At 35.3% G+C, this 57,671-nt stretch carries 54 protein-coding genes (1 of these 54 running past the window's edge); 16 read left to right on the top strand and 38 right to left on the bottom strand.

What is annotated here, in order from left to right; genetic code table 11:
- The 10 genes in view from LF845_RS07560 to LF845_RS07515 are tightly spaced (at most 22 nt apart) and all read right to left on the bottom strand, a layout consistent with a single transcriptional unit that may run on beyond the window.
- Window positions 1-1,242, bottom strand: partial view of a CCA tRNA nucleotidyltransferase gene (locus LF845_RS07560; RefSeq protein WP_242820405.1) — the 5' portion only. Its footprint begins 84 nt before the window's first position; only the first 1,242 of its 1,326 coding nucleotides appear in the window; the start codon lies at window positions 1,240-1,242; its stop codon lies off the left edge, out of view.
- Window positions 1,239-2,402, bottom strand: coding sequence for a nickel pincer cofactor biosynthesis protein LarC (larC, locus tag LF845_RS07555; RefSeq protein ID WP_242820404.1), 1,164 nt, complete (start codon window positions 2,400-2,402; stop codon window positions 1,239-1,241). The genes LF845_RS07560 and larC overlap by 4 nt, the downstream gene beginning before the upstream one ends.
- Window positions 2,403-2,404: 2 nt before the next feature.
- Window positions 2,405-2,956 carry a DUF2179 domain-containing protein gene (locus LF845_RS07550; protein ID WP_242820403.1) on the bottom strand — a complete coding sequence of 184 codons (552 nt, stop codon included), beginning with the start codon at window positions 2,954-2,956 and terminating at the stop codon, window positions 2,405-2,407.
- Window positions 2,957-3,595: an endonuclease III gene (gene nth, locus LF845_RS07545; protein WP_242820402.1), complete on the bottom strand. Its 639-nt coding sequence runs from the start codon at window positions 3,593-3,595 to the stop codon at window positions 2,957-2,959.
- The gene (ubiE, locus tag LF845_RS07540) at window positions 3,573-4,253 is read right to left on the bottom strand and encodes a bifunctional demethylmenaquinone methyltransferase/2-methoxy-6-polyprenyl-1,4-benzoquinol methylase UbiE (RefSeq protein WP_242820401.1); all 681 of its coding nucleotides are present in this window, start codon (window positions 4,251-4,253) and stop codon (window positions 3,573-3,575) included. The genes nth and ubiE overlap by 23 nt, the downstream gene beginning before the upstream one ends.
- 22 nt (window positions 4,254-4,275) lie before the next feature.
- A complete protein-coding gene (locus LF845_RS07535; protein ID WP_242820400.1) occupies window positions 4,276-5,826 on the bottom strand; it encodes a PP2C family protein-serine/threonine phosphatase in 1,551 nt (516 codons plus the stop codon).
- A gap of 2 nt (window positions 5,827-5,828) precedes the next feature.
- Window positions 5,829-6,914: an HDOD domain-containing protein gene (locus tag LF845_RS07530; protein WP_242820399.1), complete on the bottom strand. Its 1,086-nt coding sequence runs from the start codon at window positions 6,912-6,914 to the stop codon at window positions 5,829-5,831.
- Window positions 6,914-7,276: a response regulator gene (locus tag LF845_RS07525; RefSeq protein ID WP_242820398.1), complete on the bottom strand. Its 363-nt coding sequence runs from the start codon at window positions 7,274-7,276 to the stop codon at window positions 6,914-6,916. Before LF845_RS07525 ends, LF845_RS07530 begins: the two co-directional genes overlap by 1 nt.
- Window positions 7,273-7,836, bottom strand: a complete 564-nt coding sequence (locus LF845_RS07520) for a hypothetical protein (protein ID WP_242820397.1) — start codon at window positions 7,834-7,836, stop codon at window positions 7,273-7,275. Before LF845_RS07520 ends, LF845_RS07525 begins: the two co-directional genes overlap by 4 nt.
- The gene (locus LF845_RS07515) at window positions 7,826-8,455 is read right to left on the bottom strand and encodes a pyrimidine 5'-nucleotidase (RefSeq protein ID WP_242820396.1); all 630 of its coding nucleotides are present in this window, start codon (window positions 8,453-8,455) and stop codon (window positions 7,826-7,828) included. The genes LF845_RS07520 and LF845_RS07515 overlap by 11 nt, the downstream gene beginning before the upstream one ends.
- Window positions 8,456-8,542: 87 nt before the next feature.
- Between LF845_RS07515 and LF845_RS07510 the strand changes: the two genes are divergently transcribed.
- Window positions 8,543-8,959: an HIT family protein gene (locus tag LF845_RS07510; RefSeq protein ID WP_242820395.1), complete on the top strand. Its 417-nt coding sequence runs from the start codon at window positions 8,543-8,545 to the stop codon at window positions 8,957-8,959.
- A gap of 29 nt (window positions 8,960-8,988) precedes the next feature.
- Here the strand turns inward: LF845_RS07510 and LF845_RS07505 are convergent, their stop codons facing one another.
- From LF845_RS07505 to LF845_RS07465, 9 genes are all read right to left on the bottom strand, one after another.
- A complete protein-coding gene (locus LF845_RS07505; RefSeq protein WP_242820394.1) occupies window positions 8,989-9,198 on the bottom strand; it encodes a copper ion binding protein in 210 nt (69 codons plus the stop codon).
- Window positions 9,199-9,236: 38 nt separating this feature from the next.
- Window positions 9,237-11,585, bottom strand: a complete 2,349-nt coding sequence (locus LF845_RS07500; RefSeq protein ID WP_242820393.1) for a heavy metal translocating P-type ATPase — start codon at window positions 11,583-11,585, stop codon at window positions 9,237-9,239.
- Window positions 11,586-11,830: 245 nt separating this feature from the next.
- Entirely contained in the window at window positions 11,831-12,574 is a 744-nt protein-coding gene (locus LF845_RS07495) for a sulfite exporter TauE/SafE family protein (protein WP_242820392.1), read from the bottom strand.
- Between the two features lie 264 nt (window positions 12,575-12,838).
- A complete protein-coding gene (locus LF845_RS07490) occupies window positions 12,839-13,537 on the bottom strand; it encodes an Abi family protein (protein ID WP_242820391.1) in 699 nt (232 codons plus the stop codon).
- Between the two features lie 377 nt (window positions 13,538-13,914).
- Window positions 13,915-15,531: an adenine deaminase gene (ade, locus tag LF845_RS07485; RefSeq protein ID WP_242820390.1), complete on the bottom strand. Its 1,617-nt coding sequence runs from the start codon at window positions 15,529-15,531 to the stop codon at window positions 13,915-13,917.
- Window positions 15,532-15,543: 12 nt separating this feature from the next.
- Window positions 15,544-15,963 (bottom strand): SoxR reducing system RseC family protein, encoded by a 420-nt coding sequence (locus tag LF845_RS07480; protein ID WP_242820389.1) that lies wholly within the window; start codon window positions 15,961-15,963, stop codon window positions 15,544-15,546.
- Window positions 15,941-16,165: a FeoA family protein gene (locus tag LF845_RS07475; RefSeq protein WP_242820388.1), complete on the bottom strand. Its 225-nt coding sequence runs from the start codon at window positions 16,163-16,165 to the stop codon at window positions 15,941-15,943. The genes LF845_RS07480 and LF845_RS07475 overlap by 23 nt, the downstream gene beginning before the upstream one ends.
- The gene (feoB, locus tag LF845_RS07470) at window positions 16,165-18,105 is read right to left on the bottom strand and encodes a ferrous iron transport protein B (RefSeq protein WP_242820387.1); all 1,941 of its coding nucleotides are present in this window, start codon (window positions 18,103-18,105) and stop codon (window positions 16,165-16,167) included. The genes LF845_RS07475 and feoB overlap by 1 nt, the downstream gene beginning before the upstream one ends.
- Before the next feature lie 86 nt (window positions 18,106-18,191).
- The gene (locus tag LF845_RS07465) at window positions 18,192-19,604 is read right to left on the bottom strand and encodes an aspartate aminotransferase family protein (RefSeq protein WP_242820386.1); all 1,413 of its coding nucleotides are present in this window, start codon (window positions 19,602-19,604) and stop codon (window positions 18,192-18,194) included.
- Window positions 19,605-19,712: 108 nt separating this feature from the next.
- Between LF845_RS07465 and LF845_RS07460 the strand changes: the two genes are divergently transcribed.
- From LF845_RS07460 to LF845_RS07445, 4 genes are all read left to right on the top strand, one after another.
- Window positions 19,713-20,507, top strand: coding sequence for an enoyl-CoA hydratase/isomerase family protein (locus LF845_RS07460; protein ID WP_242820385.1), 795 nt, complete (start codon window positions 19,713-19,715; stop codon window positions 20,505-20,507).
- Window positions 20,508-20,513: 6 nt separating this feature from the next.
- Window positions 20,514-21,890: an RNA-binding domain-containing protein gene (locus tag LF845_RS07455; protein ID WP_242820384.1), complete on the top strand. Its 1,377-nt coding sequence runs from the start codon at window positions 20,514-20,516 to the stop codon at window positions 21,888-21,890.
- Window positions 21,887-22,522, top strand: a complete 636-nt coding sequence (locus LF845_RS07450; RefSeq protein WP_242820383.1) for an enoyl-CoA hydratase/isomerase family protein — start codon at window positions 21,887-21,889, stop codon at window positions 22,520-22,522. Before LF845_RS07455 ends, LF845_RS07450 begins: the two co-directional genes overlap by 4 nt.
- A 268-nt stretch (window positions 22,523-22,790) precedes the next feature.
- Window positions 22,791-24,332: an ATP-binding protein gene (locus LF845_RS07445; RefSeq protein ID WP_242820382.1), complete on the top strand. Its 1,542-nt coding sequence runs from the start codon at window positions 22,791-22,793 to the stop codon at window positions 24,330-24,332.
- A 143-nt stretch (window positions 24,333-24,475) separates the two neighbouring features.
- Here LF845_RS07445 and LF845_RS07440 read toward each other — a convergent pair whose 3' ends face one another.
- Together LF845_RS07440 and LF845_RS07435 are read right to left on the bottom strand one after the other, a co-directional pair.
- Window positions 24,476-24,826 carry a flagellar protein FlaG gene (locus LF845_RS07440; RefSeq protein WP_242820381.1) on the bottom strand — a complete coding sequence of 117 codons (351 nt, stop codon included), beginning with the start codon at window positions 24,824-24,826 and terminating at the stop codon, window positions 24,476-24,478.
- 65 nt (window positions 24,827-24,891) lie between these two features.
- Window positions 24,892-27,186, bottom strand: a complete 2,295-nt coding sequence (locus LF845_RS07435) for a flagellin N-terminal helical domain-containing protein (RefSeq protein WP_242820380.1) — start codon at window positions 27,184-27,186, stop codon at window positions 24,892-24,894.
- 397 nt (window positions 27,187-27,583) lie between these two features.
- On the opposite strand from LF845_RS07435, the gene LF845_RS07430 reads away from it, so the two are divergent.
- Window positions 27,584-28,294, top strand: a complete 711-nt coding sequence (locus tag LF845_RS07430) for a DUF4412 domain-containing protein (RefSeq protein ID WP_242820379.1) — start codon at window positions 27,584-27,586, stop codon at window positions 28,292-28,294.
- Window positions 28,295-28,592: 298 nt separating this feature from the next.
- Here LF845_RS07430 and LF845_RS07425 read toward each other — a convergent pair whose 3' ends face one another.
- The 6 genes from LF845_RS07425 to hisD form a co-directional block, all read right to left on the bottom strand.
- Window positions 28,593-29,957, bottom strand: a complete 1,365-nt coding sequence (locus LF845_RS07425) for a 3-oxoacid CoA-transferase (RefSeq protein ID WP_242820378.1) — start codon at window positions 29,955-29,957, stop codon at window positions 28,593-28,595.
- 12 nt (window positions 29,958-29,969) lie between these two features.
- Window positions 29,970-31,145, bottom strand: a complete 1,176-nt coding sequence (locus tag LF845_RS07420) for a thiolase family protein (protein ID WP_242820377.1) — start codon at window positions 31,143-31,145, stop codon at window positions 29,970-29,972.
- A gap of 189 nt (window positions 31,146-31,334) precedes the next feature.
- Entirely contained in the window at window positions 31,335-32,654 is a 1,320-nt protein-coding gene (locus LF845_RS07415) for a sigma-54 interaction domain-containing protein (protein ID WP_242820376.1), read from the bottom strand.
- Window positions 32,655-32,660: 6 nt separating this feature from the next.
- Window positions 32,661-33,725, bottom strand: a complete 1,065-nt coding sequence (locus LF845_RS07410; protein ID WP_242820375.1) for a GGDEF domain-containing protein — start codon at window positions 33,723-33,725, stop codon at window positions 32,661-32,663.
- Entirely contained in the window at window positions 33,725-36,082 is a 2,358-nt protein-coding gene (locus LF845_RS07405) for a DNA polymerase I (protein ID WP_242820374.1), read from the bottom strand. Before LF845_RS07405 ends, LF845_RS07410 begins: the two co-directional genes overlap by 1 nt.
- Before the next feature lie 2 nt (window positions 36,083-36,084).
- Window positions 36,085-37,362, bottom strand: a complete 1,278-nt coding sequence (hisD, locus tag LF845_RS07400; RefSeq protein ID WP_242820373.1) for a histidinol dehydrogenase — start codon at window positions 37,360-37,362, stop codon at window positions 36,085-36,087.
- Window positions 37,363-37,474: 112 nt separating this feature from the next.
- On the opposite strand from hisD, the gene LF845_RS07395 reads away from it, so the two are divergent.
- Window positions 37,475-38,296, top strand: a complete 822-nt coding sequence (locus LF845_RS07395) for an SIR2 family NAD-dependent protein deacylase (RefSeq protein WP_242820372.1) — start codon at window positions 37,475-37,477, stop codon at window positions 38,294-38,296.
- Window positions 38,289-39,593 carry a hypothetical protein gene (locus tag LF845_RS07390; protein ID WP_242820371.1) on the top strand — a complete coding sequence of 435 codons (1,305 nt, stop codon included), beginning with the start codon at window positions 38,289-38,291 and terminating at the stop codon, window positions 39,591-39,593. Before LF845_RS07395 ends, LF845_RS07390 begins: the two co-directional genes overlap by 8 nt.
- Here LF845_RS07390 and LF845_RS07385 read toward each other — a convergent pair.
- Together LF845_RS07385 and LF845_RS07380 are read right to left on the bottom strand one after the other, a co-directional pair.
- Window positions 39,590-40,801 carry a glycosyltransferase family protein gene (locus LF845_RS07385; RefSeq protein ID WP_242820370.1) on the bottom strand — a complete coding sequence of 404 codons (1,212 nt, stop codon included), beginning with the start codon at window positions 40,799-40,801 and terminating at the stop codon, window positions 39,590-39,592. The two genes, LF845_RS07390 and LF845_RS07385, sit on opposite strands and share 4 nt — an antisense overlap.
- On the bottom strand, window positions 40,794-41,564 hold the full coding sequence (locus LF845_RS07380) for an HAD-IIB family hydrolase (protein ID WP_242820369.1): 771 nt from the start codon (window positions 41,562-41,564) through the stop codon (window positions 40,794-40,796). Before LF845_RS07380 ends, LF845_RS07385 begins: the two co-directional genes overlap by 8 nt.
- Before the next feature lie 236 nt (window positions 41,565-41,800).
- On the opposite strand from LF845_RS07380, the gene LF845_RS12025 reads away from it, so the two are divergent.
- Window positions 41,801-42,847, top strand: a complete 1,047-nt coding sequence (locus LF845_RS12025) for an OmpA family protein (RefSeq protein ID WP_242820368.1) — start codon at window positions 41,801-41,803, stop codon at window positions 42,845-42,847.
- Between the two features lie 40 nt (window positions 42,848-42,887).
- Here LF845_RS12025 and LF845_RS07370 read toward each other — a convergent pair whose 3' ends face one another.
- The 9 genes from LF845_RS07370 to LF845_RS07330 form a co-directional block, all read right to left on the bottom strand.
- A complete protein-coding gene (locus LF845_RS07370) occupies window positions 42,888-43,466 on the bottom strand; it encodes a hypothetical protein (RefSeq protein ID WP_242820367.1) in 579 nt (192 codons plus the stop codon).
- Entirely contained in the window at window positions 43,459-46,020 is a 2,562-nt protein-coding gene (gene mutS / locus LF845_RS07365; RefSeq protein WP_242820366.1) for a DNA mismatch repair protein MutS, read from the bottom strand. Before mutS ends, LF845_RS07370 begins: the two co-directional genes overlap by 8 nt.
- Before the next feature lie 2 nt (window positions 46,021-46,022).
- Window positions 46,023-47,018 (bottom strand): tetratricopeptide repeat protein, encoded by a 996-nt coding sequence (locus LF845_RS07360; RefSeq protein ID WP_242820365.1) that lies wholly within the window; start codon window positions 47,016-47,018, stop codon window positions 46,023-46,025.
- A gap of 5 nt (window positions 47,019-47,023) precedes the next feature.
- A complete protein-coding gene (locus tag LF845_RS07355) occupies window positions 47,024-47,323 on the bottom strand; it encodes a LapA family protein (RefSeq protein WP_242820364.1) in 300 nt (99 codons plus the stop codon).
- Window positions 47,320-47,835: an HIT family protein gene (locus tag LF845_RS07350; RefSeq protein WP_242820363.1), complete on the bottom strand. Its 516-nt coding sequence runs from the start codon at window positions 47,833-47,835 to the stop codon at window positions 47,320-47,322. Before LF845_RS07350 ends, LF845_RS07355 begins: the two co-directional genes overlap by 4 nt.
- Window positions 47,836-47,953: 118 nt before the next feature.
- Window positions 47,954-49,042 carry an ABC transporter ATP-binding protein gene (locus LF845_RS07345; RefSeq protein WP_242820362.1) on the bottom strand — a complete coding sequence of 363 codons (1,089 nt, stop codon included), beginning with the start codon at window positions 49,040-49,042 and terminating at the stop codon, window positions 47,954-47,956.
- On the bottom strand, window positions 49,035-49,826 hold the full coding sequence (locus tag LF845_RS07340) for an ABC transporter permease (protein WP_242820361.1): 792 nt from the start codon (window positions 49,824-49,826) through the stop codon (window positions 49,035-49,037). Before LF845_RS07340 ends, LF845_RS07345 begins: the two co-directional genes overlap by 8 nt.
- The gene (gene modA / locus LF845_RS07335) at window positions 49,811-50,656 is read right to left on the bottom strand and encodes a molybdate ABC transporter substrate-binding protein (protein ID WP_242820360.1); all 846 of its coding nucleotides are present in this window, start codon (window positions 50,654-50,656) and stop codon (window positions 49,811-49,813) included. The genes LF845_RS07340 and modA overlap by 16 nt, the downstream gene beginning before the upstream one ends.
- Before the next feature lie 61 nt (window positions 50,657-50,717).
- On the bottom strand, window positions 50,718-51,068 hold the full coding sequence (locus LF845_RS07330) for a winged helix-turn-helix domain-containing protein (protein ID WP_242820359.1): 351 nt from the start codon (window positions 51,066-51,068) through the stop codon (window positions 50,718-50,720).
- A 150-nt stretch (window positions 51,069-51,218) separates the two neighbouring features.
- On the opposite strand from LF845_RS07330, the gene LF845_RS07325 reads away from it, so the two are divergent.
- Genes LF845_RS07325 through LF845_RS07295 form a run of 7 tightly spaced genes read left to right on the top strand, consistent with a single transcriptional unit; the run spans window position 51,219 to window position 57,575 of the window.
- Window positions 51,219-52,148, top strand: a complete 930-nt coding sequence (locus LF845_RS07325; RefSeq protein WP_242820358.1) for an MOSC domain-containing protein — start codon at window positions 51,219-51,221, stop codon at window positions 52,146-52,148.
- Window positions 52,135-52,767 carry a dTMP kinase gene (tmk, locus tag LF845_RS07320; RefSeq protein ID WP_242820357.1) on the top strand — a complete coding sequence of 211 codons (633 nt, stop codon included), beginning with the start codon at window positions 52,135-52,137 and terminating at the stop codon, window positions 52,765-52,767. Before LF845_RS07325 ends, tmk begins: the two co-directional genes overlap by 14 nt.
- Window positions 52,764-53,702 carry a DNA polymerase III subunit gene (locus LF845_RS07315; protein ID WP_242820356.1) on the top strand — a complete coding sequence of 313 codons (939 nt, stop codon included), beginning with the start codon at window positions 52,764-52,766 and terminating at the stop codon, window positions 53,700-53,702. Before tmk ends, LF845_RS07315 begins: the two co-directional genes overlap by 4 nt.
- Window positions 53,689-54,402 (top strand): PSP1 domain-containing protein, encoded by a 714-nt coding sequence (locus tag LF845_RS07310; protein ID WP_242820355.1) that lies wholly within the window; start codon window positions 53,689-53,691, stop codon window positions 54,400-54,402. Before LF845_RS07315 ends, LF845_RS07310 begins: the two co-directional genes overlap by 14 nt.
- A complete protein-coding gene (metG, locus tag LF845_RS07305; protein ID WP_242820354.1) occupies window positions 54,399-56,330 on the top strand; it encodes a methionine--tRNA ligase in 1,932 nt (643 codons plus the stop codon). Before LF845_RS07310 ends, metG begins: the two co-directional genes overlap by 4 nt.
- A 19-nt stretch (window positions 56,331-56,349) precedes the next feature.
- Window positions 56,350-57,198 (top strand): TatD family hydrolase, encoded by an 849-nt coding sequence (locus LF845_RS07300; protein WP_242820353.1) that lies wholly within the window; start codon window positions 56,350-56,352, stop codon window positions 57,196-57,198.
- 17 nt (window positions 57,199-57,215) lie between these two features.
- Entirely contained in the window at window positions 57,216-57,575 is a 360-nt protein-coding gene (locus LF845_RS07295) for a response regulator transcription factor (RefSeq protein ID WP_242820416.1), read from the top strand.
- Window positions 57,576-57,671: the final 96 nt, after the last annotated feature.

Raw genomic sequence — 57,671 nt, 5'->3', positions numbered from 1 at the left:
TACATCTTTTAGTATTTTTTTAAAACTTTCAGAAGGCTTAAGACCAAGCTTGATTAAATCTTCCCCTCTTATAAGCTTGCTCTTATCAAAATCAATATCATTTCTCAGCCCCTTTATTTTATCTATAGTATCTAAAATCTTATTAAGCTCTATAGGCTTACAACTGTTATCACCGATAGTAATTACATACAGATAATCAAGTAATTCATTGTAGTCAAAGATAAACATCTTCAGCGTATTTTCCTTGGCGCTATTTACGGCATAGATTCTGATTTTAGTATGATTTTCTATCATAGTCTTAATAAACTTTATCTCTTTGGCGGAAAAGCTAAGTCTTTTCAATATATCACAAGCAAGTTTTGCACCTTTAATTTCATGTCCAATATATTTCCCGTGTGTCTCAAGATACTCAGGCAATCCCTTTCCTATATCGTGCAGTAGGGCTGAAACAAATAGCAGAAAAAGCTTTTCACCTTCTATACCAACTTGTTTTCCATACTCATATGTGCTCCTTGTAGCACAAAATGTATGCTCATATGGGTCATGATTGTGATATATCCCTCTATCTTTACCTTTCAAACAGTTAAGCTCCGGAATAATTATGTCAAAAATTCCTAATTCTTTCATATAATCAAAGGCTTTTAAAAAATATTCTCCCAAAACTGTTTTTTTAAGCTCCGCATATATTCTTTCACTTGCCACACTGCTTAACTTTTCACGGTATTTTTTTATAAAATCAAAAGTCTCTGCAGTTATTTCAAAATCAAACTCACTTAAAAACCTAAAAGCTCTTAATATCCTAAGGGGATCATCCAAAATACTTTCTTCGGAAACAGCGCGTATCTTTCTTAAGAGGATGTCAGTCAAATCGCCAAAAATGTCCCCTTTCAAACTCATAGCCAAATTATTAATGGTAAAGTCTCTCTTTAACAAATCTTCTTCGAGGCTAATCCCCCTTGTCTTTGAAACATCTATAGAAAAACCTTTTTTAACAATCCTTACATTATCTTTAAATTTTATCGGTGTGGCATTTATTTTGTTTGCAAATACTTCTGCAACCTTCTCATAATCTTGCCCAAAAGCAATGATATCCAAATCAGCTATCTCTCTGTCAAGAATCAAGTCCCTTACCGTGCCGCCAACCAGAAATATTTGAATATTACATTCATTTTCTAACTGCTCTAATTCTTTTATATAAGGTATGTATTTAATTTTACCGGAAATCTTTCCTACTGTTGTCAATTTTGACCCCTATATAACATGCCAATTATTTTTTTATAGACCTCATAAGGTGGCTCGCCTATTTTTTCAGCTACCTTTACCACATCTTCATATTCAGGGCTAAATTTGACAAACTCATTAAATTTGCCATATTTTACACTTACATAATGCCCCTCATATTCTACCTCTTTAAATTCTCGCTCAGCAATAACTCTATTTACATTGTAATACCTAAGCCCAAAAGAAGATGTCTGAGTAAGCAAAATTTCACTAACCTTACCAAGATACTTGCTTTCAACTAAGGCTGAAATCTTGTAGGCAGGTCTGTTTTTTTTCATTAAAATAGGCGTAAAAAAGACATCCTTGCAACCACTGTCAAAAAGTTGCTTCATAACATTGTCAAAAAATTCCGGAGGCATATCATCTATATTTGTTTCACATACGACAATATCTTCATCACTCTTCTCATCTTCTTTTAATACCAACAGCCTTGAGATATTTGGCAAATTTTTAAAGGTTTTTGTCCCGGTAGCATAAAAAATTTTTTCTATATTTCCGCTTATATTATTTGTAAATTTAGTGCTGAAATATTTCATTAAAGCTGCCCCTGTAGGGGTAGTAAGCTCTTCATCGATATCAATTCTTTTAAACTCTATCCCCTTTATTATCTCAAGTGTTGCAGGTGCAGGCACAGGGATTAGCCCGTGGGCAGAGTTAACAATGCCGTTTCCAATTTTGATTTTTGATGCAGTAATTTTTGGCCGATTAAGTTTATTATAAAACCATGAAGCACCTAATATATCGATAATAGAGTCAATAGCACCCACTTCATGAAAGTGGACTTCATCTATAGATTTGCCGTGTATCTTCCCCTCAGCCTCAGCAATAAGTTCAAATATTTTTATAGCATCTGTTTTTATATTCTCTTCAAAATCAGAGTTAAAGATAATATTTTTTATATCCCTAAAATTTCTATGAATGTGCGGCTCTTTTTCAATATCTATTGATAGCCGCTTACATAAAATCCCGTTAATAAATACATCTTTAAAAGAAAGCTGCACTTTCGTTTTTAATAAACTTGACACTTCGCCTGAAAACTCTTTCAAACCACCAAAATATTGCGACAACAATGCAAGCGTAATATCGCCTGAAATACCTGATGTCATATCAAAATAAAGCATATCTATTTCCTTATAAGGTTGTTCATAAAAAGTCTCTTTTTCAACACAGGGTCATTTTCAAACTTACTTACAGATGTAACGTTTTCGACCGTATAAAACGCATTGGGGTTATATTGATTGACTAATTTAATAAACTTTCGAGCACTTTTTCTCTTAAGTATACCAAATATTACCTTCACAGGGCCATCCTTCCCTTCACCATCTATTGAAGTAACTATAAAATTTTCATTTCTAAGTACTTCAACAAGCCTCTCTGCGTCAAACCTTGTAACAACTCTAATAAGGACATTGCCCAAGGCAAGCTTTTCTTCCAAAATCATCCCAACGTAATTGCCGGTAGCAAACCCTGCAGCAAAAGCCACATAGTATATTGGACTTGAAACATACATTATTACTCTTGCAACAACAACAATCCAGATAAGCACCTCAAAAAAACCTAAAATACTCGCCTGAACGCGCATCCCCTTTGAGACTAATATAATCCTTACCGTCCCAAGACTGACATCTACAATCCTTGATAAAAATATAAACATAAAATTTAATAATATTTCCATTTAATATCCTTTATAATAGCTGCAAATAGTATTTAGCCCACATACATCACACTTTGGTTTTCTGGAAGCACATATCTCTCTGCCAAAAAGTATCACCTGATGTGAAAAAATATTCCACTTCTCTTTAGGAATAATTTTCACAAGGTCACTTTCAATCTTGTCGGGATTATCATTGTTTGTCAACCCAAGTCTTTTTGACACCCTTTTGACATGAGTGTCTACTACAATCCCTTCGGGGGCAAAACAGTTTCCGAGGATTACATTGGCAGTCTTTCGCCCGACACCGGGTAGGCTTAATAACTCTTGCATATTTTGCGGGATGTTACCGTTATAATTTTCAATAAGCTTAATTGCCATATTCTTTATATTTATTGCCTTATTATTAAAAAAACCAGTCGGTTTGATAATGTTTTTCAACTCTTTAATATCTGCTGCCGCAAAATCTTGAGGAGTTTTATACCTTTCAAAAAGCTTTTCCGTAACAATATTCACTCTTGCATCCGTACATTGGGCACTTAAAATTGTGGCAATTAAAAGTTGAAATGGATTGTCATGTCTTAAAGAACATTTCGCATCAGGGTACTTTTTATCAAGATAATCTAAAATAAATTTGACTTTACTTATAACAGATTGTTGCATCGCATATGCCAAATGTCATGGGATTAAACTTTACATCTTTAAACCCGGCATCTAATATCATTTTTTTATACACATCTTTTTTGGGAAACTTGTATACGGAATCAGGCAGGTAAGAATAAGCATTCTTATCACCTGATATAATTCCACCTATAAATGGCAATAATTTTGTAAAATAGAATCTATAAATTCTTGAAAATATCACCCCTTCAGGCTGTGAAAATTCAAGGATACAAACCCTACCACCCGGCTTTAAAACCCTATACAGATTTTCAAGCCCCTTCTGCTTGTCTACAACATTTCTAAAACCAAAAGCAATCATAATTCTATCAAAAGAATTCTCTTTAAAAGGCAAAAAATGGGCATCTGCAGCCAGTAAAGGCTCTGTAATCCCTTTTTGCTTGGCGATACTAAGCATATTTTTACTAAAATCGGCACCAATAACATTTACACCACTTACTTGATTTTTAAGCTCTAAAATCATATCACCCGTTCCGCAAGCAAGGTCAAGAACAAGCATATCTTCAATAAGTTCCATCTTTTTGATAGCTTTTCTTCTCCAAGCTACATCACGCCTAAAGCTTAACAACCTATTCAGCAAATCATATTTGCCTGCAATATTGTCAAACATAGATTGTATTTGTTTTGATTTATCTTCCAAGTTAGCTCCTTCTTTTAAAAAATCAGATTTTTAAGACTGCACAGGTAAAATCATCAAGCTGCTGCTTTCTATCTTTTACGCACTCTTTATAAAGATTTTTTACAAAATCTTCAAGGGGTGTATCTTTTATTTCCATTAACCTGTATTTTAAATTTTCATAGTCAATATACTCTATTATTCCGTCAGTAAACAGAAAAAGCAAATCCTCATTAGATAATCTGATTTTCTCAATACCGTATTCTTCTTTCATAATCCCCATCGGCAAAAAAGAGGAGTGGAGCTCTATTATAGCATTATCTCTTACAATATATGCCGGCTCATGCCCTAATGATATATATTTTAACTCCAAGCTTTTCTTATCTATTACCCCAAAAAACAGCGTAATAAATCTGCCACCAAGATTTTTAGATAACAAAAAATCTAACAACTTGTTTGTCAAATCAAGTATATCGTAGTGTTTAACATTTTTAAGAAGCTCTGCCACTGTGCTCATTACGACAGTTAACACTGCAGCCGCATAACCCTTACCACACACATCTGCAATACACAAAAATATTTCATCTTCGTTATCTGTTAAATATAAAAAATCACCGCCGGCTACCTTTGAGGGAATGCTGACTCCATAAGCCTTAACCCCTGAATTAAATACTATCTCATTGTTTACAAACATATTTAATATTTCAGCCGTCTTATCCATTTCTGATTCATATACTTTCATCTCCACCATCTTTTCGTGTGCATATGCATTTTCCATGGCAATTGTCAATATACTGGAAATAATCTCAGAAAACTCCACATCCGGCGCGAAATCAACACTTACATTAAAAAGGATTATTCTAAGTTTATACTTAGGCTCATAAATAAAAAATATATTCTCTACATTATACTTATCTGCCAACAAATCTTCTTTGAAAAAATACGATTTATCTAACCTGTAAATAATCTCTGACAAAGGCTCCCCCTTGACTGTTATCTTCGCCAAGTCATCCTCTTTGACACCTATCGGGACAAACTTATCACCATAAAGCACGCAACTTGCCTCTGCAGAAAATACATCCATGAAAAGGGCAACCCCGGTGGAAAGTAAATCGTCAATAGAGAGATTCCTAAAAATATTGCTGACAACTTTTACAAAATCTATCTTTTTTTGATACTCTACATATACTTCTGTCCTTTTATCCTTAATAAGTATTTCAAGATACCTCTGTGAGATTCTCTCAATATTCTCTTTCAGAATATTTAGATTTGTTTTATTCGATATATTGATAAGTATTGCTGCAAAAAGGGAAGAATTATGGTGTATATAAAAAATCGAATCAAATTTTAGTTGTTTATCAAAATAATTTATAGCCACATCTTCTTTAAAATCTGACTTATCAAACTGTATGTCTGAACTATCAAAAAATAAATCACCCTCTATGTTTTTACTTACTACAATCTCGCTCAAGTTATTTTCAAACTTTAAAATGCAAAAACTTATCGCACCTATTTCATTCAATAATTCCGCAATACTTTCGAAATACTCATCTACAACAGAAGCTGCTAACACTTTAATCAATTTTTGATAGCTCAATCCTAACCTTCCTCCTCAGATAAAAAGTCTTCTATTTTCTTTAAGAATAATTCTTTATCTACTCCGATTATTTTGGAAATATCTTCGCTGCACTCTCCTATCATTTCAGGATCATTTGCAATGATATTTGCAAAATACAATATGGCAGAATTTATTTCGGGGCTAAATTCATGGTGGTTTTTGACCCAAAAAATAATTTGTTCGGCAATATTCCATTTTTTTAAAATAATCATAGCAACATCAATATGGTTTAGGCCCAATTGCCTTTTTTCGTCCGCTGCTCCTGTAACTTTTTCATAAATAAAATCGACCAAAATAGCCTTCCCTATGTCATGAAAAAGCCCAGCCAAGTAAAGTGCATCGCTATCAAGCTTTTGTTTTGAAAGATTTGCTATCTCTTCACAAAGCCTTGCTGTTATAAAAGAATGCTCCCACATCTTTTGACCACTTGTCCCGTAAAGCGAAAAGTTTTTATTAAACATCTCGGCTGTAGAAAGAGAAATTGCAATATTTTTTACCGTCCCAAGACCAAGATATATTGTAGCCCTTTCTATGCTTGTTATTTCTCGTCTCATCCCATAAAAAGGTGAATTAATAATCTTTAATACTTTAGAAGCAACACCCTGATCAGTTTTTATCTTTGCCACAATATCGTTAATTTCTACATTCTCTTTTGAAGACATAGCAATAAGCTCTCGTGCCACTTTTGGCAGTGGTGGTATACTCGTAGCCTTTGCAATAATTTTAGCTTTTAGGGTTTCATACTTAAGCAGCTCTTGTAAGTCGATATTTGTGCCAAAAGACTGCATTTTTTCCAGCAATATGTCTTGCTTTATCGGCTTAGAAAGTATTCCTGCAATTTTATACTGTTTTAATTTGAGAATAATTTCTCTATCCGGTTTATCAAGAATAACAAATACCTTTGAATATTTCAATCCATCCAATTTACTTATATCTTCAGCACTTTTTGCTTCAAACAGAACTATATCGGCAATGGCAGCATCTTGCACAAAGGAAAATGTGTCTTTAAGCTGCCTGTAAATATCCAAAAAAGTTTGATTATCACCTTCAAAATATACTTGATACATTATTCACTCTTAAATTTATAGATTTCCTCCAACAGCTGCTTTGGGCTAAAAGGCTTTGTGAGATAAGAAGTTGCTCCAAGCTCTACCCCTTTTTTTATATCATCTTGGGTAGCCTTAGCTGAAAGCATAATTACAGGAATATCTTTTAACGAACTATCCCCCTTTATCCTTTCCAAAGTCTCAAGACCATTTAGCTCCGGCATCATCACATCAAGCACTATCACGTCAGGCGATTCTTCTTTAGCCCTTTCAAGGGCCTGAGCCCCGTTAGAAACTTCTATCACATCAAGTCCACTCTTTTTCAAATGCAATGACACGACCTTTCTCAGTCGCAATTCATCATCTGCTATCAATACCTTCATTTTAACTGCTCCAAAATAATTTTGTTATCTGTCATAGTAAATTTTACACCAACGCTATTTAAAATTTGACCAAATAAGCTGAAGATTTCAGGATATTTATCATTAAGTTTTTCACTGCTAATCTCTATCTTTTCCGCCAGAGAAATATTTAAAGCTCCTGAAGCAAGCTTTATAAACTCATAAAGGATTATTTTGTATATATTTTTAAAAATAAAATTATCAGTTAGCACTGTATCATTTTGATAATCTTTCACAATATTAAGCTCACTACTTGTAATATATCCGTTTACTGATTTTAAAAACTCTTCGGTAATTTCCTTGACGCTGACTTTTTCCTTATTGACACTCTCATCACCACTTAAATATTTAAATACTATATTAAGGCCTATATCATATAAATCCAAAAGGTAAGCTGCCTCATACACAATATCAAACTCTTCACTTTCAGTCTCTACAAAACCTACCTTAAGGCATTCTATCGTGGTAACTATTTCTGTAGTAAATGTCCTGACATTATGAGAAAAAAACTCATACACCTTATTTAATTTTTTATCCGACATTGACTTCCCCTGATGATTTTAATCTAATTATATCATAGATAGTATTAAATGAATAATCAAAGTCTTCCGATTCACTCCACACAAGTGCGGTTTTAAACCCGAACTTTTTTGATGCATTTAAATTTCTATGAGAATCTTCAAAATAAATTGACTCTTTAGGGTTAATACTTAGTTTATCAATAAGTTTCAAATATGCGGGCTCAAAAGGTTTCGGAAATTCAAGGTAGTCTTCAATGGAAAAAATTTCTACAAACTGCTCCAATATCCCCAAACTTGAAAGAGTATTGATAGCATGCAAACGAGAGCCGTTTGTAAATATTATCTTCTCACCGTCTATATCTTTTAAGACTTCTATTAGCTTACAATCTTTGCCAAGCAGATTGGCATAATCTATATCATGTACAAAATCCAGATAATCTTGAGGTTTTACCTTATAGTGCCTCATAAGCCCAAGCAAAGTAGTGCCGTAAGTATTCCTATAAAAAATCCTTAATTCATCAACACCATCAAGTTCTAAAACTTCTTTCATAAATACGTTTATACGCTTATCGATTTCATTCAAAACACCGGAAGAGGGGTTATACAGAGTATTATCCAAGTCAAACACTAATTTTTTCAAAAATTACCCCTTTTAAAAGATTTTTATTGTGTTAAAATGATATTATAAATTACTCAAAAAATAAAGCCTTTAAACTAAGGAGGAATAATGGACTGTATATTTTGTAACCTAATAAAAGGGAATCTTCCGTGCAGCAGATTCTATGAAGACGAAAATTTTGTCGCTATTCTTGACATCAGACCGGTTAATCTTGGTCACGCCCTTTTGATACCAAAAAAGCACTTTGTAAACGTTCTTGATGCTCCGGATGATGTGTCTGAAAAAATATATCCCGTCATCAAAAATATTACAACTGCTATGAAACAGGCATATAAATGTGACGGTTTTAATATTATTCAAAATGTTGAGGAAGCAGGCGGACAAGAGGTCTTTCATTCCCACATTCATATCATTCCACGATACAAAGAGGATGGGATAAAGTTTGGAATACCGCACAAAGCTTATGGTTCTCAAGAAGATATGTGTCTTTGGGCTAAGAAAGTAGCCGATATTTTAAACAGATAAAGGCGGAAGAAGTTTTCCGCCTTTTTTACTTATTTTACAGGCTCGTATCCTGCTTCTTCTATTTCAGAGTAGATTTTTTCAAGATTTGCTACGGCGTCATCAAATACGACTTTTACACTTTTTTCTGCTAAGTTTACTTCAGCATTTTCTACTCCGTCAAGATTTTTGAGAGCTGATTCCACTGCATTTTTACAATGGTGGCAACTCATCCCGTTTACTGTGATTTTGACCTCTTTCATCTTTTTCCTCCTTGGTGTTTGTTTATATTCATAACAAATCACTCATTACTACTTTCAAATTTCCATCTTTTCAGCCTTAGCGCGTTGCTGACAACAGAGACGGAACTAAATGCCATTGCAGCTCCAGCCACAATAGGGTTTAAAAAACCTGATGCTGCTATAGGTATGCCAATAATGTTATAAATAAGTGCCCAAAAAAGATTTTGTTTTATATTTCTTATCACCGCTTTACTAAGCTCGATACTCTTTGCTACCCCAAGAATATCCCCTTTTACAAGAGTAATATCAGCAGCCTCAATAGCTATATCCGTACCTGTGCCAATTGCAATACCTATGTCGGCTACGGCAAGCGCCGGTGCATCATTAATACCATCCCCAACCATTGCCACAATTTCTCCATTATTTTGAAGCTCTTTAATCTTATCAGCCTTTTGGTCAGGCAACACTTCCGCTATTACGTTGTCTATATTTGCTTTTTTAGCTATCTCATTTGCCACTTCCTTATTATCTCCGGTTAGCATATAAAGTTTTAACCCTTTATCTTTTAAAATATTTATCCCTTTTACCGAAGAAGCTTTTATCTCATCTTTAACGGTAATAGCTCCCAAATATTTTCCGTCAAGAGCAACATACACCTTAGTGCCAACGGTAGGATTTGACTCATCTGCAAAAGTGCCTTTTATTTGCTCCTCTATAAATTTTTTTGAGCCAACCAAAACAGTCTTGTCATCAAGCTCGCCTTTTATACCTTTGCCGGGCACAGCCTCTACATTTAACACATTCAGTAACTCACCCTTATAATGATTAACTATAGCCTCAGCAATCGGATGCTCCGAATATCTTTCAACAGATGCCGCTAATTTTAATGTAAAATCTTTATCTTCAGCTAAAATATTTGTCACAACAGGCTTACCTATCGTAATCGTCCCCGTCTTATCAAACACAACAGCAGTTACCTTATGCAATTTTTCAAGGTATTCTCCCCCTTTAAAAAGTATCCCGCTTTCCGCTGCTTTTCCTGTCCCAACCATTATGGATGTGGGTGTGGCAAGCCCAAGGGCACAAGGGCAAGCAATAACAAGGACTGCCACCATATTGATTATACTTAAGTTAAAGTCATGATTGCTACCAATAAAGTACCAATAGACAAAGGTTAAAATCGATATCCCAATAACTGTCGGGACAAAATAGCCGGAAATGACATCGGCAAATCTTTGTATAGGAGCTTTTGAACTTTGGGCTTCTTCAATAATTTTAACTATCTGAGCAAGCATAGTATCTTGCCCGACCTTTGTCGCCTTGTATTTAAAAGTATTGTTCTTATTGACGGTCGCCCCGATAACCTCTTCGCCGACCCCTTTTTTAACCGGAACACTCTCCCCGGTAATCATTGATTCATCTATATATGTTTCACCTTCTACGATAACCCCATCTACAGGCAATTTTTCCCCCGGTCTTACAATGACAATATCACCTTCTATCACTTCTTCAGTCAAAATTTCTTTTTCTACTCCGTCTTTTATTACTCTTGCTTTCTTCGGAGTCAAATCTATAAGCTTTGATATAGCTTCTTTTGTTTTCCCTTTTGCTCTTTCTTCAAGGTATTTACCCAACAGTATCAATGTAATTAAAATCGCCGAAGTCTCAAAATACAAGTGCCCGCCGGCAAAGATATTATACACACTAAAAAAGTAGGCGGCTGATGTACCAAGAGCTACCAACACATCCATATTTGCACTAAAATGTTTCAGATTGGCATAAGCCCCTTTATAAAATTGAAAACCGCAATAAAACTGAACAATTGTTGCAAGGAAAAGTTGAAAATATTTATTGGACAAGAAATCAGGTATAAGATACAATTTAAACATCATATCAAACATTGCCAAAAGAAACGGTATAGAAAAGGCAATGGACAATGTGAGCTTGAATCTTTTTTCTTTCACTGATTTATCGCTTTCTTGCAAAATCTTATTTTTTACCAAGTTTGGTTCATATCCGAGTTTGGTTATTTTTTCAGCTATTTGAGTCTCATTTTGAACACCTTTTAATACGTAAAAAGTCCCTTTGGCCATAGTAAGATTTACTACCGAGCTCAAAACACCCGGCATTTTTGCAACCTGCTTTTCTATCCTGTTTGAACAAGCCGCACAAGTCATCCCCTTAATATCAAACTCTACCTTTTCCTTCTCGACTTCATAGCCCAAACCTTCAATCTTATTAACAATATCATTGAGTTCAACGGAATCTTCCGCTTCAAAGACAACCTTTTCCGTAGTCAGATTTACATTTGGATTATGTATGTTTGGGAGCTTTTTAAGCATCACCTCAATTCTTCTTGCGCAAGCCGCACAAGTCATCCCTTTTACAGATAAACTATAACTTTTCATATTCGCCTCACATTGTATACCCTATGGGGGTATATATAAGCAAACTTTGAAATAAATCAAGAAGGAAAGTTCAAGGTCAAAAGTTCAACGTTCTATGTTCTATGTTCAAGGTTCAAGGTTCAAGGTTAAAACGTGTAAACGTTACAAAACGTAAACCGAAAGCCGAATAACGAAATTCGAATCTCGATTTATGAATAACGACTCACGGTTTACGAATTACTTACTACTTAGCACTTAACAGTTAGTTATTTATAGAAGAGGAGTTTTACTGCAAAGATGATGATGCAAACCGTGACAAAATATTGAATAAATTTATTCCCTTTTTTTACACTTACTGTTGTGCCTAAATTAGCACCTATTATGCTTCCAGCACCGAGGATAAGCCCCAAGGTAAAATTTACTTTTGCATTCATTATAAATATTACAAGTGCAAATAGTGTAAAAATAAGTATTACAAACGTCTTAACAGCATTACCTGCTACAAGGTCATACCCTGTCAGCATCATACCTGCCAAAATCAAGAAACCAACACCTGCCTGTATAAAACCTCCATAAATTCCGATAAGAAAAAACACAATAAAGATTACAATTTTTCTTCTTAAAGAAAAATCTTCATCCTGCTTAGTCTTTAATTTATTAAGAGGATTATACAATGTTATTAGAGTGATAACTATCATCAAGATTGCAAGATATTTTTTAAATGAATTCTCACTGATAATAGTAGCCCAATATGCCCCAAGCAAGCTCCCCAAAGTAGCAGGGATAGCCGCAAAAATCGCAAATTTTACGGGGAAAACACCATATTGATGAAATTTTCTTACAGCAAAAAGACTTTGGAGAAAAATACCTAATCTGTTTGTCCCATTTGCCACGGTAGGGGGGAGCCCCATAAAAATAAGAAGAGGTATCGTTAAAAATGAGCCGCCGCCGGCAATCACATTAACAAACCCGGTCAAAATGCCAACTAAAAATAGTAATATCTCTTTCATAAAGACTTAATAATATAATTTTTAATAAATGTCATTACAAATTAGACCTGCAGCCACCCCATTTTTTGCACTCTTATGCCATGTGTACACTCTTCTTTCTTTTCATATTTCCTTCGCATTCTTAGCAAGTTATCTACCGTACATTTCCTCCATTTTGTTGTTATTGTTGCTTTTTTGGATGAAAATAATATGCAACATCTTGGAAGCATTATTATTGTGACTAAATGTCAATTATATAAAAAAATGGGGTGATACCAAAAGAATTCAAGCCTCCTTAATAAACAAATCACCTATCTGGCTTTCTATCTGTTTTATTTGAAATTGTTTATCATAAATATGATCAAAATTATCTAAAAGTATCACCATCTTTTTTATATGAGTATCTATGCCTCCAATTACTTCTACGATATCATCATGAATCTCCTTTAATCCAACATTATTCCATATGGGTTCATGGTGAAATATTCTATTTCTTAATTTCCTTATTTCATTGAGTTTCCGAGAAAGGTATTTGCGGTTTCTATTTTTTCTTAGCAAATCAGGAAAAACTTTTTTGATGATTTTATGCCATAATTTAACATCATATCTCTTGTTAAATAAACTTGTCCAAAAACCAAAGTTAAGTTCCGCAATAATTTTACCTTTTGTCAAATCTTCAGTCCTTTTTGTTATTTCATCTTTAGCTTTTGATACAAGTACTAATTCATTTTTTTCTAATATGCCGTATTTATCTTCATACCAATCATCAAATCCAAAATAATCAATAATTGCATTATTAATACTGTTTCTTAAAGAAATTTCCAGAATTTGTAACAAAGGATAAAAGCATTCTGACAACTTTATATTCCATATATAATGGGATAAGATTATTTTATCATCTTTTGTTTTTAATATTTTCTCGTAAGGTGTTAATCTATCGTTTGATAAATATGTTCTGATAGATGTCGAAAAATTAGCTTGCATTTTACCTCATTTTTCTTATACTTAGTAATGCAGCCCACGGGCAAATCCTCTCACGCTACGAATGTAGCGGTGACGAACCCGTGGTTTTTTCTTTTTATAGTTAAAAAACTATTCTGTTGCAACATATTAAAATCTGCTATCACCCCATTTTTTACACTCTTATGCCATGAGTACACTCTTCTTTCTTTTCATATTTCCTTCGCATTCTTAGCAAGTTACCTATCGTACATTGCCTCCATTTTGTTGTTATTGTTGCTTTTTTGGATGAAAATAATATGCAAAATCTTGGAAGCATTATTATTGTAACTAAATGTCAATTATATAAAAAAATGGGGTGATGTCAGAGATTAGACCTCTTTTAAAAAATAAATTTATTCTTAAAGGCCTATAAATTTGAAATTTTGCGAATCAAACAAGCCTTTATCACTCATTTTAAGGTCAGGGATAACTAAAAGTGCCATAAATGAAAGTGTCATAAATGGTGAAGTCAACTTGCTCCCCATATTTTTTGCCATAACATCAAGTTTTTTATACATTTTTGCTACATTGTAGCCATCATCACCACTCATAATACCGGCAAATGATAAAGGTAATATCTCATCTGTCACCCCGTCACTTGCACTTATTCCACCCTCATTTTCCATTATAAGATTTACAACACGACAAAGGCTGTCATTGTCACAACCTACCGCGACAATATTGTGTGAATCGTGTGCCACGCTTGAAGCAATTGCCCCTGATTTTAGCCCGAAGTTTTTAATAAAACCTACTGCAGGTTTTGATTTTTCATAGCGATTTACTACCGCAATCTTTAAAGTATCTCTACTTGTATCGGCGACAAGCTCACCTGCAATAGAATTTATCTTAAATCTTTCTCTGCTTGTAATCAGACTGTTGTCATGCACAGTGATAACATTTACTTCCATATCTTTTTCGCTTTTAATTTGAAAATCTTCCTGGCTTAATTTATATTTCTTAAAATTATTAACCTTTTCAAATGACTTATATGGGTACTCCGGTCTACCGTTTCTGGCAACAATTTCACCATTTATGTATGTTCTTAGTACTTCAAAATTTTTCAAATCGGAAACCACAATAAAATCTGCACTGTCCCCTACCTGCAAAAGCCCCACATCAAGTCCGTAATGTTTGACGGGATTAAGTGTTGCAGCCTTTAGTACCTTAAAAATATCAACACCAAGTTCCACGGACTTTTTCACGAGAAGGTTTATATGCCCATCCACAAGGTTATCAGGATGCAAGTCATCGGAGCAAAACATACAATAATCAGGATACTTCTCAAACAACGGGTAAAGAGTGCTGAAATCTTGTGCAGCAGAGCCTTGCCTTATCTGAATTTTCATCCCAAGATTTATCTTTTCTTCAGCTTCCTCAATACTTACAGACTCATGGTCAGCAACTATCCCTGCCTCAATATATTTTTTTAAATCTGCTCCTCTTAATTTTGGAGCATGCCCATCAATCTTTCTGTTTAATTTTTTTGCAATTTCAATCTTTTCAGCCACATTTTCGTCATTATAAATTACGCTGGGGACGTTCATCATCTCCCCTAAAAATTTTAAATCGTATTTTTCAAAAAGATATTTTATATCTTCAATATCAATTTTGCCCCCTGCCGTTTCATAATTTGTAGCAGGGACGCAAGATGGCACACCAAAATATACTTTTATAGCAGACCCTTGTGCATTTTGGTGCATAAATTCTACACCTTTTCTACCTAATACATTTGCAATCTCGTGTGGGTCAGCCACACAGGCAACAGTCCCATGAGTCGAGGCTATTCTTGCAAATTCGTATGGAAGAAGCATTGAACTTTCTATATGAATATGAGAATCAATAAATCCCGGTAATATGAATTTGTCCGACTTTAAATTTTCCCTAACAATATCCTGTATTCTGCCATTTTCAACCACAATATACCCGGGGTAAATCTCTTCCTTTATAACATCTACAATATTTCCCGAAATCTTCACTTTATTTGCCGCCTAAGATTTTTCTATTTTTTCAATCGAGATATTAAGCTGCCCGGAGCTTTTAAGATAAACCCTTAATATTACAAAATATATCCCGAGCACAACAAGGGAGACGACTGCTGTAACAATATCTTTTGAAAATACTTTATCAACTGTCACAGCTATTATAAGCATTAAAATAATAGGAAGGATATATGCCATCAAAACAGAAAAAAGAAGGCTCTTTTTAGATAACGAAATTATTACTTCACTGCTTATATCTATATTCTGGTCAGATGTTATGGTAAAACTCTTTTGAGAAGTTTCTCCACCATGGCAGCTCCCCCCCATAGAGCATGATGAGCAAGCAGACATAGGCATCACTTCCACTACGTATTTATTTTCATCAATCTTCTTAACGACCTTGCCTCTATGCGTTATTTTTTTTGACATAAATTTTTTCTCCTAATTTGTTATCAATTGCAAATCTGCTATGATACACTTCAAATATTATTGTAGGATTTTTTTGTAATACTTTCAATTCTGTCCCCGGCAAAATCCCCATAGACAGAAGTTTTTTCATCGATTCCACATCAGAAGAATCAATGTTTTCAACAATATAAGTTTCTTTAACCCTGGCATCATTCAAATTCATTAATACCCCCAAGCAGTAAGTAACATATTTAATAAAATACCGAATATAAAAGCAAATGGTATTACGGACAAAAATATAAGCACTGATGTCTTGGCACCCCTTTCCTTAATCATAACAGCAAACTGTGCAACACAGGGGACAAAAAGGGTCAATACTACTGCAGCAACCACCATCTGCTTATTTGTCATAAGATGCTGAATATCGTATAGCCCCGCTGCTCCAAAATCCCTTCTGAAAAAACCGTATAAAAATATTTCCCCCATCTTGTCAGGCAAGCCTGCCCACTTTGCGGGGAATGTCAAAACATATGTCAAAAAGTCAAATATCTTTGTAATCTTCCCTATCCATATCAGAGCACTTACATAGATAAATATAGGGATAATCTCAAAAGCATACCATTTTAGTCTCGAAAAGGTTTTTACCATTACATTGCCAAATTTTGGCATCCTAATAGGCGGTACTTCCATAAAAAATGTTGCCCCGTCCCCTTTAGTATATTTGTTAAGGACATAGCCTGAAATCAGGAAAATAACCAAAATAGAAATAAACCAAATCATAAGCATAGAAAAACTGTCCCCCAAAAGCCCTAAAATTACTCCAAGCTGAGCAGAGCAGGGGATTGTAAGGGCAAGGAGAAATGTCACCAAATATCTTTCCCTTTTAGTCTCAAGTGTCCTTGTGACAACAGTAGCCATAGTACCGCAACCAAGACCTAAAATAAGAGGGATAACTGACCTTCCGCTCAGACCGATTTTCTTCAATATTTTATCAAGGAGCATTGAGATTCTCACCAAAAATCCTGAATCCTCAATTATCGAAAACATCAAGAAAAAAGTTGACACTACAGGCAATACAATTGCAAAGGCATATCTTACCCCAAGTGTAATCATTCCGTAATCTCCGGCAAAAAGATTAAAGAATATGCTGTCACCAAGAATTTTTCCAAAGAAAGCATTTACATAAGGGTTGATAAGCTCTTCAAATATTTTTGTTTCAATCAAATCCACAAGAGTGCCTGCTCCAAAGCCGCCAACAAACTTATAAAACCCAAAATATAAGATAACAAATACGGCGAAAAATCCAAATATAGGATGAAGTGTCAGTTTATCTAATAATTCTGTTATTTTAATTTTTTTAACACTTTTATCCTCCGATATATGCTCTTTAATTATTTCGGCAGCCATTTTGTGCCGGTCGTAGGCAATGCGAAGATTTATATCTTTATCATAAAATTCACTAACCTTAGCTTTAATTTCTTCAATATTTTCCTTATCTTTCAGCAAATTGTACGCTTCGTTGTCATTTTGGAGAAGGAGTGTCGCAATGCTCCTTTTACTAATTGGATATTCACTTTTTATAAGTCCGGCCACTTCAGTTATGGCTTTTTCTATATTTTCCGAATATTCCACAGTAATAGGTTGGTATTTATACCTTTTTTCAGCAACGCTAATTATCCTTGATATAAGGTTATCAAGTCCATAGCGCTTTGTAGCAATAGTACACACCACAGGAATACCAAGGTCATGCTCGAGGTGTGAAAGCTCGATATCAAGCCCTCTCGTTTTAAGCTCATCATACATATTAAGTACAAGTATAACAGGAAGATTTGCTTCCAATAATTGCAGCGTCAAAGGGAGCATCCTTTCTATATTTTTAGCATCAATGACATGAAGTATTACATCAGGCCTCTCTTCCAATATAATCTTTTTAGTTACATTCTCCTCTTCAGTAATTGTAATCATATTGTAAAAGCCCGGCGTATCAATAATCTCAAGCTCGTGGTGACTGCCTATTTTTGTAGTCCCCTTTGTTATAGATACAGTCGTGCCCGGGTAATTCGAAACGGAAGCGTATTTGCCTGTAATATGGTAAAATAAAAGACTTTTCCCTACATTGGGATTTCCTACCAATAAAACCTTATATTTTTGAGCACCTGTCATACGTCCTCCTATCAATTACGAGGAAAGTTAGATAAACCTAACAAAAAAGTCAATACTTTTTTTTTCATTTCAAAAAAGTTTTTATATCAATCGATTATAAATTCAAAACCACCCGTTCTCAATGTTTCTACAGATAATTTAAAAGCATTGATTATACTTTCAATATCTTGCCTCGTATGTGCAGCAGAGATAAAACACGTTCTTTTTTCCCATGTGTAGATATTGTTGTAAATCAATATTTTAAACAGTAAGTCAAGCTCCAAAGGCTCCAGAGTCAAGTCATATCTTCCAAGCCCGAAGAATCTAAACATCGACTCACAATAATCAAGCCTGAGGGGGATATTTTTACCCTTAAAATAGCCATTTAATGATTCAGCAAGATATGCCATATTAGCACGCATCTCTTCATATATACTATTTTTCCTCTTTTTAATCTCCGTCAACGATGCTTTGGCCGCCGCAATAGATAGAGGATGCTTATAATAAGTCCCTGCGTGAAATATTACATTATCGTGCGGTGCACTTTTATCCCCAAATTGCCACATCCCGCCGTCCAAAAGCTGCATATATTCATCCTTACCGGCAACGGCACTTATCGGCATTCCTCCGCCTAACGCTTTACCATAGACCACCAAGTCAGCCATCACGTCAAAGTATTTTTGAGCGCCTCCCGGACTTATTCTAAAGCCTGTAATTGTTTCATCAAAAATAAGGGCAGTATATGTAGTAGAAGTTATCTCCCTTAAATTATGCAAAAATTCTTTAGGTCTTAAGGCAGGGTTTCTACTCTGTACAGGCTCAACTATTACAGCCGCAATCTCTTTTATATTTTTCTTTATAAACTCCAACGACTCAGAAGCCCCGTAATCCAACACATACAAATCTTTTACAAAATTATCAGGTGTCCCGATAGAGATTGGCTTAACACTGTTAAAATTTCCCACGCCAAGCACACCGTCAAAAGTCCCGTGATATGAGCCTTTAAATATTACTATTTTATTTTTCCCCGTTTTCCCTCTTGCAATACGAATAGTAGTCATGACAGCCTCAGTCCCGGAGTTACAAAAAGCTACCCGCTCTACACCTGTCAGCTCAGAGATAAGCTCAGCAACTTCAGCAGACAATTTAAGCTGAGGGCCAAGTTCAACTCCAAGCTCAAGCCTTTCTGAAATCGCCTTTTTAACAAAATCGGGGTTGTGCCCCCAAAAATTTACGCCGTAGCCCATGGCAATATCTGTCAGCAGATTGCCATCTATATCTTCAAAATGTGCCCCTTTTGACCTCTTTGAAAATATGGGGAAAATAAGCTCTTTGATACTCTTTTTAAACGTCAGGGCATTCATCCAGTCACAGTAGACAAACCTTTTCTCCTGAATCCATTTTTTGGAAGATTCAAATTTATTGCTGTAAGCCATTGAAAAATCATCTATAAATTCCTGTTGTCTTTCTGTTAATTTGTCTTCAAAAAGTCGCATAGACCTATGATTAACCTTTGCCATGACACGCTCCAAGTTTAATTTTCTTGTAAATATCAATATTTTTTACTATAAGCAACAAATAAAAATATGAATTTGGGTAACTTCAAATACTCAATTTGGAGAGGAAAAATGATTAAATCTGAGATTTCAAAAAGGGCTTTCTTTATATCACTTAATAACAAATCGGGTGAAAACAGACTGAATATGAGTACGCTCAATCAAATTTACTCTGCACTTGAAAAGGGTGAAACGGATAAAAATGTTGATGTAATTGTTATAAAAAGCGAGCTTGAATATTTTTCTAAAGGTGCACCTATCGATGAGCTTGTCAAGTTTAATGAAGCTGAATCAAAAATTTATGCTAAATTAGGCCAAAATATCATAAAAAAGATACGAGAGATTAAAAAACCTGTAATTGCTTGTGTATGCGGCGACACTTTAGGCGGTAGCTTTGAGATTGTACTTGCCTGCGATTTGATTCTTGCCACAAGCGATGCAAGATTTGGATTTGACGAGGTAAATTTCGGACTTATCCCCGGTTTTGGCGGCAGTCAGATAATTGCCAAAAAATCTCATGAAACACTTGCAAAATATTTAATTTTTACCGGAGAAAAAGTTGATGCAGAGTTTCTCAAGCAATATGGGATATTTTTGAGCACCTACAAAGATAAAAATGAGCTTGAGCTAAATTTAAACTTACTCCTTGAAAAATTTGAGTCAAAAAGCCTTTTTGCCATCGGTCTTGCCAAAGAAACCATCAATAACGGACTTGAAACAGATTTTAATCAGGCACTCCTTATTGAGCAAAATGCTTTTACAGTGGCTTTTGCAAGCAACGATAAAATTGAAGGGATGAGCGCCTTCCTTGAAAAAAGGAGCCCGGAATTTAAAGACAGGTGGGAAGATTTTGAGGAGATAAAATAGATTAAAATGGATATAGAAAGACTAAATATACTAATAAGCCAAGGTGAATCCGAATTTGTTGAGTTTAAGTCTTCTTTTGATAGGGAAACTATTGAGTCAGTTTGTGCCTTTGCTAATACAAAAGGCGGCAAAATTGTTATTGGAATCACAGATGATGGTAAGATAAAAGGAATCAACATAAATGATGAAACTTTTCAAAATTGGATAAATCAAATAAAAACATCAACATCGCCTTCTATAATTCCAGAGATTGAAAAAATAGACATCCGTGGAAAATCTATTGCAATATTACATATAATTGAACAACCGATTAAGCCAGTAAGCTATAAAGGTAGATATTTTAAAAGAATAAATAATTCGAACCATCAAATGTCCCCCATTGAAATTGCCGATGAGCACCTTAAAACGATAAATTCAAGTTGGGATTTTTCTCAAGATTCTATACATACTATAGAAGATATTTCTTTAGAAAAAGTCAATCGCTTTATTTCAATGACAAATCAAAAAAGAGCTTTTCCAATAATTGACGATCCACTAACTGTTTTAAAAAAATTTCAAGCAATCAGGGAGAATAGGATTACTTTTGGAGCATATCTGCTGTTTGCAAAAGACTGTCCAATAGTTTCTACTATTGAAATGGGAAGGTTTGTAGACGAGACGAATATAAAAGATGATGTGACAATTAGAGAGGACTTATTTTCTGAAGTCGAACTCATAATGAATTTTATTGCAAAACATACAAACAAAGCACTTGTGTTTTCAGGTAACCCTCAACGGGAAGAAAAATGGGATTATCCTATGGAAGCGATCAGGGAGATAGTTTTAAATATGATTGTACACAGGGACTACAAAAGTAGTTATGACTCAGTCATAAAAATCTACAATAACAAAATTGAGTTTACTAACCCTGGTGGACTACCTGAAGGATTGACAGTAGAAAGCCTGAAAGAAGGAAATTTTGTATCAACACCAAGAAATAAATTAATTGCGGCAATTTTTAAAGAAGCAGGACTTATTGAAAAATACGGCTCCGGGATTAAAAGAGTCATTGAGGCTTTTAAAAAGTCTTCTATGCCTGAGCCTATTTTCGAAAGTACAGATAATTTTTTTAAAGTAACAATATTTAATTCACAGAGTCATATTGCACCAGAAGTTGCACCAGAAATTGCACCAGAAATTGCACCAGAAATTGCAACAAAAATACTTGAAATAATAGCGCAAAATCCCTATGTGACGATTAATGAAATTAGTAATATTATTGGTAAAAGCCTCAGATCTACAAAAAGCTACATAAGTGTTTTAAAGAAAAAAGGTATTCTTATTCGTGAAGGTAGTACTAAAAAAGGGAAGTGGATAGTTAATAAAAATATGGAGATAAAATGATAAAGTATAGTATTGAACAAGAAATAGCCACGATAGAGCTTTTCCCCGAGGATAAATTTAATATCCTAAATATCCCTACGATAATTAAATTAAGGGAGACTTTTAAGGAGATTTCTATATCGCAGGCGAAGGTGATAAGGGTCAAAGGGCACGGCGGCTCATTTGCCGTAGGTGCAGATATCAGACAAATGATTAAATACAGCGGATTTACTGCAAAGAAGTTTTCTATACTTGGCAACTCCCTTTTTAAACTTATGGACAGTATCCCTCAGGTAATAATTGGGGAGATTGACGGATTTTGTATGGGTGGCGGGGTTGATTTTGCTGCAAGCTGCGATTTTAGGCTTGCTACTAAAAAGAGTAAATTTGCTCATCCGGGAGCAAAGCTTGGAATAATTACAGGTTTTGGAGGGACACAAAGACTGCCAAGGCTGATGAAACCGGCACATTTACAAAAATTATTCTTGTTTGGTGATATGGTGGATGCAGAGTTTATGAAAGAAGCTAATTTTATCTTAGAAACATTTGAAAGTGTTGATGAGATGAATAACTTTGCCGACAATTTTGCCAAAAAAATTGCACGTAAAAACAAACTGTTTTTAGGGGAATATAAAGGGTTTGTAGGGAAATGATGTTCTACGTTCTATGTTCTACGTTCTAAGTTAGTGTTAAGTGCTAAGCTTATTATGATTTTAACTGTTAATAATTTTTACAAGCCTGTAAGACTATCACTTATCATTCAAAATCCATAATCCAAAATTTTCGCGTAGCGAGCCTAATTCAAAATTTATAATTCACAATTCATAATTCATAATTCTTGTCTTTAGGAGCATCCCCCTTGCCTAATCCTTCATTTTCGCCTATATTTTGTGAAAGAGTATACTCACTGCGGAGACAACTATGCAAACATTAAAAAAGCTTCCAATAGGTATCCAAACTTTTAGTAAAATAATTGAAGGCGACTACATTTATGTTGACAAAACAAAAGAGGTATTAGAATTAATAGAAAACTACTCTTATGTTTTCCTTTCCCGTCCCCGCAGATTTGGTAAGTCCCTTTTTCTTGATACATTAAAAGAATTATTTGAAGGGAATAAAAAGCTTTTTGAAGGTCTTTATATTTACGATAAATGGAACTGGGATGAAAAATACCCAGTGATTAAAATAAGTTGGGATGGTAAAAATAGGACAATAAAAGACTTGGAGTCGACTCTTAGAGAAACTTTGTTAGAAAATCAAAGAAGACTTGGTATAGAATGTGACGATGATTTGGATTTGGTTATCTGTTTTAGAAGATTAATTACCCAGGCATCAGAAAAATACAATCAAAAAGTGGTCGTGTTGATAGATGAATATGATAAACCTATTCTCGATGTATTGGATAATATTGAGCAAGCAAAAGAGCATCGGGAATATCTAAAAGGATTGTATTCTGTTTTAAAAGGTGTAGATGCCCATATCAAATTTGCATTTTTGACAGGGGTAAGTAAATTTTCCAAGGCATCTATCTTTAGCGGGCTTAATATGCTAACTGATATCTCTCTAAATCCCAAGTTTGGAAATATCTGCGGCTATACTCAAAATGACATCGAGACAACTTTTAGACCTTACTTTGAAAACGTAGATATGGAAAAGGTAAAAAGATGGTATAACGGCTATAACTTTCTCAAGGATAATGTTTATAATCCCTTTGACATTTTACAGTTTATCAGCAATGAATTTGTATTTGACAATTATTGGTTTGAAAGTGGCACGCCATCTTTTTTGATTAAACTCATAAAAGGGAAAGATTATTTTTTACCTAATTTAACTAATCTGGTTGTAGATAAAAAGATACTTTCAAGCTTTGATGTTGAAAATATTGATTTGGAAGTAATACTTTACCAATCAGGTTATTTGACAATTCAAGAGGTGATTGATACAGGCAGGTCAATAGAATATAGATTAAGAGTGCCAAATTTAGAAGTACAGATATCTTTAAATGATTACATCCTTCGTTATCTTTTCCATTATAAAGAGTCCCCGTCAAATCAAAATCTTACTTTTAAAGCCTTGTTTAATGCAGATTTAAATATAGTAAGAGATAATTTAATTTCTCTGTTTGCTTCAATACCATATTATAATTTTACAAATAATGAGATGAAGTTACATGAAGGTTTTTATGCAAGTGTAATTTATTCATACCTTGCATCACTTGGCTTCAGAATTGTTGGCGAAGATGTTACGAATAAGGGCAGGATAGATTTGACACTTTTTGTGGAAGATAAGGTTTATATTTTTGAATTTAAAGTTGATGGCAAAAAAGGTGAGGCGTTAAATCAAATCAAAGAAAGAAAATATTCTGAGAAATATTTAAATGAGGGCAAACAAATTTATCTTATAGGTATTGAATTTAGCTCTGAGGAAAAGAATATTACTAATTTTGAATGGGAAAAGGTGTAGGTTTAATGTTCAACGTTCTACGTTCTAAGTTCTACGTTCTATGTTCTACGTTCTAAGTTCTACGTTCAATGTTGCTTTTGACTTAACACTTAGCACTTAGTACTTAATACTAATTAAAAAGCCGGGTTGCCCCGGCGAATATTTTAAGATTTGCTGTCAAACAAGAGACCAATCATCTCCCTGACATTTTTTGACAATTTTAATGCTTCCTCAGAAGGTATCTGCCTAATTACCTCTTTTTCGTCGCTGTCAATCACCTTCACAATCACTTTGTCAACTTCTTTGTCTACGACAAACTGGCGTTTTATATTCAAATTTTGCAGTGTTTTGTTAAGGTCCTCAACGGCAGACTTTACCTGCTCCTCTGAGGGTTGCCTTTTTTCTGCCACAACCTGCTGAGTCTGTTGCTTAGCCATATCTTTTGAAGCCGCATCAATAGGTTTTGATGCCTGCTCCACCTGATGAGCTGTGACATTTCTTATAGTATCCAACATTTTAATCACCGCCTTTTTAGTTTAGAGCAGGGATGACCCTGCCCTTAAATTTTGTTACCGCCAGTTTACTGAAGAAGTTGTAAAGCCATCTGTGGCAACTGATTGGCTTGTGCAAGCATTGCAGTACCAGCTTGAGAAAGGATTTGGTTCCTTGTAAATTTAGCCATCTCTTCAGCCATATCAAGGTCACGAATCCTTGACTCAGAAGCAGTTAAGTTTTCTCTTGCAGTATCAAGGTTTGATATTGCACTTTCAAGCCTGTTAATCTGAGCACCTATTGTAGCCCTTGTGCTTGATACAAATTCAAGAGCCTTGTCAAGCTTTGTAATAGCTTTTTGAGCTGAAGATTGGTCAACCATCAGCACATCTTCAAGTCCAAGAGATTTTGTATCAATCTGAGCAATACTTACATTAATTGCCTGTCCTTCATTTGCACCAATCTGAAGGTCTGTAGAGTTGTCAACCACGTGAAGGAACACGTTCGTATTACTTGCAGCACTAAACTCTAATTTGCCATCATCATTAGAATCCGCTACGTCTACACCTAAAGAGCTATCTACCTTAACATCAACACCTGAAATAACTCCTTTTAAAGTATAATCGTTAACTGTGTCACTTCCAATTTCTTCACCTGTATGTGCATTTGTTACGGAAATTGTTAACTCTGAATTTTCACCTTCTTGAATTGTAGCAAGTGAAAGTCCATCAATAAGTGCCTGGTCTCCGATAAATGACAATTTACTATCATCACCAAGCAGGGCTGTTTGAATTACAAATGTACCTGCTACTGCTTGATTAGAGTTTGAATTGCTTACTGATTTAACATAATCTACAAGGTGATTATTTACTGTACTAGTATCACTGCCAACACCAAGCTCGTTAACTAAAGCATCAGTAAGTTTTTGCTCAAAGTCAGCTACAGTATCGCTACCTTCTAAAAAGATAGTTGTCTGCTTACCATTACCAAAAATTGTAAGCTCTTGAGTATTATCAAAGATATTTCTTCCATCTGCTGTTACAAATCTTGCAATGTCAGAAAGCTTGGTAGATGTCGTAGCTCTATCCCCTGGGCCTGCAACATCAAATTTTAAATCACCTGCTAAAGCAGCACTTAATTTACCCATTTCAAACGTAAAGCTACCTAAGTTTACGCTGCCATTTGCAGTATTTATTTCAGCAGTATAAAGAGTATTTTGTTTGTATTCAGAGCTACTTACAATATTGGCAAGCTCAAATTCTGCAGTTTTACCATACGAATCAGTAAAAGTGACATAACTGTTAGCAGCCGCTGTAGCATCAGTACTTCCATCAGTTACCCAAAATAGTTTTTTGTCACCTTCACTAAATTTAAGAGAATCAGCAGCTGAAAGTGTAATATCAATACTTCCATCTATATTGTTAATAACTATTGAGTGACTACCACCACTATAGCTAACACTAGTCCACTCTGTGACATCTCCTGTAATAGCATTAATAAATCTTGCCTTACCTACATCGGAAATATTAGCTCCACCCGCTGTCCAACCTTGAGCCATCTCAATTTCAAGATAGCCTGATGTGCCAGTTGCAGTAATAGTTACGCTTGTTAAATTTAATGAACTTGCTCCATTTACTGTTGAATCTACTAAATATGTCCCTACAGCACTACCAACATCTGTAGTAGATAAGTCCGCATTAGAAAAAGTTAGTTTGTAGCTTTTACTACTATCATTAATAGTACTATTTAGTCCACTAACATTTTTTATACTTCTTGCTGAAACATCATTATCAATAATTTCAGCAGCATAAGCTCCATCTTTTAATGTCATAATATCTGTTTTATATACATAATTAGTACCTGGGTTTGCCGCAATGCTAAGCTTGTAGTTACCTTCAGCTACTGAACTTTTAACTAAAGCATCGATTTTATTGCTGCTTGATGACCATAGTGCTGTAGCATCACCGTTTAATAACTTCTTAGTGTTAAATTCTGTAGAAGATGATATACGGTTAATTTCATCTTTTAGTTGGTCTACCTCTTTTTGAATCTCTTTACGGTCGTTTGATGTGTATGTGCCGTTTGCAGCTTGTACTGCCAATTCTCTCATCCTTTGGATGATGTTTTGTACTTCTTGCAAAGCACCTTCACCGGTCTGCAGCATTGATATACCGTCTTGAGCATTCATACTTGCTCTTTTAAGACCGCTGATTTGTCCTCTTAATTTTTCAGAAATTGCAAGCCCTGATGCATCGTCACTTGCGTGGTTAATCCTAAGACCTGAAGAAAGTTTTTCCAATGTCTTAGCTGTTGCTGAATTTGTTTGCCCCAAATATCTTTGAGATGTTAACGAAGAAATATTGTTGTAAATTGTAAGTGCCATAACTTACCTCCATGTGTTTTTTAATTTTGGCATCCTTGCCTTTTGTTAGTTAAACGTTCAACGTTCTACGTTCAAGGTTCTACGTTAAATGTTTCAACGTTCTAACGTTCCAACTTTCTAAAGTTCCTACGTGCTAACTTTTCTTCTCACCTCCTTGCCCAATTTTCTTTAGAAAACAAAAAGGGCCGACATGGTTTAAAACCACATCGGCCCGATTGTCTCAGTACCTTTTCCTATTTAGCTTTCTGACTACCTAATCGAACAAGGTGCGAAAAACTTTAGAAAAATTTTACATTTTCACATACCCGATAAAATTTAAGCACTTAATCCTAATCCTACAAAGCAAGTTTTAAATATTTGTGCTATAATTTATTATCCTATCCCAAGGAGATATGTCATGAAAACTTTAAAAATTATTTCAGTTATCACAATTTTCCTTTATGGACTAACTTTTCCCGGAGTTGCCAAAGAAAAAAGGTATGATGTAGAATCAGGTATTATAGAATACGCCATCTCTGCCACAGGAAATGTTTATGGGATGCAGATAAAAGAAGAAGGGGCGTCCACACTTATTTTTAAAGATTTCGGTGAGCTTGAGCTGCAAAAGTCAGAGACAAAATCAACCACAATGGGCAGGCAAAATATTACCAAAGAGATGTCAAAATATGACAAAGATATAGTCTACACCGTAGATTTTGATGAAAATATTATTATCAAGGCAAACATAAATGAAATGCAAAAGATGAGCGAAGAATACAAAGATTTAAAAAGCTTTTTGAAGTCGAACAAAGCTAAAAAAGTAGGGCATGAAAAGGTGCTCGGATACCCTTGTGATATCTGGCAATATGAACAGGCAATAATTTGGATTTATAAAGGGATACCTCTTAAAAGTAAAGCAGAAGTGATGGGGGTAAAAAGGGTAGAAGTCGCAAAAAAAGTACAGTTTAATATAAAAATTAGCGACTCTGAGTTTAAACTGCCCAATTATCCTATAAAATCTTACAGGGAGGTGATGAGCGGGCCGGACAGTCAAAAGGGGGATAACAATCAGCCAAGTCAAGAAGAGATTCAGCAGATGATGAAACAATTTATGGGCGGGAAAAATTAAGAATTAGTGATAAGTGTTAAGTACTAAGTACTAAGTGCTAAGTATTAAGTTAAAATACCATCCCTGACACCAAGAGAAGGATACGTTTTTTTGCAGGTAAATAAATGTCGGGCTATGTAATAAGTTACAATAGGCTACCTAATTCTTTCACAATACCCATCCTTCGCTCAATTTCTCACTGAGCTTAATTAATAAAAATAAACAAACCTATTGCTTGCAACAGATATTTGTCATATATCATACAATTTCGGTTTATAAGAATCAGGCGACCGCAATGGCCGCCTGTTGTGTTAAAAAATTACTTTAAATTATCTGCTACTTTAAAGTCGCAACCAGTCGTTGCTTTTATATCCTCAAGGTTTGAGAATGGCGATATTTCAATAAGTGTAAGCCCTTCATCCTTATCAACAGTAAATACACCTTTTTCGGTAACAATCATGTCTACTACATTTTTGCCCGTGATAGGCAGAGTGCAGTCATTGAGTATTTTAGGACTTCCATCTTTTGCAGTATGCTCCATCATAACAATAAGTTTTTTCACCCCTGACACCAAATCCATTGCACCGCCGGGACCTTTGACCATTTTCCCCGGAATTACCCAATTTGCCAAATCTCCATATTTGCTTACCTGCATACCGCCCAAAACGGACAAATCAAGGTGACCGCCCCTAATCATGGCAAATGATTCTGATGAGTCGAAGAAACTAGCACCTTTAATATAGGTAACAGTTTGCTTACCTGCATTTATAAGGTCAGCATCCACCTCTTCCTCTGTAGGGAATGGCCCGATACCGAGTAGCCCGTTTTCAGAATGAAGAATAATATTGATATCTTCAGGGACAAAGTTTGCCACAAGTGTAGGCATACCTATACCTAAATTTACATAATATCCGTCCCTTAGCTCTTTTACAATCCTTTTTGCCATCCACTCTTTTTGCTCATTAAACCCTTTTGCACTGATTGTACCTGTATTTACAGTCCTTTGCTCAATAGGCTTTTCGTAATTTGTACCAAGTACAAGTCTATCTACATAAATCCCCGGTAAATGAATGCAGTGAGGGTCAAGCTCACCTGTTTCAACAATCTCTTCAACTTCAACAATTGTTAATTTCCCCGCTTTAGCACAGGCCTCATTAAAATTATTGGCTGTCATTCTAAACATTACATTGCCTGCCTTGTCAGCCTTCCACCCTTTGACTATTGAAAGATCAGCCACAATACTTTCTTCTAAAACATACTCTTTTCCGTTAAATACCTTTATCTCTTTATCTTTAGTCAAAATTGTGCCGTAGCCTGTCCTTGTGTAAAACGCAGGGATGCCTGCACCTCCGGCTCTGAGCTTTTCAGCTAAAGTCCCCTGAGGGGTAAGCTCAAGCTCAAGCTCTCCGTTTAAATATTGCTGTTCAAATATTTTGTTTTCTCCCACATAAGAAGAGATCATCTTCTTCACTTGTCTTGTTTGTAAAAGCAGACCAAGACCAAAATTATCCACACCTGCATTGTTGCTAACAAAAGTCAAATCTTTTACTCCGCTGTCCCTTATTGCAAGAATCAATTTTTCAGGGATACCACAAAGGCCAAATCCACCTGCAGCAATTGTCATCCCGTCTTTTAAAACACCTTCTAACGCCTTTTCTACTGATTCGTAAACTTTATTAGCCATTAGTCACCTCTCTTAAAGTAGCTCAAGCAATACTGCCACAGCTTCACCGCCACCGATACAAAGGGTAGCAAGACCGTATTTCTCTTTTCTAAGTTGCATCTCATTTAATACTGTTACCACAAGTCTACCACCGCTTGCTCCAACAGGATGCCCGATAGAAACTGCCCCTCCGTTCACATTCACTTTATTTATATCAAGTCCAAGTTTTTTGATTGCAAAAAGTGGTACAGCGGCAAATGCCTCGTTTATTTCGTAAAGTCCGATATCGTCCTTTGAAAGTCCCGTTTTAGCCCAGATTTTTTCAATAGCACCTACCGGAGCCTCGCCAAAATCATTAGGATGGATACTGTTTGTAGAATAAGCAACCAATTTTGCCTTTGGCTTTAAACCATATTTTTTAACGGCATCTTCTGAAGCAAGAAGCACAGCTGCAGCACCGTCATTTATCGTGGAGGCATTGCCGGCAGTAATAGTGCCATCCTTTTTAAATACCGGACGCAAATTTGGTAGTTTTGATATATCCCCTTTAAAAGGCTCTTCATCTCTGTTTACAACTATTTCACCCTTTTTACTTTGTTTAACTACAGGGACGATTTCCACATCAAATCTACCACCTTCAACAGCCTTTTGGGACAAAGTGTATGACCTTATAGCGTATTCATCCTGCTCCTGCCTTGAAACATTGTTTTTTGCTATACTTTCTTCAGTAATCTCACCCATATGTCTGCCGGAATAAGGGTCAAGGAGGGCATCAAAAATCATTAAATCGAGGATATTGCCATTGCCCATTCTGTAACCAAATCTTGCCTTATCAAGTGCATAAGGTGTATTTGACATATTTTCCATACCGCCTGCAATAGCTACTTCGCTATCACCAAGCATTATTGACTGCGCAGCAAGCATAATTGCTTTCATACCGCTTCCACATACTTTATTAATTGTCATTGCGTGAGTCTTATCTTTTAATCCAGCCTTTCTCATCGCCTGCCTTGCAGGTGCCTGTCCGCTGCCACCCATAAGTACTTGCCCTAAAATAACTTCATCAATAGCATCAACATCAATCCCTGTTTTTTCCACAAGCCCTTTGATTACAGTTGCCCCCAAATCTGCAACATGGACATCTGCCAAACTTCCGCCATATGAACCAAAAGGTGTCCTTAAAGCTTCTACAATGTAAACATTTTTCATAAACATACCCCCATTTTTATTTGATAATACATTGTTGCAATTTGTATGCCTATATCAATAAAATTTTTAACTCTAACTATTAATAAGTTACAAATACATGTAAGACTGCCTGAATTATATTCAACTCAACATGCAGACATTTAAAGAAAATAAATGAGTTATAAACAATTCAAGTGAGTTATATTCGACTCATACAATTTTGTGTTTTTTCAAAAGCCTGACCACTTTTGTCTGAGAAAGGTTTAAATGTTTGGCTATCTGTCTTGTAGAGCCAAATTTTTTCTTAGCTTTCAGCAAGATATTTTTTTCAAACAGTGCAATCTGTTCGTCAAAATTTAACTTGTTGCCACTAAAATCTTCGTCAAAGAGCTGGTTAAGGTCTGAAAGGGTAATATTATTTGACTTTGTGGTAACCACAAGCCGCTCTATGGTATTTTCAAGCTCCCTCACATTGCCCCGCCAATTATACGTCTTGAAATACTCAATCACACTATCGGAAATATATTTGTAACTATTATACTTTTCATTAAACTTTTTCAAAAAATATTCGCACAAAATGGGGATATCATCCAACCTTTCCCTTAGGGGCGGAATATTTATCGGAATAACGTTTAATCTGTAATATAAATCTTCCCTAAAACGCCCTTCATTGACAAGTGTGTAAAGATTTTTATTGGTAGCAGCAATTATCCTCACATTGCTCTTTATCGACTTTGTGCCTCCTACTTTCACAAACTCTTTTTCCTGAATAAGTGTCAAAACTTTTGCCTGAACATTCAATGAGAGCTCGGAAATCTCATCCAAAAAAATTGTCCCCCCTTCTGCTGCCTCTACTAATCCCATTTTACCCCTTGTATTTGCGCCGGTAAATGCACCCGATTCATAACCAAATAACTCTGATTCCAACAATGTTTCAGGGATTGACGCACAATTTATTTTAAGAAATTTGCCATTTTTTCGATCACTCATCTTATGAATCAGACCTGCAAGAAGGCTTTTACCTACACCTGATTCACCAGTTATAAGGATATTCGCATCGGTGGGAGCAACTTTCATTGCCATATCAATAACACTATTCATACTGCTGCTTGTGGTAATGATATCCGACTCTTGAAGTTTGAATTCCCTCAATGTGTCTTTGTCCACTACATCAGTATAGTTAATTACGGTCAAATCCCATATTGTATTTACAACATACTTGAGGTTGCCATTATCATCAAATATCGGTTTCCCTTTTACAAGAAAATTTTTGCCTTTGCTTGTCCTGTAAGTGACGGTAGCAGGTTTTTTATTTTCAAGGACAAGGATACTTGCAGAGCCGCTAAAATATTTATATACATTGACAAGGTCATAGAGTGTCTTCCCCTCAAGTTCGTTTAAGGAAAATCCTGACATCTCTTCAAAAGCCTTATTCACCCAGAGGGTCTTACCTTGACTATCTACGAGGTAAATACCATTGTAAACATTATTAAAAATCAGTTTTGACAACTCCGGGCTCAACTCTTTCATAGAAATCTATGCAATGCTAATCGAACCTTTAGACTCTTTTTTGCTTTTATAAAGCATATCATCAGCAAGCTTTATCAAATCTACAAGAGGGATAGGCTCTTTCTCCGCTCCCATCTCCACGCATCCTGCACTTGCTGTTACAAGCTTTTCCAAATCAAACTCATTTGACAAGTCTTCCAGTAAATCGGTTACCTTACTGTGTATTATCTTAGCTTCATCCGCACCTTTTTTAGGGATAAGCATAAAAAATTCATCCCCTCCAAACCTGCCGATTATGTCGCTCTTTCTAAACTTTTCCTTAAGCCCTTTGCCAACTCTTCGCAAAAACTCATCCCCTACAAGATGTCCCAACGTGTCATTTACGATTTTAAAATTATCAAGGTCAAACATTATAAAGAAAAAAGGTTGTGCATATCTCCTATGCCTGTTTAAAAATATTTCAAGATTTTCATATAGTCCGTTTTTATTGTAGCAGCCAGTCAAATCATCTATTTTTGATTTCATCCTGATAAATTCACTATCGTAAATTTTTCTAAGAGAAATCCCTGCCTTAAAAGAAAGCTCCTTTATAAAATCAAAACTCACGGTTCCTGAAAAATCATCGGAAAATCTGTCAGTAGATTTGCTATAAATATTCAGACTACCCACAAGCTTATCATTTTCAAAAATAGGGCTAATGAGATATGAGCCCATCTCAGGATAAAGGTCAAACTCACTAATCAAATTTACCTTATTGCTACCGATATACGGTCTTTTTTTAAGAAAGAAATACTTAAATACGTTTGTATTGTAAAACTTAATGTGTTGATACTCCTGCGTGTTGTCAAAATCTTCAAAATTAAAAATATCTTTGTTTATACACAGATATATTTTATCAAGAGAAAAAATCTCTTTTAAGTAACTGAGAGGCCTTTCTTCAATATCTGAAAGTTTTCGAGACATCAAAAAGGCATATTCTACAATTTTAAACCCCTGATGCTTGACTTCATTTTCCCTGATAAGTCCGATTATCCCCTCAAGCTCATTTTTTAGCTCGGAATTTTCCTTTAAGATTGTATTTAATCTGCTCATTATTTAGCCTCCCCTAAATTTGAAGCGGTAGAGCTATTTACCTCAAGCTTTACATCAAGACTTAACACATTTTCCATAATATATTTTACCTTATTTTCTACCTGTAAAGCAATATTTTCATCTACCTCAAAGACTAACTCATCATGTATCTGCAACACAATATCAGCATCGATATCTCGGACATATTCATCACTCTTTAACATCGAAAGTTTTATCACATCAGCGGCAGAGCCCTGCAAAATAGAGTTAAGAGCCATCCTTTCTGACCTGTTTCTTAAAACGGGATTTTTGCTGTTTATTTCGGGGAAGAATCTTTTTCTTCCGAGAATCGTCTTTACAAATCCCTGCTTTCTCGCCTCATTTACCACCTGTTCAATGTATCTTTTCACCTTTGGGTAGGTCTTAAAATATGTCTCTATAAACTCTTTAGCATCTGCATTTGATACTCCTGTATCTCTGGCAAGACCGAAAGGGCTTAAACCATAAAGTATCCCAAAATTGACAGCTTTTGCTATTCTCCTCAAATCCCCCTCAATCTTCTCTTCGGGGAGTTTAAAGATTTTTGAGCCTGTAATCTTATGTATATCAAGGTTATTTTTAAATGCACTTAACAGGGTTTCATCTTGAGAAAAATGTGCCAAAAACCTCAGCTCTATCTGAGAATAGTCAAAAGATATAAATTTCTTCCCCTCGCTTGCTACAAAGGCAGACCTAATTTTCTTCCCCCACTTCCCTTTCAAAGGGATATTTTGTAAATTTGGATTATTGGAAGAAAATCTACCGGTAGCTGTGCCTGTCTGTTTAAATTCTGAATATATTCTGCCTGTATCTTTATCTATATACTCCGGCAATTTTGTGATGTATGTATTTAAAAGCTTAGTAAGCTCTCTGTATTCTATGATATTTTCAAGCAGTTTTTTGCTATGCTGATTCACAATCACCATATTTCTCAATGACTCTTCATCCGTGGAAAAACCTGTCTTTGTCTTCTTAAAGGGAGAAAGTTTCAGTTTATCAAATAAAACCTCCCGAAGCTGCTTTGGTGAATTTATATTTATCTCTTCGCCAATCTGCGAGTAAATCTCTTTCTCTTTTGCTAACGCTTCTGTTTGTATCTCATCATTCAATCTATCAAGTATTTTTCTATCAAGGGTTATCCCTGCATTTTCCATCCTGGCAATTACTTTTGTCAGGGGAAGCTCATACTTGAAATATATTTCATAAAGCTCATTTTTCTTTAGATTTTCAATCTCTTCAGCTACTCTATTTCTCACCTTTGCAATAAAATCATTCACAGATTCATTTTTGGACATCCCAAGCCCGCCACTGTCAGGGTTATTCAGCCAAGAGATAAGGAGTAAATCGCAAACATCATCTGTATAAAATGCTGATTGTTTGTACAAGTTTTTTATATCATAGACATATTTGACTGATGTGGTAGGCTGAGCATTTTCGATAATTTCGTTTTGCTTTGAAAGAAAAGTCTTGTTATCAATAAAGAAAAGAATACCCTCACTGAAATCTTTACTTTTTATTTCTTTGTCACTTGTTTTAAAAATTCTTTTATACAAGCTATTTAACTCAAGCTCTTTTAATACCTGTTTTATATCACCCTTAACCTTTAAAGTCTCAATGTTATCTATTACTTTCAGCCTTGCAAGCTCTCTACTTAAAAATGCTAACTCTTTATTCTCTGTGAGCTTATTCTTTAAACTACCTTTAATATTTTCCACATTTTCATATACACCCTCAAGAGAGCCGTATTCTTCCAATAGCTTTATAGCAGTCTTAGGGCCAACACCTTTTACCCCCGGGATATTATCTGCCGAATCGCCGCAAAGAGCAAGAAAGTCAAGTATCTTATCCGGATATACCCCTATCTTTTCTTTTACCGCTTCCTTATCTAAAAGGTTTCCCGTTTGATAATCAAGGAGCTTTACCTTTGAATTTACAAGCTGCATTAAATCTTTGTCTTTTGTCACAAGGTAAACTTCTCCGTCACTCTTTTCAGTCAAAGTGTAAATAATATCATCGGCTTCTATCCCTTCTATACAAAAGACATCTATCCCCAAAAGGGGTAAAATTTCCTTTACCTTTTCAACTTGAAAAATTAAATCCTCAGGGGTCGATGGTCTGTTTGCCTTATATTTCTCAAGCATTTTGTGCCTATCTGTTTCCCCTTTTGAATCAAATGTCACATATAATTTTTCAGGATTAAATTTTTCTTTGATAGAAAGTATCGTGTTTATAAATGAATGAATTAGCCCGGTAGGCTCACCCTTTGAGTTAGTCAAAGGTGGGACTTTGTAAAATATCCTGTAAGCAACCGAGTGGCCGTCTATAATAATTGTCGACATAACTATTTAATCCTTTTAATCACTGAATTTGCATGGGCATCAAGCCCTTCAGCCTTTGCAATCTCTACTATATTCTCACCTACTTTTAAAAGAGCATTTTTATTAAAACTGATTATACTCGACCGCTTTACAAAATCATAAGTGCCAAGTGGGGAGAAAAATCTTGCAGTGCCGTTTGTAGGAAGGGTGTGATTTGGGCCTGCGACATAATCGCCAACAGCCTCAGGGGTGTATTCCCCCAAAAATATTGCACCGGCATTTTTTATCTTATTGAGATACTCAAATGGAGTGCTAACATAAAGCTCAAGATGCTCCGGAGCAATCTCATTTGCAAGCTTGCACGCTTCGTCCAAATCATTTACCACAATAATTGCACCAAAATCTTTCAACGATTTTTCAGCAATATTTTTTTTGGGAAGTTCATTTAGTTGCTTCTTAACTTCTATTGCAACTTTTTCAGCCAATTTCATATCATCTGTTATTACAATGGAAGAGGCAAGCTCATCATGCTCCGCCTGAGAAAGCATGTCGGCCGCTACATATTCAGGGTTGGCAAATCTGTCTGCAATGACAAGTATTTCACTTGGCCCTGCAATCATATCTATATCAACTGTCCCAAAAACTATTTTCTTTGCCAAAGCCACATAAATATTGCCCGGGCCAACTATTTTATCCACCTTTGGTATTGTCTCCGTGCCGTAAGCAAGGGCAGCAACAGCCTGAGCCCCACCAATTTTAAATACCCTGTCAACGCCTGCCAGATACGCCGCAGCAAGCACCACTTCATTGAGCCTATTCTCCGTTGCGGGGGTAACCATAATAACTTCGCTAACCCCAGCTACCTTTGCAGGAAGTATATTCATTAATACCGTTGAAGGGTATGTAGCTTTTCCACCCGGCACATACACCCCAACCCTTTCAAGAGGAGTAACTTTTGCACCCAGTATGCACCCGTCTTCCCTTTCGTACATCCATGTTTTCTCAAGCATATTTCTGTGATATTCCATGATATTTCCTTTGGCAAGCTCAAGGGATTTTTGCAAACTTTCAGGCAAATTATCAAAACATGTTTTCAGATATTGTTTTTCAACCTCAAACCCTTTTGTCAAATCTGTCTTGTCAAATTTCAGAGTCAACTCTATAAGTGCCTTATCTTTTTCTGTTTTTACCTTATCAAGTATATCCATAACCACCGGAAGATACTCTTTATCAAATATCCCGCCTCTATCTAAAATCTTATTTATCTTCGGCGAATTTTTATCTACTATCAAATCTTTCATATAACCTCCGAAAAAGCTTGATAATTTATTATACATAATTTTTAAATTATACAAAGAAATAATTGTGTTGATTCATACAGGTTTTGATTTTATAGTTTTAGGGGGGTGCTGTATGGATGCCATCAAAAAGGCCGCAGAAAAGATAAAAAATGCTGACATACTTATAATTACCGCAGGTGCGGGGATTGGAGTAGATTCAGGGCTGCCTGATTTCAGAGGGGAAAAAGGGTTTTGGCATGCATATCCAATGTATGAAAGGCTTGGGCTTAATTTTTATGATTGTGCAAACCCTGCCCATTTTGAAAACGACCCGCACTTTGGTTGGGGATTTTACGGGCACAGATTGGAATTATACAGGAAAACCAAACCTCACAAAGGGTTTGATATTATGTTAAACTGGGGCAAAGAGCTTGTGAAAGATTATTTTGTCATCACTTCCAATGTTGACGGGCAATTTCAAAAAGCCGGGTTTGACCCTTATAAAATTTATGAAATTCACGGCTCTATTCACTATCTCCAATGCCTTTCCCCGTGCTGTGACGCAATTTGGGAAAACAATGAATCAGTTGATATCGACTATGAAACTATGAGAGCTAAAAATATCCCTAAATGCAAATTTTGCGGCCGAGTAGCAAGGCCCAATATTTTGATGTTTGGAGATTACTCATGGCTGCCAAGCCGCTCACACGAGCAATCGGAAAGACTGGATGATTTTTTAAGTTTTGCGTCAGGCAAAAATGTTGTCATTGTTGAAGTTGGCGCGGGGACTGCCATACCATCAATCAGATATACAACAGAACGACTTTCAAGACGTGAAAATGCAACAGCGATAAGAATAAATTTAAGAGAATCACAAATCGGTGGGGATAATATCTCAATCCCAATGAGGGGGCTTGAGGCAATTACTTTGATAGATGAAGAATTAAATGGATAACATTCAAAAGGTTAAATACAAAGATATATTTAAATTTTGGCTCCCTCTTGCATCAACCTGGCTTATGATGGCTTTTGAAGGGCCATACCTTGCAAGTATAATAGCAAGATTGCCTCAGGAAAAATTTAATTTGGCCGCTTATGGTGTGGCACTTGCAATTGGCCTTTTGGCAGAAGCCCCCATTATCATGCTTATGAGTGCATCGACGGCAATGGTCAAAGGGAAGCACAGTTATTACGATCTGAGAAGATTTGCAATTTATTTAAATATTCTGCTCACGCTGATAATTTCAATAATTTGTATCCCGCAAATATTCTACTTTTTTGCACAAGATGTTTTGGGGCTTAAAAGTGAAGTGTCAAAAATTGCACATATTGCAACGATTCTCCTAATCCCTTGGCCTGCTGCCATAGGGTACAGACGCTTTTACCAAGGGATTCTTATTAAAAACGGCAAAACAAAATATGTGGCATTTAGCACAATATTCAGGTTAATGTTTATGTCTGTTTCCGCAATTGTTTTATACAATTTAAATATACTTACCGGCGCCGCAGTAGGGACATTTTCATTGAGCAGCGGTGTAATTGCCGAGGCTGTTGCAGTAAGAATTATGGCTAATAATATTGTCAAAGGTATCAAGCAAAATGAACAAGATAAAAATATCCCTTTGATAACTATCTCAAAATTTTATATCCCTCTTGCACTTACCCCTCTTATTGGCCTTGGGGTTTACCCCGCTGTAACATTTTTTATGGGGAAAAGTATAAAATCTATCGAATCTTTGGCAGTGCTTCCTGTAATTAACTCTCTTGTGTTTATTTTCAGAAGCTTAGGGCTTTCATATCAAGAGGTAGTCATCGCTATTATTTCAAAGAATGAAAATAATTATAAGATAGTTAGAAACTTTGCGGCTTTTCTCGGACTATTTTGCCTTATATCCATGGGAATAATCGCATTTACCCCCGTATCTCATCTATGGTTTAAGGTAATTTCAGGACTCTCTGACGAACTTGCAAAGTTTGCCATGATTCCGGCTATGATTATGGTAGCTCTGCCTGCAAGTACAGTGTTGATATCTTTTCAAAGAGGTGTGTTAGTTAATTGCAGTATCACAAACCCTATCACTATTGCTACTGCACTTGAAGTGTCGATTATTATCGCTTCATTAATTTTGTTAATTAAATTTACATTACTGCCGGGTGCAATCATTGCTGCAACAGCACTTGTAATAGGCAGAAGTATAGCTTCACTATTCCTGTTTTTACCTATGAAAAACTGTGTCCCAAAAAATAATTAACTGTTGTCGGCTTCAACATACTCTGATAATTTCTCCATAAATCCCGGAAGCGCTGACTCTATTCTTATCCAAGGAGAAATCAACCTTACCCCTATAGGATTTTCAGTAAACTCCAGCCAAGCATTTTTAATTGCAACTGCATAAGATTCCACAGCCTTTATCTCTTCATGCCTATCGTATTGCAGTCCATTTATTTCTGCCAGTGCATAATATTGTTCGATAGTCCGCCTTGACTCTTGAATATATGTGGCAAGGAGTGTCCTGTAAAAAGCCTCAGAAACGATAACTCCGTCTTGTGCCAATACCCTAAAAGTGGTTTTTGCAATATCCGAAGCCATTTTGATAAGCCCCTCGTTTGGCTTCTTAACGTCAATTGTATTATGCTTATGTTCATAAGTATCCATAATCTCTACCTGGCAAACTTTGCTCAAGTGAACAGTTTGATATATTTCACTTAGTATGGATATCTCAAGCCCCCATGTGGGGGAAATCCTAACAGTCCTTGCAAGATCCGAAAGAAAGGCAAACTCTCCTGAAAGGGCATATCTGAAACTATCGAGATACCTTAAAAAATTATTTTCATGCCCCACAATCTTTTTCAACGACCTGATTAGAGGGATATAAAAAAGCCTTTTTACTCTGCCGTATAGCTTGTCGGTAACTCTTGCATAATAACCTTTTGAAAATCTGTAATTTAAATTTTTGTTTATAAGCGGGTAAACAAGCCTTGCAACCAATTCTTTTTTGTAGTTTAAAATATCACAATCATGAAGGGCGACAACGTAATGCCTGTTTTGAGCTAATATATATCCAAGCCCCATCCAGACTACTCGACCTTTACCGGGGATATTGAGTGGGAAGTCTTCCCTTAAAAGCTCGTCATAAAGCGCTTGCACCCTTTCCCCATGATTCCAAACGACCTTTACCTCTTGCGGTAAAACACTAAGCCTCTTTTTAACATCTAAAAACTGCTCCTTGTTGGCTTGGTCAAGGGACAAAACTATAGTCTCTATAAAGGGGACTTCCTTTAATTCATCAATAATGATTTTCATAGCTTCAGTCTCAAACTCTGAGTAAAGGGCAGGTAAAAGCAGAGCTATCTTTCTTCTGCCGGTGTATTTCATTATGTCATCAGATATCTCTTCAAACTTTCTGTTATTCAAATTTTGTAAAGTAGTAAAAAGTGAATTTTGATAGAAATCAGCCACAGTTTTCCTCCTTTAGAAACTTTATTAACGAATCACACCAACCTTTTGGCCCTACATAATTAGCTTTAACGGCATTCTTTATTCCGAGTAATTTTTTATCATAAGTGTGGTCATGTTTTTTTATTATAATCGGAATATCTACATTTGAGAGCAGGTCGTAGTCGTTGCCACTATCACCAAGCCCAATACTTACACAATTTTTACCTAAAATATCCTTAATATAGTTTAAAGCAACCCCTTTGTCCTGATTTTTGCTTACAAGATGATAAAATCTTCCACCCTTTAGTATCTTAAATCCTGAAGAAGCGGCCTCAGCTTCAAGTTGCTGAAGGTTGTTATTGTCTTTTATTATAAATGGCAAACTAAATTCTCTCTTCTTTAAAAGTCTGATTTTTTCAGCTGACAAATTAACCATTTCTGATAGTTTTCTTTCAGATATCTCAAACACACTGAGCAATTCATATCGGCTTTTTACCTGCTCATAAAAATTACCAACCTTTTCCAAACTTTCGCCGTAAACTTTGTTATACTTACTTAATTTACCTGGAAAATATACTGCAGCCCCATTCTCCACGGAAAAAACGATATCATATCCTATTTGAAAAATAATCTTTTCCACCTCTGTCTTTGTCTTGCTTGTAATAAAGGCAAGAGGTATATTTTTAGATTTAATTATGTTAATACAAAGTGTAGCTTCATCAAAAGAGTAAGTAAAATGGTCAAGCAGTGTGCCATCCAGATCAGTAAATATTATGTATTTCATATTAATATGTTAACACAATATTTAATTTTGTAAAGTTTATCAATAATATCAATATTGTATCGTCCTGTATTAGCTAATATCGGAAATTTAACTGACAAATTCAGATAAAAATGATATTATTTAACTATATTGCTTGCTTAATATTATAGCCTAATCTATAATCATTCTAAATAATGGAGGTTATCGTAGCAATGCTTTTTGTTTCAAGTGCTTATGCTTCTTAGTATGAATACTCAGTGTCACCTTATTTAGGGTATCACTATTTTACAGGGGAAAGAGATATTGATGATAATCCCGAGTATGGATTAAGATTAGGCAAAAGCTTAAATGAAAAATTTGAAGTAGAACTTGGCGTAGGATATATCCCTACAGAATATGACAACGGTAATGATACAAACCTTTTTCAATATTTAGGACATGTGAAATATTACTTTTTAGAAAATGAGACTCTTAAGCCTTATGGTGCTTTGGGGATTGCCGGCGACCTTAGCTCAAGTATGAATATTGGCCCTTCAGCAGCATTGGGTGTCAAGTACATGATAAAAGACAACTTTGGAGTTTTTGCCGAAGTAAGATACAATTATCTTTTTGGCGATGGTAACGATGTAATCGCTGCTCTCGGATTAACTTTTAATTTTGGTAAAAAGAGCAAGCCTGTTATGGATTCTGACAATGATGGTGTTAACGACAATATCGATAAATGTCTTGATACTCCTAAAGGGGACAAGGTTGACAGCACCGGATGTACTATAAAACCTGTAGTGCTTGATACAGACAAAGACGGAGTAGCTGATACGGAGGATATGTGCCAAAATACTCCTATGAATACGCCTGTTGATAAAAAAGGTTGCCCACTTGATACAGATAATGATGGAGTATTTGACGGGTTAGACAAGTGTCCTAATTCAGTAAAAAATGCAATCGTTGATAAAGATGGATGTGAAGTTAAAATTACACTTAACGTCCAATTTGATACAAATAAATCAGACATAAAACCTGAATATGTAGATGAAATCAAAAAATTTGCAGAATTCTTAAAAAGGCACCCCGAAGTTAAGGTAGAAATAGCCGGACACACCGATAGTGATGGTGACCGTGATAAAAATATAGCCCTTTCACAAAAAAGAGCTGATGCTGTTGCCGAATATCTTTCGACAGAATTTGGTATTGAAAAAGATAGAATCACAGCTAAAGGTTATGGCCCTGATAAGCCGGTAGCTTCAAATGATACAGAAGAAGGGAAAAACCAAAACAGAAGAGTAGAAGCACTACTTTTGAAATAACACTAAAACTTGCTAAGTGAGCTAAATGCTCACTTAGCCTTTATAAAATTCCGTCAAACTCTTGTAACAAAATATTAAACTCAATAAAATAAATTATCAAAAGACCAACAACTGATAATGAAATAGGGGTTGTAATCGTAATTAACCACAAAACATCAAGTAAAAATGCTTTAAAAGAAGATATATTTACCTGAGGAGCATTTTTTATCCTCCACAAAGCATCAAAATAGTCCTTTCTAAAGAAAAAAGTCATCCCAACAAAGAAAATACTGGCAGCAGAAACGGAAATTAGCAATATAAAAAAGTTTTGAGTAATGAAAAAATAATTAATACCTAAAAAAATTATTATAACAACACTGACAAATAAAATCGGCTTGTAAATACTATAAAATACGCTCGTAAAAATGGAATAAATAGGATTTGCCCCAAATATTTCCACATCGAAATAACTTCTCGACAAATAAACAAGCCCTGATAAAAGGAAAAACATTAAAATGCTGATTTTACCAATAGAAGCCAAATATATCAAAGCCCACAAAGGTATTCTACCTAAAAAAAATGATATAAAAGATATGGGACTGTCAAGCATATACCTTAATATTATTTGACTTTTACTCACCTGCCAGCTCCTTCAATTTTGCCAAAATATTAAGGGCTTCAAGAGGAGTTATACTATTCACATCCACTTTCCTCAACTCTTCCAATGCCTCATTTTCTTCAAAAATAAGCATAGGCTGGACAATTTGCTGCTCTTTTTTAGTTTTCCTTGCAAGCTTTGGCAGTCCGTCAAGACCAAATTCATTCTTTTCCAGTTGTTTTAAAATCTCATCACTTCTTTGGATAATCTCCTGTGGAAGCCCGGCCAGTTTTGCCACATAAATCCCATAACTTCTATCAGTGCTCCCCTCTATTATCTTTCTCAAGAAGATTATCTCATTTTTCCACTCTTTAACCTCTATGGTTAGATTTTTTGCTCCGTGATTTGCCAGAGGTATGTCTGAAAGCTCATGATAATGTGTAGCAAAAAGTGTTTTAGCCTTAACTCTATTCAATAAATACTCCGAAATAGCCCAAGCTATCGATACTCCGTCAAATGTCGAAGTCCCTCTACCTATTTCATCCAATATCACCAATGAGTTGCCCGTGGCATTATTTAAAATATTTCCAGTCTCAACCATCTCCACCATAAATGTTGATTCCCCTTGAGAAAGGTTGTCACTGGCACCGATTCTGGTAAAAATCCTATCAATAAAGCCCACCTCAGCATTCTTTGCCGGCACAAAAGAGCCTATATGTGCCATTATGCTGATAAGTGCAACCGTCCTTATATATGTGCTTTTTCCCGCCATATTTGGTCCTGTAATTATCATCAATCTGCTTTCATTATTATTGAGAAAAACATCATTTGGAACAAAAGGCTCATCCAAAAACTTTTCTATTACAGGGTGCCTGCCATCGATTATCTTTATTACATCACTGTCATTTACAGTCGGTCTTACATATCTGTTTGATTCAGCCACATCAGCAAAACTAATCAGCGTATCTATTCTCCCCAAAAGATTAGAAACATATCTAATCCTTTCACTTTGCTCAACTATCTTTGCAACTATTTCTTCAAAAACCTCTTTTTCAAGCTCTATCAGTCTATCTTCGGCGGTAAGAATTTTTTCTTCAAGCTCTTTTAACCTTGGGGTTATATACCGTTCGGCATTCACAAGTGTCTGCCTTCTTTCAAAATATTCGGGAACATTTTTAATTTGCGATTTTGGCACCTCAAGATAATACCCAAAAACCTTATTGAACTTTATCTTAAGGTTGTTAATTCCTGTCGCCTCTTTCTCTTCTGATTCAATCTTAGCAAGCTCAACACGGCTGTTTTTTCTTAAAAAACGCAATTCGTCTATCTCTTTTACAAAACCGTCTTTTATCGTCCCTCCTTTATCAATAGATACAGGTGGCTCATCAGCAACGGCTTTTTTCAGAAATTCACAAATATCTGACAAATCATCAAAATTATCAAACAAATCATCAATAAAAGGGTTATTTGTGCCTTTCAACATTTTTTTTATATCAGTAAGAGGGGCAAGCGAACTTGTCAGCCAGCTCAAATCTCTCGGTGTGCCTTTTTTTGCATTCAATCTTGTCAAAATCCGCTCAAGATCATACACACCTTTTAAAAGCTCTTTAATATTAACTCTTTTCTCTTTATTGTATAAAAAATATTCTACTATGTTAAGCCTGATATCTATCTCATTCAAATCATTAGTAGGTGACATAAGATAGACTGCAAGCAGCCTTTCACCCATAGGTGTGGAACATTTATTTAGAACATTAAATAGTGTGGCATCTTTTCTCCCGGATGTACTTTCAAAAAGCTCAAGCGTCTTTTGGGCAATAGCGTCAAGATACATTTGCCTGTCAGACAAAAACACTGTAGGCTTTTTTAGCTTTACATCGATTAACATCTCTTTGAGGTAGGATAAAAGGTAAAATACCGGTTTAACATATTCATCTTCCGTAATCCCTACAGATTTTAGCGATGAGCCACTAAAGTAGTCCGTTATCCCGATAAGCATGCTTTTGTAATGATAAACCCTTTCAATTTTAAAAAATGGTAAGTTTATACCATTGAGGTTGTCTATCTCCCCAATAATCTCTTTTGGTCTGAATTTGTTTATAATTTCTGACAATTCTTTTGAGTTAAAAAGGAATAAATCCCCTGTAGATATATCGGCAATTGCAGCATAATAAAAATCTCTTGCTTTAGATACTGCAACAAGAAAATTAAAATTTGAATTCGACAATGTTTCATCTTCAATAATGGTGCCGGGCGTTACAACCCTGACCACACCCCTTTTTACTATCCCTTTTACCTTTGAAGGGTCTTCCAACTGCTCACATATTGCCACCTTAAATCCTGCATTTAATAGCTTATTAAGATATGTTTGGTAAGAATGATAGGGGATACCGCACATGGGAGGACTGTTATCTGAAGACTTATTCCTGTTAGTGAGAGCAATCCCAAGGATTTTGCTTGCTGTTTTAGCATCATTATCAAACATTTCGTAGAAATCACCCATTCTAAAGAAAAGAATGCAGTCAGGATACTCTTTTTTGATAGAGTAAAACTGCTGCATCATGGGTGTTAACTTGGAAAAGTCAGACTCACTCATTGTCATTTAAAATCAATAGTTTCTATACTCTTGCAGTTTGGACAATATTCGTAATATTTATCAAAATCGGTACCGCACACGCTACAAACATAAATGTCACTAAACTTGAATTTTGACTTCAAACCTTCAGGAAGCTGTAAAGTTAAAATCTTGTTTTTTACTATATTTTTTTCACCAATATTATTTAAGTAATTTACAAGGACTTCATTCGCCTTTTCAGGATTATTCTTTTTTATAAAAAGATTTGAGCTGTAAACAGCATAAATGGGATTTGCAGATGACTGAGCGACCTTTTTAAAAACAGCAGACTCAAAATCCTTATAAAGCCCGATAGCAAAAAAATCATTTTCAAACTTCTTTAAATCCTTTTCAGTTTTTATAATATCTTTTTTCAGCAAATCTTCAAAAGCGTCTGATATCTTGCTCTTTTTTCCTGTTGCATAAACCTGATCAAAAAGTATCAAATTCACAGGCCTGTTGTTGGGGTAAAATTTTAAAGCCTTTTTAATTAAGGAATCATCCTTTTTCTCGAGAAATACGTACTTTTCATAGAGAATATATGAAAGCTCTTTGGAAAAATCACTCTTATTACCTTTCTGATACTTTAACAGATATTTAAAGGCATCATCAAAATTTTTAAGACTTAAGTTTAACTCATAAAAGTATTTATAAATTATCGGTGATTTATCAATATCAAGAAGCTTTTGTGCATAGTAGAGAGACTTTTTATATTCTTGAAGCTCTTTATAGTCTTTTACCAGCTCAAAATACAAAATTTTATTTAGCTTGTTAGTAAGGGTCTTATCTCCCACAAGGCTTTCGTGGATATGTATTGCTTTTTCGTATTCCCCGTTTTTTCTTAAGACGCTACCAAGCAATATGTATATCTCTTTAGGCGCATTGTCTGAAATAACTAATTTTTTAAACTCTTCAATACTTAAACCGTAATTACCTTCCAAAAGATATAAATTTGCTTTGATAAGATTTGCCAAGTCCATCAGCTTTACTTTTCCTCTTTAGAAAGCGGCAAAGTCCTAAGTCTTTTTATTTCGCTTTCAGATTCTGCTATTTTTTTCTTAAGACTGCTGATCTCTCTTTTAAGCTTAAACTTTTCACCAAAAGAAATTAAGCCCGCCAAAATAACTCCAATAGCTATCCCGCCTAAAAAAACTAAAATCAAGGGGACTTTAATTGGTGCTTTTGTAAAGAAATATGACACTTCTACCATCTGCATATTCAGATAGCCCAAGACCAAAATTACTGCAATAACTACAATTTTTACAATATTCCCAATCAACTTCATAACTCCTCCAATTTTAACAAAGCTGATTTTAGCTTATCATAAGTATCAAAAATATGCTCTGAAATCACCTTTGTCTCCGCCAATAGCGGCATAAAATTTGTATCACCAACCCATCTTGGAACAATATGCATATGGACATGGTCAACCACACCTGCACCAGCAGGTCGACCTACATTAAATCCTATATTAAACCCTTCGGGGCCTATAATGCTTTTCATAGCTTTAACAGTAAGCTTACACAAATTCATAAGCTCAAGCATCTCTTCATCATCCAAATCTTCAATATTACCAGTATGTTTATAAGGGATAACCATTACGTGTCCATTTGTGTAAGGGAAAAGATTCATCATTATAAAAGCTTTTTTACCTCTATAAAGGATAAGGTTTTCTTTATCTTTACTTTCGTCTTCGTTTGGTTTTGTGCAGAAAATGCACCCTTCATCCTTGTGTGAGCCATCGATATAGCGCATCCTCCACGGTGCCCATACTCTCTTGATACCTGTTTCTTCCATAATAACCTCACAAAACTGATAATATATTTTGCTACAAAATATATTTTTATTCAACTGTTTTCTAATTATAATCAATAGCACGTTAAAACATTGAACAATGAACTTAGAACTTAGAACCTTATTTAATCAGAAAAACCCAATCGTTTCTAAGTGCAACAGAAGACTTGCTCCCCTTTTCTATCTTAAATTTTCTAAACGCATACCCTGATATATCTATTTCTATAATAACATTTGTGTTTTCAGGTTTGAACAATACCGTATAGCTGTCCCCTTTCCAAAACAGGTCAATGATTTCCCCTTCAATTTTAGTATCCTTCGGATTTATACTTTTACCGTCTTTTAAAATCATGACCTCTTCAGATCTGACACCCCAATAAATATCATCCCCTTTTTTGATTTGAGGAAACTTTTCAGTATAGTATGTCACAGCTTGATTTAAATCAGGCACATAAATGTAACCAAACTTCTCAGTCAGCTCTTTAACTTTCCCTTTAAAAATATTTTTTATCCCGAAAAAATTTGCTATTTCAAGAGTTCGCGGATATCTGTAAATATTTTTTTTACTACCTGTCTGATGGATTTTTCCGTCTATCATAACCGAAACATCATCTGCCAAAAAAAATGTCTCCTCCATATCGTGACTTACAATTAAAAGAGTCAGATTATATTCTTTTTGGAGTTTTTTAAGTAACACCCACAGCTCTTTTTTAAATCCTTCATGGAGTGCTGATAAAGGCTCATCCATCAAAAGATATTTAAATCCGCTGGACAAAGCTCTCGCAAGTGCTACCCTCTGCTTTTCTCCACCACTTAAATTAACGGGCTTTCTATCAAGCAAGTGAGATATATTTAAGGAAGAAATTATATCATCTGCCCTTTTGTGCAAGCTCGATTTATTTGTCACATTTCCATGGTTAATACCAAAGAATATATTCTCACTGACGGTCAAATGGGGAAATATCGCTAAATCCTGAGGTAAATAAGCAAACATTCTTTTGTATGTCGGCAACTTTGTTATATTTTCACTGTCTCTAAAAATTTCACCACTTTTAACCGGCCTAAGCCCTAATATTGCCTCCAAAAGAGTGGTCTTTCCGCAACCGGTCGGTCCTATAATAACGTGACAAGAGCCTGTATTTACAGATAAAGAGATATCTTCAAGAGCAAAATTTTTTGTCTTAACTGCCAAGTTTTTTACTTTAATCACTTATAACCCTTTTGTTAGTCAATATTCTTACAATATAGAGGGTAGAAAGCCCCAAAATTAGTAATATTATTATAAGGGCTACAGTCCCCTCGATATCAGCGGTAGAAAGTCTCATGTATATTGCCACAGGTAGTGTTTCAGTGTTCATAGCCATCGAGCCTGCAACCGTGAATGTCGCACCAAATTCTCCGACAGCTTTAGCCCAAGTGAGAATAGAAGCGGCAATAATCCCATTTTTTGACAAAGGAAGGGTAACCTTCAAAAAGGTTTTAAAAGGTGGGACACCCAAACATCTTGCCACATCTTCATATCTTTGAGGGATTTCGTCCATGGCAGCTTTTACCAACCTTATGCACACCCCTAATGTTGTAACAAATTGCGCGAGAATTATCCCATAGACTGTAAATACAAATTGTGCAAAATTTTCCTGAATAAAGCCTCCTAAAGGATTATTGAAAAATATCAAGAGCATTGCCCCAAGCGCAGCAGGGGATACAACCATTGGCAACTCCAATATTGTATCTATAATGGACCGCCCTTGAAAATTATACCTCGAAAGTGCATAAGCCGCAGGAATTGCAATTAAAAGTGAAATGACCGTAACAACAGTTGCAACACTCAAGCTCAAAAGGATGGAATAGGCTGCTCTTTCTGAAAAAGCAGCCTTAAAAAATACATCTTTATCAAAAAAATATAACAGCGATAGTATCAGACCACCATACAAAACAAATACAAACCCGCTGAATAGTATCGCTATCCTTTTAAATGTTATTTTTTCAGCCATATCTCAGGAACTTTATATTCCCCCCCTATTGGTTTTTCAACCCCAATCCACGATTTAGCTTCTTCAGGGGTCATAAAATATTTATACTTTCTGTAGACACTTTTTGCCTCTTCAGTATCCAAAAAGTCAATAAATTTTTGTGCCAACCCCATATTTTTAGTAAATTTTGATATAGCGATAGGGATATATCCTATTCTTGACAATTCTTCTTGTTTTAAGGGGATAGTTTCAATCCTTTCCGGGTCCCAATATTCAAATACACGCCAGCCTATAACCGCATCTGCTGCCTTTAGAGAGATCGCAGTTGCAGTTTTTTCACAGCTCCCCGTATAATTTATAAGATTTTTTCTAAACTGCTGTTTCTCTTCTTCAGTAAAGTTCTTCTCAATTATTTCAACAGCATAAGTACCTACGCATACCCCTTCAGGATTTGCAATAGCAACCTTTAAGCCCGGCTTAGTTAAATCTTTTAGCGTTTTTATATTTTTAGGATTTCCTTTCTGAACATTTATAGCATTTACAAGATAAACCACATATTTCTCTGTTTCAGGGAAAACAACCCCTTTCCTTTTGGCTATTTCCATAAAGTCTGAAGACCCGGGGAAATATAAATCCCCCATTTTCCCCAATATCATTTGTGATAAAACATATCCTGAGCCACCAAAAACTGTTTCAACCTTTACCCCATATTTTTCTCTAAACAGCTTTGCCACTTCCTCAGTAGGTGGTTTTGATGCCGCACCGGCAAATATCAAAAGTCTTTCTTCAGCTCTAACAACACCCGTCAACAAAAAAGCTATCACTATAAATGCAATAAATACCCTTTTCATATATTCCTCCATCACAACATAGCCGTAATATATTTTAAAATATAACGCCATATAAAAAAATTTATTCGTTAAATATATCCGTTTCTCTTCTCAAAAATTCCTCAAACCTTTCTTGTAACTTCCAATAGTATGATATGCACTTTTTACCATATTCAGTAACCTTAGCACCTCCTCCACCTTTACCACCCTTTGTCGTCTCTACAACAGGCAATTTGGCTTCATTATTCATAAATTTTATCAAATCCCAAGCATGCTTGTAAGACATATCAAGCGCTCTGGCAGCCTCTGAAATAGAGCCATACTCATCAATCTTTTCCAGCAAAATAATCCTTCCATGCCCTAAAAAAGTGCCCTTTTCACCTTTTATCCACAGCCTGCCAAGAATTTTGTACGATTTTGATTTATTATCCATAATTCGATATATATTCTAAAATATAACGAAAATCAATATAAAACTTTTATAGTGTTGTTAAATATAAATTGTCTGCACCCCTGAATATTTTATGTTTATTGACATAAAGGGATAAATTGTATAATTTTCAAAAAAAGCAAAGGGGTATTTATGAGCACAATTTATTCAATATCTGTTAGCGATAAGAAAGGGATAAAAAAGACCAATGTCGACTCTGCAAAAGTGTTGGATAACTTTGGTATTGAAGGTGATGCCCACGCTGGTAAGTGGCATAGACAGATAAGCTTTCTCGCCAAAGAGAGCATAGAAAAAATGGTAAAGCTTGGATTAAATGTCAAAAGCGGCGATTTTGCCGAAAATATCACCACAGAGGGTGTCGACCTTTGCACTCTTAAAGTAGGCTCAAGAATAGTGATAAATGATATAGAGTTTACAATTTCACAAAAAGGCAAAATATGTCACCACAGATGTGCGATATACTATCAGGCAGGGGACTGTATAATGCCCAAAGAAGGTATTTTTGCCACAGTTAAAGGGAGTGGCGAAATAAAAGTAGGCGATAAAATTGAGATATTGCCTAAAAAAGGTTTTACTGCCGCTGTCATAACTTTAAGTGACAAAGGGAGCAAAGGGGAAAGAGAAGATATTACAGGTAAAGATATAATCGATTTTCTCAATAAAAATTTTGAACTTTCATTTCTAAGATATGAAATGATTCCGGATGAAAAAAATATTCTTGAGAATATGCTCGTGGAATTTACCGATATGCAGGAATTTGACCTTATCATTACAAACGGCTCAACAGGGATTTCACCGAGAGATATCGCACCGGATGTCACAGAAAAGCTCATTCATAAAAGACTTCCTGGCTTTGAAGAAGCAATGAGAATGGAAAGCTTTAAAAAAACCAAACATGCAATAGTTTCAAGAGCGGTATGCGGCACAAGGAATAACAGCCTTATAATAAATCTTCCTGGCTCTCCCAAAGGTGCAATAGAAAACCTTGAAGTAATATATGAAGCAATTCCTCACACTATAAAGAAATTACAGGGGGATAAATCCGACTGTGCAATTAAATAGACCCCTTTTTATAGCCTTGGACGGTATTGATGGATGCGGTAAATCCACACAGGTAAAAATGTTGGCTGACTTTTTTGAAAAGTCAGGTGCAAAAATATCTGTCACAAAAGAGCCGGGAGGCACAGAAGTAGGAAGTATTTTAAGAGATATTCTTATCTCAAAAAAATATCACATCGACCACATAACAGAAATGCTTCTTTATGCAGCAGATAGAAACGAACATCAAAAACGTGTAATCATCCCAATGCTTAAAAGTGGCACTAGTGTGATAACAGACAGGTTTCTTTCCTCCACTTATGCTTATCAAATCTTTGGTAGAAGGCTTAATAAAGATATTTTAGACACACTTTCAAAAATTACAGTAACAAGGTATCCTGACTTTACATTTATTCTCGATATAGATCCAAAAATAGCTCTTTCAAGGGCAAGAAAACGACTTGAAAATACCGGGACTTTTGAAAATGAAGGTAAATTTGAATCTCTTGACATTTCATTTTTTGAAAATGTAAGAGAAGGTTTTCTTTGGTACGCCAATGCATTTAAAGATTGCCATATTATTAATGCCAACAAACCGCTTAACGAAGTGCACGAAGAGATTTTGGATATTCTATCGTTATGAAAGTTATAGGTTTTGACAGAGAAAAAGATATATTTAGTAAAATTACTCAAAAAAAACAGTTTGCCAATGCCTATATATTTTCCGGAATTGAAGGGTGTGGAAAATTTCTTTTTGCAAAAAATCTTGCTAAAAGTATTCTTTGCCAAAAAGGGAGCTTTTTCTCCCAATGTGATTGTCAGGACTGCAGCCTTGCCGACAATAATTCTCATCCGGACATATTTATCCTTAATATAGGAGAAACTGATTCTAAATTATCCCAATCTAAAAAGGATGAAGCTCAATCAAAGGATAGTATTGGGATTGACGAAATAAAAGAGTTAAGAGAAATCGCTTTTTTATCCCCTTATCGAGGGATGTATAAGTTTTTTATCATAAACGACGCTCATAAAATGACCCATCAGGCGGCCAACGCTTTTTTAAAAACCCTTGAAGAGCCGCCGGAGAATACAATTTTTATCCTTGTCACTCACTTGCCTGAAAAACTTTTGCCGACAATACAATCAAGGTGTCTTAATTTTGAGTTTTCAAGATTGAATGACAATTATATAAAGCAAATACTTACTGAAAAATTTAGTGGCATTAGCAATGAAATATTAGAAGAAGCATGCAAATATGCATGCGGCTCGGTAAAAAAAGGGATTGAACATTTAAGTAGTAAAACAAATAAAATTATTAAGACAGATATTTACGAAGATTTAGACAATATCTTGGACTTTATTTTCAGAGTGAATGATAAAGATGGATTGAAAGCTATAATTGACCAATTATATGTAAATCTTGTTGAAAAATACCGGAAAGAACAAAATAATAAATATTTGACAATTTCTAATTATTTACTAAACATGCTAAGTATGCTACAAAGCAATTTCAACCTGAATATTGCTAAAACGGATTTGATAATTAAACTTTACGGAGAGTTTAGTGAAAAAAGTTAATGCCACCGGCGTAGTCTTTAAAAGAGCCGGCAAAATATATGATTTTTTAACAAATGGGGTGCAGCTAAAGCGCGGTGATTTTGCCATTATTGAGACTGAAAAAGGGGAAGATTTGGCTACTGTCGTTTTTCCCGATAGAGAAATAATACCTGCGGAAGGGCAAGAATTTAAGAAAATTATTAGAAAGGCGACAGAGCAAGACATAGAAAATCTCAAAAAAAATAGAGAGGAAGAGCCAAAAGCCCTTGAAGAGTGTAAAAAACTTGTGGAGCAGCATGGGCTTGAAATGAAACTGTTAAAAGCCGAATATACCCTTGATAGGACAAGAGTCACTTTCTACTTCACCGCAGATGGTAGAGTTGATTTTAGACAACTTGTTAGAGATCTTGCAAGAATATTTAAGACAAGGATAGAAATGCGACAAGTCGGAGTCAGGGATGCCACAAAAATTCTTGGTGGATTTGGAATCTGCGGACGAGAATTTTGTTGTTCTACATTCTTGAGAAATTTTGATAATATTTCCATTAAAATGGCTAAAGACCAAAACCTTTTGCTTAACCCGGGAAAAATTTCAGGCGTATGCGGAAGGCTTATGTGCTGCCTAATGTATGAAAAAGATGGTTATGATGTAGTTGAAGAAGGTGTCGAATATGTCGAGTTAAAGGACTTTATTGATGAAAATACCGGAGGAAAGATATGAATAAACCGACTTTTTACGTTACAACCCCGATATATTATGTAAATGATGTCCCACATATAGGGCATGCTTACACAACAGTTGCCTGTGATATTATAAGTAGATATAAAAGGTTGTCAGGTTACGATGTATTTTTCCTGACAGGGACAGATGAACATGGACAAAAGATTGAGCAGGCAGCTCAACAAAAAGGGATGACTCCAAAGGAGCTTGCCGACAGTGTAGTCCAAAGATATAAAAATCTCTGGGAAAAGCTTAATATATCCAACAATCACTTTATCAGAACTACTGATGAAAGTCACAAAAAAACTGTTCAGGAAGTATTCAAGAGGATGCAGGAAAACGGGGATATATATCTTGATGAATATGAAGGGTGGTATTGTACCCCTTGCGAAACATATTGGACAGAGACACAACTTCTTGATGGAAACTGCTGCCCGTCATGCAGAAGAGAGACTACCAAGCTAAAAGAACCAAGTTATTTCTTTAATATGTCAAAATACCAGGAAAAACTTCTAAAACATATAGAGGAAAATCCTGATTTCATAAAGCCTGCTTCAAGACGTAATGAGATAATCGCATTCATAAAAGAAGGGCTTAGAAATCTTTCTGTGAGCAGGGTGTCTTTCAAATGGGGCATTCCTGTGCCTGGAGATGAAAAGCATGTAATTTACGTATGGATAGATGCTCTGACAAACTATATCTCTGCACTTAATTATTTTGAAGCAAATTCAGAGTTAAAAAAATACTGGCCTGCAGACTTTCATGTTGTAGGTAAAGATATTTTAAGATTCCACACCGTTTACTGGCCAACCATGTTGATGAGCTTGGGAATTGACCTGCCAAAGTCTATCTTTGCTCACGGATGGTGGACAGTGGAGGGGCAAAAAATGTCAAAATCCCTTGGAAATGCCATTGATCCAAACTGGCTCATTGAAAAATTTGGAGTCGACCCCATTAGATATTTTTTAATGAGGGAAGTTCCTTTCGGGCTTGATGGGGATTTTTCATTTAAAGCACTAATTCACAGGATAAACAGTGATTTGGCTAATGATCTTGGCAACCTTCTAAACAGGACGCTTGGGATGGTTAAGCGCTACTTCAATGGCGATATCCCGGCATACAAAGTGGAAGACACGGTAGATGTGGAACTTTTCAAGAAAATTGAAGATACTTTTGATAATGTTGAACTTCACTTAAAAGACTTGGCTTTTAACAAGGCACTAATTGCTATATGGGAGCTTGTATCTGCACTAAACAAATATATAGATACAACAGCACCTTGGGCACTTGCCAAAGATAAAGAAAATAGAGATAGACTGGAAACTGTTCTTTACACTTCTATGGATGGAATAAGGGCATTATCACTTTTAATTTATCCATTTATGCCTGATACCGCCATAAAAATAAGAGAACAGTTAAACATTACGGAGCCTGTAGAAAAAAACAGTTTTGAAGAGTTAAAGCGAGTAAAACAATTAAAAGCAGGAGGGAAAATAGGCGAGGTGACACCAATTTTCCCAAGACTTGATGAAAATGAAATTATAGATAACATAAAGAGTGAAAATAAAAAGGATGAAGATAAAAACAATAATGACAAAGCAGTTGAATTAATTGATTTTGCTCATTTTATGACTGTCCAGATAAAAGCGGGCAAAATTATAGAAGCTGAGAAAGTTGAAAAATCTGAAAAATTATTAAAATTAAAGGTGGATTTAGGCCAAGAAACAAGACAAATTATAGCTGGAATAGCAAAAAGTTATCTGCCCGGCGATCTTGTAGGTAAAACTGTGGCGGTAGTGGCCAATTTAAAACCTGCAAAGCTTATGGGGCTCATGTCCGAGGGGATGGTTTTGGCTGCAGCAATTGGTCACAAACACAGGGTTTTAGAGCTTCCAGATGAGGTTGCACCGGGGACTATAATTAAGTAACTGCTAACAATATAACAAGATGATATTAAAAAAAAATACACAAGAATTTGAAAATTTCATAAAGGAAATTAATCAACTAAAAGAGCATGGGCTCTTTTTTACTGATACCCATGCTCATATACATTTTGATGAACTTAAAAGCGGCTACTTTTTAGAAGACTGCATAACTAACTCTGTGAAAAGGATAATTACAGTTGGCATTGACCTAAAAGATTCTCAGAATGCATATGAGTTTGCAATAAAACACAAAGGTGTTTATGCTACCTGCGGTGTCCACCCGCACGATTCTGAAAATTTTTCTGTCGCACAAATAGAAGGTTTTGAAAATCTGTTAAAAAGTGAAAAAGTTATTGCAGTTGGAGAGATAGGGCTTGATTATTTTAGAAACCTTTCGCCAAAAGATAAGCAAATTAGCACTCTCCTTACATTTACTGACATTGCCTTATACCATAAAAAGCCAATAGTAATACATAACCGTGATGCATCTAAGGATATAATAAATATCCTTCATAATATTATTAAAGATAATTTTTACGGTGGGATAATTCACTGTTTCAGCGGTGACAAAACACTCTTAAAATGGGCACTTGACAGAGGATTTTACATATCTTATGCAGGCCCTTTAACTTACTCAAAAGCCGATGATTTAAGGGACACTGTTAAATATGTCCCAATAGATAGGGTATTTATCGAAACAGATTGTCCATACCTTACCCCTATTCCTTTCAGAGGGGTAAAAAATGATCCTTCATTTGTGATATACACAGCCTACACCTTATCAAAACTAACAAATACTAAAATAGACATTTTAGCAGAAAAATTAGAAAACAATTTTAAGCAGCTCTTTGGCAGCTTGGATAATTTTTAAATACAAATAAAACATTGGTGGTTATTTTGAAAATTTTAGTAATCGAAGATGACCATTTCAGCAGAGAAGGGCTCACTAAAATTCTTTCGTCTGAAGGGTATGAAGTCAGTGTTGCAGAAAATGGTGAAGAAGGCTTCGAAAAAGCTATTTCAGAGCACTATGATTTGATAATTACTGATTTGATGATGCCTTTTATGGACGGGATGAAGCTTTTGAGCAGACTAAAAAGTATGGAGTGCGACACCCCTGTTATTGTGATTACTGCTTATTCCAGTATTGATAATATGTTATCTGTTTACCAGTTAGGTGGAATAGAAGTCCTGGAAAAACCTTTTGAAATTCACGAGCTATTTAACTTGATAAAACGAATCTTATAAGGTATTATTATAATATAAGAAGTGCCACTACAACAAAACTGCCTTTTGTAAAACTAATAGGTTGGTTTTACAAAGACAGCATTTACTTCTGAAAAG

Source organism: Deferrivibrio essentukiensis, assembly GCF_020480685.1.
Classification (GTDB): domain Bacteria; phylum Chrysiogenota; class Deferribacteres; order Deferribacterales; family Deferrivibrionaceae; genus Deferrivibrio; species Deferrivibrio essentukiensis.
The sequence above is the reverse complement of the archived record's forward strand: the minus strand, read 5'-3'. Positions and strand labels throughout refer to the sequence as shown.

Excerpts from the sequence above, each read along its gene's own strand:
- LF845_RS07360 (WP_242820365.1), bottom strand. The coding sequence starts at position 47,018 with ATGGACTTGGCAAATCTTATCAAAGCAAATTTATATCTTTTGGAAGGT.
- LF845_RS07505 (WP_242820394.1), bottom strand. The coding sequence starts at position 9,198 with ATGAAAGAGGTCAAAATCACAGTAAACGGGATGAGTTGCCACCATTGT.
- metG (WP_242820354.1), top strand. The coding sequence starts at position 54,399 with ATGAATAAACCGACTTTTTACGTTACAACCCCGATATATTATGTAAAT.
- mutS (WP_242820366.1), bottom strand. The coding sequence starts at position 46,020 with ATGAGTGAGTCTGACTTTTCCAAGTTAACACCCATGATGCAGCAGTTT.
- LF845_RS07440 (WP_242820381.1), bottom strand. The coding sequence starts at position 24,826 with ATGTTGGATACTATAAGAAATGTCACAGCTCATCAGGTGGAGCAGGCA.
- LF845_RS07530 (WP_242820399.1), bottom strand. The coding sequence starts at position 6,914 with ATGTATCAAGTATATTTTGAAGGTGATAATCAAACTTTTTTGGATATT.
- LF845_RS07520 (WP_242820397.1), bottom strand. The coding sequence starts at position 7,836 with ATGTCGGATAAAAAATTAAATAAGGTGTATGAGTTTTTTTCTCATAAT.
- LF845_RS07300 (WP_242820353.1), top strand. The coding sequence starts at position 56,350 with ATGATATTAAAAAAAAATACACAAGAATTTGAAAATTTCATAAAGGAA.
- LF845_RS07420 (WP_242820377.1), bottom strand. The coding sequence starts at position 31,145 with ATGAAAAATGTTTACATTGTAGAAGCTTTAAGGACACCTTTTGGTTCA.
- LF845_RS07490 (WP_242820391.1), bottom strand. The coding sequence starts at position 13,537 with ATGCAAGCTAATTTTTCGACATCTATCAGAACATATTTATCAAACGAT.
- hisD (WP_242820373.1), bottom strand. The coding sequence starts at position 37,362 with ATGAAAGATTTGATAGTAGATAAAAATTCGCCGAAGATAAATAAGATT.
- LF845_RS07355 (WP_242820364.1), bottom strand. The coding sequence starts at position 47,323 with ATGAAGTTGATTGGGAATATTGTAAAAATTGTAGTTATTGCAGTAATT.
- LF845_RS07450 (WP_242820383.1), top strand. The coding sequence starts at position 21,887 with ATGATAAAGTATAGTATTGAACAAGAAATAGCCACGATAGAGCTTTTC.
- LF845_RS07465 (WP_242820386.1), bottom strand. The coding sequence starts at position 19,604 with ATGGCAAAGGTTAATCATAGGTCTATGCGACTTTTTGAAGACAAATTA.
- modA (WP_242820360.1), bottom strand. The coding sequence starts at position 50,656 with ATGAAAAGGGTATTTATTGCATTTATAGTGATAGCTTTTTTGTTGACG.
- LF845_RS07500 (WP_242820393.1), bottom strand. The coding sequence starts at position 11,585 with ATGAAAAGTTATAGTTTATCTGTAAAAGGGATGACTTGTGCGGCTTGC.
- larC (WP_242820404.1), bottom strand. The coding sequence starts at position 2,402 with ATGCTTTATTTTGATATGACATCAGGTATTTCAGGCGATATTACGCTT.
- LF845_RS07330 (WP_242820359.1), bottom strand. The coding sequence starts at position 51,068 with ATGGATAATAAATCAAAATCGTACAAAATTCTTGGCAGGCTGTGGATA.
- LF845_RS07550 (WP_242820403.1), bottom strand. The coding sequence starts at position 2,956 with ATGGAAATATTATTAAATTTTATGTTTATATTTTTATCAAGGATTGTA.
- LF845_RS07315 (WP_242820356.1), top strand. The coding sequence starts at position 52,764 with ATGAAAGTTATAGGTTTTGACAGAGAAAAAGATATATTTAGTAAAATT.
- LF845_RS07455 (WP_242820384.1), top strand. The coding sequence starts at position 20,514 with ATGGATATAGAAAGACTAAATATACTAATAAGCCAAGGTGAATCCGAA.
- nth (WP_242820402.1), bottom strand. The coding sequence starts at position 3,595 with ATGCAACAATCTGTTATAAGTAAAGTCAAATTTATTTTAGATTATCTT.
- LF845_RS07350 (WP_242820363.1), bottom strand. The coding sequence starts at position 47,835 with ATGGAAGAAACAGGTATCAAGAGAGTATGGGCACCGTGGAGGATGCGC.
- LF845_RS07405 (WP_242820374.1), bottom strand. The coding sequence starts at position 36,082 with ATGTCGACAATTATTATAGACGGCCACTCGGTTGCTTACAGGATATTT.
- LF845_RS07445 (WP_242820382.1), top strand. The coding sequence starts at position 22,791 with ATGCAAACATTAAAAAAGCTTCCAATAGGTATCCAAACTTTTAGTAAA.
- LF845_RS07495 (WP_242820392.1), bottom strand. The coding sequence starts at position 12,574 with ATGAAAGAGATATTACTATTTTTAGTTGGCATTTTGACCGGGTTTGTT.
- LF845_RS07480 (WP_242820389.1), bottom strand. The coding sequence starts at position 15,963 with ATGTCAAAAAAAATAACGCATAGAGGCAAGGTCGTTAAGAAGATTGAT.
- LF845_RS07390 (WP_242820371.1), top strand. The coding sequence starts at position 38,289 with ATGGATAACATTCAAAAGGTTAAATACAAAGATATATTTAAATTTTGG.
- LF845_RS07510 (WP_242820395.1), top strand. The coding sequence starts at position 8,543 with ATGGACTGTATATTTTGTAACCTAATAAAAGGGAATCTTCCGTGCAGC.
- LF845_RS07380 (WP_242820369.1), bottom strand. The coding sequence starts at position 41,564 with ATGAAATACATAATATTTACTGATCTGGATGGCACACTGCTTGACCAT.
- LF845_RS07395 (WP_242820372.1), top strand. The coding sequence starts at position 37,475 with ATGGATGCCATCAAAAAGGCCGCAGAAAAGATAAAAAATGCTGACATA.
- LF845_RS07340 (WP_242820361.1), bottom strand. The coding sequence starts at position 49,826 with ATGGCTGAAAAAATAACATTTAAAAGGATAGCGATACTATTCAGCGGG.
- LF845_RS07460 (WP_242820385.1), top strand. The coding sequence starts at position 19,713 with ATGATTAAATCTGAGATTTCAAAAAGGGCTTTCTTTATATCACTTAAT.
- LF845_RS07475 (WP_242820388.1), bottom strand. The coding sequence starts at position 16,165 with ATGAATTTGAATGATGCCAGGGTTAAAGAAACTTATATTGTTGAAAAC.
- feoB (WP_242820387.1), bottom strand. The coding sequence starts at position 18,105 with ATGACAGGTGCTCAAAAATATAAGGTTTTATTGGTAGGAAATCCCAAT.
- LF845_RS07410 (WP_242820375.1), bottom strand. The coding sequence starts at position 33,725 with ATGAGCAGATTAAATACAATCTTAAAGGAAAATTCCGAGCTAAAAAAT.
- LF845_RS07430 (WP_242820379.1), top strand. The coding sequence starts at position 27,584 with ATGAAAACTTTAAAAATTATTTCAGTTATCACAATTTTCCTTTATGGA.
- LF845_RS07325 (WP_242820358.1), top strand. The coding sequence starts at position 51,219 with ATGAGCACAATTTATTCAATATCTGTTAGCGATAAGAAAGGGATAAAA.
- LF845_RS07525 (WP_242820398.1), bottom strand. The coding sequence starts at position 7,276 with ATGAAGGTATTGATAGCAGATGATGAATTGCGACTGAGAAAGGTCGTG.
- LF845_RS07415 (WP_242820376.1), bottom strand. The coding sequence starts at position 32,654 with ATGAAAGAGTTGAGCCCGGAGTTGTCAAAACTGATTTTTAATAATGTT.
- LF845_RS07435 (WP_242820380.1), bottom strand. The coding sequence starts at position 27,186 with ATGGCACTTACAATTTACAACAATATTTCTTCGTTAACATCTCAAAGA.
- LF845_RS07425 (WP_242820378.1), bottom strand. The coding sequence starts at position 29,957 with ATGGCTAATAAAGTTTACGAATCAGTAGAAAAGGCGTTAGAAGGTGTT.